Source organism: Novosphingobium profundi (assembly GCF_018491765.1).
In the GTDB taxonomy this organism is placed as follows: Bacteria; Pseudomonadota; Alphaproteobacteria; order Sphingomonadales; family Sphingomonadaceae; genus Novosphingobium; species Novosphingobium profundi.
Window position 1 is genome coordinate 55,290 of record NZ_JABWCU010000013.1, and the last position, 54,983, is coordinate 110,272.

Annotated in this window: 54 protein-coding genes, 2 tRNA genes and 1 pseudogene (2 of these 57 cut by a window edge); 22 read left to right on the forward strand and 35 right to left on the reverse strand. The window is 68.4% G+C overall.

Annotated features, from left to right (window positions below; genetic code table 11):
• The 6 genes from HT136_RS15765 to HT136_RS15790 form a co-directional block, all read right to left on the reverse strand.
• On the reverse strand, window positions 1-687 hold the start of the coding sequence (locus tag HT136_RS15765) for a S9 family peptidase (RefSeq protein WP_246543772.1). 1,305 nt of this gene lie to the left of the window's left edge; 687 of the gene's 1,992 nt are visible here — the first part of the coding sequence; it begins with the start codon at window positions 685-687; the stop codon falls past the left edge of the window.
• 136 nt (window positions 688-823) lie between these two features.
• Window positions 824-3,523, reverse strand: coding sequence for a TonB-dependent receptor domain-containing protein (locus HT136_RS15770; protein ID WP_246543773.1), 2,700 nt, complete (start codon window positions 3,521-3,523; stop codon window positions 824-826).
• Between the two features lie 231 nt (window positions 3,524-3,754).
• The gene (locus tag HT136_RS15775; protein ID WP_343222212.1) at window positions 3,755-4,789 is read right to left on the reverse strand and encodes a dipeptide epimerase; all 1,035 of its coding nucleotides are present in this window, start codon (window positions 4,787-4,789) and stop codon (window positions 3,755-3,757) included.
• A complete protein-coding gene (locus HT136_RS15780; RefSeq protein ID WP_214200759.1) occupies window positions 4,786-5,814 on the reverse strand; it encodes an N-acetyltransferase DgcN family protein in 1,029 nt (342 codons plus the stop codon). Before HT136_RS15780 ends, HT136_RS15775 begins: the two co-directional genes overlap by 4 nt.
• A 55-nt stretch (window positions 5,815-5,869) precedes the next feature.
• On the reverse strand, window positions 5,870-6,766 hold the full coding sequence (locus HT136_RS15785; RefSeq protein ID WP_214200760.1) for a LysR family transcriptional regulator: 897 nt from the start codon (window positions 6,764-6,766) through the stop codon (window positions 5,870-5,872).
• Window positions 6,767-7,045: 279 nt separating this feature from the next.
• Window positions 7,046-7,121, reverse strand: a tRNA-Val gene (locus HT136_RS15790).
• Window positions 7,122-7,301: 180 nt separating this feature from the next.
• On the opposite strand from HT136_RS15790, the gene HT136_RS15795 reads away from it, so the two are divergent.
• Window positions 7,302-9,473 (forward strand): transglycosylase domain-containing protein, encoded by a 2,172-nt coding sequence (locus HT136_RS15795; protein WP_214200761.1) that lies wholly within the window; start codon window positions 7,302-7,304, stop codon window positions 9,471-9,473.
• Between the two features lie 45 nt (window positions 9,474-9,518).
• Here HT136_RS15795 and HT136_RS15800 read toward each other — a convergent pair whose 3' ends face one another.
• From HT136_RS15800 to ftsE, 4 genes are all read right to left on the reverse strand, one after another.
• Window positions 9,519-10,214, reverse strand: a complete 696-nt coding sequence (locus HT136_RS15800; protein WP_214200762.1) for a lysophospholipid acyltransferase family protein — start codon at window positions 10,212-10,214, stop codon at window positions 9,519-9,521.
• The gene (locus HT136_RS15805; RefSeq protein ID WP_214200763.1) at window positions 10,214-10,756 is read right to left on the reverse strand and encodes a YdcF family protein; all 543 of its coding nucleotides are present in this window, start codon (window positions 10,754-10,756) and stop codon (window positions 10,214-10,216) included. The genes HT136_RS15800 and HT136_RS15805 overlap by 1 nt, the downstream gene beginning before the upstream one ends.
• A 79-nt stretch (window positions 10,757-10,835) precedes the next feature.
• Complete coding sequence (locus HT136_RS15810; RefSeq protein WP_214200908.1) at window positions 10,836-11,732, reverse strand: cell division protein FtsX; 897 nt, start codon at window positions 11,730-11,732, stop codon at window positions 10,836-10,838.
• A 71-nt stretch (window positions 11,733-11,803) separates the two neighbouring features.
• A complete protein-coding gene (gene ftsE / locus HT136_RS15815; protein WP_214200764.1) occupies window positions 11,804-12,517 on the reverse strand; it encodes a cell division ATP-binding protein FtsE in 714 nt (237 codons plus the stop codon).
• Between the two features lie 152 nt (window positions 12,518-12,669).
• Here ftsE and HT136_RS15820 point away from each other — a divergent pair, with 152 nt between their 5' ends.
• Together HT136_RS15820 and HT136_RS15825 are read left to right on the forward strand one after the other, a co-directional pair.
• Window positions 12,670-13,545, forward strand: coding sequence for an MJ0042-type zinc finger domain-containing protein (locus tag HT136_RS15820; RefSeq protein ID WP_214200765.1), 876 nt, complete (start codon window positions 12,670-12,672; stop codon window positions 13,543-13,545).
• Window positions 13,546-13,639: 94 nt separating this feature from the next.
• Complete coding sequence (locus HT136_RS15825; RefSeq protein ID WP_214200766.1) at window positions 13,640-14,533, forward strand: NTP transferase domain-containing protein; 894 nt, start codon at window positions 13,640-13,642, stop codon at window positions 14,531-14,533.
• A 141-nt stretch (window positions 14,534-14,674) separates the two neighbouring features.
• On the opposite strand, the gene HT136_RS15830 is transcribed toward HT136_RS15825, so the two are convergent.
• A tRNA-Leu gene (locus tag HT136_RS15830) sits at window positions 14,675-14,761 on the reverse strand.
• 291 nt (window positions 14,762-15,052) lie between these two features.
• On the opposite strand from HT136_RS15830, the gene HT136_RS15835 reads away from it, so the two are divergent.
• Entirely contained in the window at window positions 15,053-15,715 is a 663-nt protein-coding gene (locus HT136_RS15835; protein ID WP_246543774.1) for a c-type cytochrome, read from the forward strand.
• Window positions 15,716-15,749: 34 nt separating this feature from the next.
• Here the strand turns inward: HT136_RS15835 and HT136_RS15840 are convergent, their stop codons facing one another.
• Both HT136_RS15840 and HT136_RS15845 read right to left on the reverse strand, forming a co-directional pair.
• Window positions 15,750-16,043, reverse strand: coding sequence for an EthD family reductase (locus HT136_RS15840; RefSeq protein ID WP_214200767.1), 294 nt, complete (start codon window positions 16,041-16,043; stop codon window positions 15,750-15,752).
• A gap of 6 nt (window positions 16,044-16,049) precedes the next feature.
• Window positions 16,050-16,664, reverse strand: a complete 615-nt coding sequence (locus tag HT136_RS15845; RefSeq protein ID WP_246543775.1) for a rhodanese-like domain-containing protein — start codon at window positions 16,662-16,664, stop codon at window positions 16,050-16,052.
• A gap of 81 nt (window positions 16,665-16,745) precedes the next feature.
• On the opposite strand from HT136_RS15845, the gene HT136_RS15850 reads away from it, so the two are divergent.
• Together HT136_RS15850 and HT136_RS15855 are read left to right on the forward strand one after the other, a co-directional pair.
• Complete coding sequence (locus HT136_RS15850) at window positions 16,746-17,573, forward strand: quinoprotein dehydrogenase-associated SoxYZ-like carrier (protein WP_214200768.1); 828 nt, start codon at window positions 16,746-16,748, stop codon at window positions 17,571-17,573.
• Window positions 17,570-18,523, forward strand: coding sequence for a quinoprotein relay system zinc metallohydrolase 1 (locus tag HT136_RS15855; RefSeq protein WP_214200769.1), 954 nt, complete (start codon window positions 17,570-17,572; stop codon window positions 18,521-18,523). Before HT136_RS15850 ends, HT136_RS15855 begins: the two co-directional genes overlap by 4 nt.
• Before the next feature lie 4 nt (window positions 18,524-18,527).
• Here the strand turns inward: HT136_RS15855 and HT136_RS15860 are convergent, their stop codons facing one another.
• The 3 genes and pseudogenes from HT136_RS15860 to HT136_RS15870 all read right to left on the reverse strand — a co-directional run bounded on the left by HT136_RS15860 (window position 18,528) and on the right by HT136_RS15870 (window position 21,830).
• Complete coding sequence (locus HT136_RS15860) at window positions 18,528-19,046, reverse strand: cytochrome b (protein ID WP_214200770.1); 519 nt, start codon at window positions 19,044-19,046, stop codon at window positions 18,528-18,530.
• Between the two features lie 270 nt (window positions 19,047-19,316).
• The gene (locus HT136_RS15865; protein ID WP_214200771.1) at window positions 19,317-20,708 is read right to left on the reverse strand and encodes a porin family protein; all 1,392 of its coding nucleotides are present in this window, start codon (window positions 20,706-20,708) and stop codon (window positions 19,317-19,319) included.
• Window positions 20,709-20,832: 124 nt separating this feature from the next.
• Window positions 20,833-21,830, reverse strand: a pseudogene (locus HT136_RS15870) (PQQ-dependent catabolism-associated beta-propeller protein).
• 161 nt (window positions 21,831-21,991) lie between these two features.
• Here HT136_RS15870 and pedF point away from each other — a divergent pair.
• From pedF to HT136_RS15895, 5 genes are all read left to right on the forward strand, one after another.
• Window positions 21,992-22,444 (forward strand): cytochrome c-550 PedF, encoded by a 453-nt coding sequence (gene pedF / locus HT136_RS15875; protein ID WP_425516900.1) that lies wholly within the window; start codon window positions 21,992-21,994, stop codon window positions 22,442-22,444.
• A gap of 5 nt (window positions 22,445-22,449) precedes the next feature.
• Complete coding sequence (locus tag HT136_RS15880) at window positions 22,450-23,337, forward strand: substrate-binding periplasmic protein (RefSeq protein ID WP_214200773.1); 888 nt, start codon at window positions 22,450-22,452, stop codon at window positions 23,335-23,337.
• A gap of 326 nt (window positions 23,338-23,663) precedes the next feature.
• Window positions 23,664-25,406, forward strand: coding sequence for a methanol/ethanol family PQQ-dependent dehydrogenase (locus tag HT136_RS15885; protein ID WP_214200774.1), 1,743 nt, complete (start codon window positions 23,664-23,666; stop codon window positions 25,404-25,406).
• A gap of 91 nt (window positions 25,407-25,497) precedes the next feature.
• Window positions 25,498-26,178 (forward strand): response regulator transcription factor, encoded by a 681-nt coding sequence (locus HT136_RS15890; RefSeq protein WP_214200775.1) that lies wholly within the window; start codon window positions 25,498-25,500, stop codon window positions 26,176-26,178.
• A 44-nt stretch (window positions 26,179-26,222) separates the two neighbouring features.
• The gene (locus tag HT136_RS15895) at window positions 26,223-26,684 is read left to right on the forward strand and encodes an acyl-CoA thioesterase (protein ID WP_246543776.1); all 462 of its coding nucleotides are present in this window, start codon (window positions 26,223-26,225) and stop codon (window positions 26,682-26,684) included.
• Window positions 26,685-26,699: 15 nt separating this feature from the next.
• Here the strand turns inward: HT136_RS15895 and HT136_RS15900 are convergent, their stop codons facing one another.
• The 6 genes from HT136_RS15900 to HT136_RS15925 form a co-directional block, all read right to left on the reverse strand.
• Window positions 26,700-28,964 carry a hybrid sensor histidine kinase/response regulator gene (locus tag HT136_RS15900; RefSeq protein WP_214200776.1) on the reverse strand — a complete coding sequence of 755 codons (2,265 nt, stop codon included), beginning with the start codon at window positions 28,962-28,964 and terminating at the stop codon, window positions 26,700-26,702.
• A 37-nt stretch (window positions 28,965-29,001) separates the two neighbouring features.
• On the reverse strand, window positions 29,002-30,153 hold the full coding sequence (locus tag HT136_RS15905; RefSeq protein WP_214200777.1) for an FIST N-terminal domain-containing protein: 1,152 nt from the start codon (window positions 30,151-30,153) through the stop codon (window positions 29,002-29,004).
• A 185-nt stretch (window positions 30,154-30,338) separates the two neighbouring features.
• On the reverse strand, window positions 30,339-30,743 hold the full coding sequence (locus HT136_RS15910) for a DUF779 domain-containing protein (RefSeq protein WP_214200778.1): 405 nt from the start codon (window positions 30,741-30,743) through the stop codon (window positions 30,339-30,341).
• Entirely contained in the window at window positions 30,740-31,048 is a 309-nt protein-coding gene (locus tag HT136_RS15915; protein WP_214200779.1) for an EthD family reductase, read from the reverse strand. The genes HT136_RS15910 and HT136_RS15915 overlap by 4 nt, the downstream gene beginning before the upstream one ends.
• A 177-nt stretch (window positions 31,049-31,225) precedes the next feature.
• On the reverse strand, window positions 31,226-32,746 hold the full coding sequence (gene adh / locus HT136_RS15920; RefSeq protein WP_214200780.1) for an aldehyde dehydrogenase: 1,521 nt from the start codon (window positions 32,744-32,746) through the stop codon (window positions 31,226-31,228).
• A 140-nt stretch (window positions 32,747-32,886) separates the two neighbouring features.
• Window positions 32,887-33,678 (reverse strand): aspartate/glutamate racemase family protein, encoded by a 792-nt coding sequence (locus HT136_RS15925; RefSeq protein ID WP_214200781.1) that lies wholly within the window; start codon window positions 33,676-33,678, stop codon window positions 32,887-32,889.
• A 141-nt stretch (window positions 33,679-33,819) separates the two neighbouring features.
• On the opposite strand from HT136_RS15925, the gene HT136_RS15930 reads away from it, so the two are divergent.
• The 3 genes from HT136_RS15930 to HT136_RS15940 are packed head-to-tail and all read left to right on the forward strand — an operon-like array spanning window position 33,820 to window position 35,680.
• The gene (locus HT136_RS15930) at window positions 33,820-35,286 is read left to right on the forward strand and encodes a helicase HerA domain-containing protein (RefSeq protein WP_214200782.1); all 1,467 of its coding nucleotides are present in this window, start codon (window positions 33,820-33,822) and stop codon (window positions 35,284-35,286) included.
• A gap of 11 nt (window positions 35,287-35,297) precedes the next feature.
• Entirely contained in the window at window positions 35,298-35,477 is a 180-nt protein-coding gene (locus tag HT136_RS15935; RefSeq protein ID WP_214200783.1) for a DUF4169 family protein, read from the forward strand.
• Window positions 35,477-35,680, forward strand: a complete 204-nt coding sequence (locus HT136_RS15940; RefSeq protein WP_214200784.1) for a hypothetical protein — start codon at window positions 35,477-35,479, stop codon at window positions 35,678-35,680. Before HT136_RS15935 ends, HT136_RS15940 begins: the two co-directional genes overlap by 1 nt.
• A 113-nt stretch (window positions 35,681-35,793) precedes the next feature.
• Here the strand turns inward: HT136_RS15940 and HT136_RS15945 are convergent, their stop codons facing one another.
• The 4 genes from HT136_RS15945 to HT136_RS15960 form a co-directional block, all read right to left on the reverse strand.
• Window positions 35,794-36,294 carry a hypothetical protein gene (locus HT136_RS15945; protein WP_214200785.1) on the reverse strand — a complete coding sequence of 167 codons (501 nt, stop codon included), beginning with the start codon at window positions 36,292-36,294 and terminating at the stop codon, window positions 35,794-35,796.
• A gap of 173 nt (window positions 36,295-36,467) precedes the next feature.
• Complete coding sequence (locus tag HT136_RS15950) at window positions 36,468-37,115, reverse strand: SDR family oxidoreductase (RefSeq protein WP_214200786.1); 648 nt, start codon at window positions 37,113-37,115, stop codon at window positions 36,468-36,470.
• A gap of 154 nt (window positions 37,116-37,269) precedes the next feature.
• On the reverse strand, window positions 37,270-38,586 hold the full coding sequence (locus tag HT136_RS15955) for an ATP-binding protein (protein WP_246543778.1): 1,317 nt from the start codon (window positions 38,584-38,586) through the stop codon (window positions 37,270-37,272).
• Complete coding sequence (locus HT136_RS15960) at window positions 38,579-39,289, reverse strand: response regulator (RefSeq protein WP_214200788.1); 711 nt, start codon at window positions 39,287-39,289, stop codon at window positions 38,579-38,581. Before HT136_RS15960 ends, HT136_RS15955 begins: the two co-directional genes overlap by 8 nt.
• 321 nt (window positions 39,290-39,610) lie before the next feature.
• On the opposite strand from HT136_RS15960, the gene HT136_RS15965 reads away from it, so the two are divergent.
• From HT136_RS15965 to HT136_RS15995, 7 genes are all read left to right on the forward strand, one after another.
• Window positions 39,611-40,087, forward strand: coding sequence for an EF-hand domain-containing protein (locus HT136_RS15965; protein ID WP_214200789.1), 477 nt, complete (start codon window positions 39,611-39,613; stop codon window positions 40,085-40,087).
• A gap of 23 nt (window positions 40,088-40,110) precedes the next feature.
• A complete protein-coding gene (locus HT136_RS15970; RefSeq protein WP_214200790.1) occupies window positions 40,111-40,923 on the forward strand; it encodes a sterol desaturase family protein in 813 nt (270 codons plus the stop codon).
• Between the two features lie 84 nt (window positions 40,924-41,007).
• Window positions 41,008-42,171 (forward strand): aminotransferase class I/II-fold pyridoxal phosphate-dependent enzyme, encoded by a 1,164-nt coding sequence (locus HT136_RS15975; protein WP_214200791.1) that lies wholly within the window; start codon window positions 41,008-41,010, stop codon window positions 42,169-42,171.
• Window positions 42,168-42,788 (forward strand): alpha/beta fold hydrolase, encoded by a 621-nt coding sequence (locus tag HT136_RS15980; RefSeq protein ID WP_214200792.1) that lies wholly within the window; start codon window positions 42,168-42,170, stop codon window positions 42,786-42,788. Before HT136_RS15975 ends, HT136_RS15980 begins: the two co-directional genes overlap by 4 nt.
• 7 nt (window positions 42,789-42,795) lie before the next feature.
• Complete coding sequence (locus HT136_RS15985; protein WP_214200793.1) at window positions 42,796-43,551, forward strand: methyltransferase; 756 nt, start codon at window positions 42,796-42,798, stop codon at window positions 43,549-43,551.
• A 32-nt stretch (window positions 43,552-43,583) separates the two neighbouring features.
• Window positions 43,584-44,231: a dethiobiotin synthase gene (bioD, locus tag HT136_RS15990; RefSeq protein WP_214200912.1), complete on the forward strand. Its 648-nt coding sequence runs from the start codon at window positions 43,584-43,586 to the stop codon at window positions 44,229-44,231.
• Window positions 44,228-45,484: an adenosylmethionine--8-amino-7-oxononanoate transaminase gene (locus tag HT136_RS15995; RefSeq protein ID WP_214200794.1), complete on the forward strand. Its 1,257-nt coding sequence runs from the start codon at window positions 44,228-44,230 to the stop codon at window positions 45,482-45,484. The genes bioD and HT136_RS15995 overlap by 4 nt, the downstream gene beginning before the upstream one ends.
• 82 nt (window positions 45,485-45,566) lie before the next feature.
• Here HT136_RS15995 and HT136_RS16000 read toward each other — a convergent pair whose 3' ends face one another.
• From HT136_RS16000 to HT136_RS16040, 9 genes are all read right to left on the reverse strand, one after another.
• Window positions 45,567-46,181 carry a fasciclin domain-containing protein gene (locus tag HT136_RS16000; protein ID WP_214200795.1) on the reverse strand — a complete coding sequence of 205 codons (615 nt, stop codon included), beginning with the start codon at window positions 46,179-46,181 and terminating at the stop codon, window positions 45,567-45,569.
• A gap of 21 nt (window positions 46,182-46,202) precedes the next feature.
• Window positions 46,203-47,201 (reverse strand): hypothetical protein, encoded by a 999-nt coding sequence (locus tag HT136_RS16005; RefSeq protein WP_214200796.1) that lies wholly within the window; start codon window positions 47,199-47,201, stop codon window positions 46,203-46,205.
• A 163-nt stretch (window positions 47,202-47,364) separates the two neighbouring features.
• The gene (gene glnA, locus HT136_RS16010; protein WP_214200797.1) at window positions 47,365-48,774 is read right to left on the reverse strand and encodes a type I glutamate--ammonia ligase; all 1,410 of its coding nucleotides are present in this window, start codon (window positions 48,772-48,774) and stop codon (window positions 47,365-47,367) included.
• 170 nt (window positions 48,775-48,944) lie between these two features.
• Entirely contained in the window at window positions 48,945-49,283 is a 339-nt protein-coding gene (locus HT136_RS16015) for a P-II family nitrogen regulator (RefSeq protein ID WP_039392137.1), read from the reverse strand.
• Window positions 49,284-49,611: 328 nt separating this feature from the next.
• A complete protein-coding gene (gene argC / locus HT136_RS16020) occupies window positions 49,612-50,535 on the reverse strand; it encodes an N-acetyl-gamma-glutamyl-phosphate reductase (protein WP_214200798.1) in 924 nt (307 codons plus the stop codon).
• A complete protein-coding gene (locus tag HT136_RS16025; RefSeq protein WP_343222215.1) occupies window positions 50,535-50,903 on the reverse strand; it encodes an SH3 domain-containing protein in 369 nt (122 codons plus the stop codon). Before HT136_RS16025 ends, argC begins: the two co-directional genes overlap by 1 nt.
• Before the next feature lie 248 nt (window positions 50,904-51,151).
• Window positions 51,152-51,523, reverse strand: coding sequence for a hypothetical protein (locus HT136_RS16030; RefSeq protein WP_214200799.1), 372 nt, complete (start codon window positions 51,521-51,523; stop codon window positions 51,152-51,154).
• Window positions 51,524-51,560: 37 nt separating this feature from the next.
• Entirely contained in the window at window positions 51,561-52,910 is a 1,350-nt protein-coding gene (locus tag HT136_RS16035) for a hybrid sensor histidine kinase/response regulator (RefSeq protein WP_214200800.1), read from the reverse strand.
• Between the two features lie 137 nt (window positions 52,911-53,047).
• A complete protein-coding gene (locus HT136_RS16040; RefSeq protein WP_214200801.1) occupies window positions 53,048-54,436 on the reverse strand; it encodes a leucyl aminopeptidase family protein in 1,389 nt (462 codons plus the stop codon).
• Between the two features lie 173 nt (window positions 54,437-54,609).
• Between HT136_RS16040 and HT136_RS16045 the strand changes: the two genes are divergently transcribed.
• Window positions 54,610-54,983, forward strand: partial view of a DUF4163 domain-containing protein gene (locus HT136_RS16045; RefSeq protein ID WP_214200802.1) — the start only. It continues 481 nt past the right edge of the window; 374 of the gene's 855 nt are visible here — the first part of the coding sequence; it begins with the start codon at window positions 54,610-54,612; its stop codon lies off the right edge, out of view.

The following is a 54,983-nucleotide window of genomic DNA, read 5'->3' on the forward strand; positions in this document are numbered from 1 at the left end:
CGATTTGTTGATCGAGAGCCGGTTGACCGCGATCAGGCTCTTGCCGTCGGCGGTGAAGCCCGCGACCGTCCAGCCGCCACCGCTGACCTTGGCGACAAGACGGTCGGTCTTGGGATTGCGCGGGTCGACCGCGTAGATGTCCATGTCGGCGCCGTTGCGACGCGAGGACGTATAGCCCAGCAGCGTGCCCTTCGCATTCCAAGCGCCGATCCAGTTACGGCTCTTGCCGTCGGTGATGCGCTCGAGACGGCCGTCCTCGAGGCGGTAGAGCTGGTAGAATTCATCACCGCCATTGTCGCGCATGACGATGGTCAGGTGGTCGCTCGAAGGCGCGATCGAGCCCATCAGCACCGGTTCGGCGCCGAAGCTGATCTGCGTGCGGGTGGCGCCGGGCGCGCGCACGACATGGAGCTGGTTGGTGGTGCCGAAGCGGGTCTTGACCAGCATCGAGCGGTCCGAGGTGTTCCAGCCCAGGAAGTCGGCACGGCGCGCCTCGAGGTAGGGCTGCGTCGCCTTGACGAGGTCATCGGGAATCGCCGGCACATCCTGGGTGATGATCGCGGCCGGCTTCGCGGCATCCGCGAGGGCCGGGGCGCCGCTCAGCGCCAGCAGCGAGAGCGCCATGACGCCCGCGCCCGATACGGTGGAGGCAGTCGAGGCAAGGCGGGACAGGGACCGGGATTTCATGATGGTTTCCTCGGATAACAGGCTGGGAATAAACGGAAGGGCCAGGTCTGAAAAGGGCCTGGCGCGACCGCCCTGCCCGGAATTGCAGCGAAGGCTGCAACACCGGGCCGGACGGCCGCGCCAGAATTCGACAGGATCAGAACTTGACGCGTGCGCCGACGGTTATGAAGCGGCCGATCACGTCATAGTACGGGGAATAAAGCGACCCGTAGGGCGGATCCTTGTCGAACAGGTTGGAGGCATCGATCGTGAACTCCATGCCCGGACCGCTTTGCGTCGGGACCGCGAAGCGCAGCTGCGCGTCGAAGTACGTGTAGGCCGGGATGTGGTTGTTCGAGATGGTCAGCGTCGAGTTGTACTCGCCGGGCGAGATGTAGCGCGCGCGGATCAGGCCCGAGACCGACTTGCTCTCGTAACCAACCGAGGCGTTGACGCGCCACTTGGGTACGCCCAGGCCAAACGAATAGCCCTGCGAACGGACGTATTCGGTGGTCGAATTGCCGTCGTTGGCGGTCAGGCTGTCGACCCAGGTGCCCTTCACGTTGAAGTGAAGCTGGCCATCGCTGTCCGCACCCAGTTCGTCGAGCGGCAGCACGTAGTCGAGCGCGCCGTCGATGCCGTTGGTCTTGTAGTTCGCCAGATTGACGTAGCCCGACACCGTGCGGGTGATCGTGCCCGAAGCGTCCCGCTCGACATTGGCGCACAGCGCGGTGTTGCCGTTGTAGCAGTAATTCACCAGGTTTTGCGCCGCGATCGTGGTGATCAGATCGTCGATGTTGATGTCGTAGTAGTCGAGGCTGAGGTTGAGGCGCGGGATCGCCGGCGGGTTGTAGGTTGCGCCGAAGGTCCAGGTGTCGGCCTTCTCGGGCGTAAGGTCGGGGTTGCCGCCGCCGTTCGAGAGGACGTACTCGGTCGCACCGGTCCAGGGGTTCTGGATGTTGTTGTAGCCGGTGGTCTGCTGCGTGTAGAGTTCGGTCAGGTTGGCCGAGCGGATGTCACGCGAACGGGTCACGCGGCCCACGAAGCCGGGGAAGAACTCGTTGGTAGCGCCCAGCTTCCACGACCAGATCGAACCGGTGGTGGAATAGTGCGAGACGCGCACCGCGCCGTTGACGTTGAGGCGCTGCAGCAGCGGGGTGTTGTAGACCAGCGGCACGGCCACTTCGAGGAAGCCCTCGGTCACCGTGTAGCCACCCGACATCGCCGAGAAGCTGAAGGTGCGGAAGGCCTTGGCCGCATCGAGTTCACCCACGGTCTGCTTGACCGATTCGTGGCGCGCCTCAGCACCGATCGAGAACGAGACGTCGCCGGCCGGCAGCGAGACCGGCTCGCCGCGCAGGCTGACGCCGCCGACGTCGAGCTTGGTGGTCGAGCGCATCTGCGGCGTACCCGTCACGTAGTCGATCGCGTCCTGCGAAGGCGAGCCTTCGCCGAACAGGTTGACCGGCACGCAGTCGCTGGTGGGATCGGTCAGCGCCACGCGGCACACCACGTTGCCCGAAGCGTCGGTCACCGCGTCGATCGCGTTGGCGAAGTTCGAAGTCAGCAGGAAGCCCGGGGTCTTGATGTTGTTCTGGTAGGCGCCGTGGCTGTAATAGGCGCTCCAGCGGAAGCCGTTCGCCAAGGTGCCGTCGAAAGCCAGCGTGCCCTGCGTCGACTTGCGTTCGAAATCGATGCGCGAGTAGGACAGGTCGTTGTTGTAGCGGCCCATGTAGAACCCGCTCTCGCCCGCGGCGGCCAGCGTGTCCTTGATGTCCTGCGAGAGGTAGGCGTTGTCGGCGTTGATGTAGATGCTCGAGCTGGTCGCGCTGCCCTGCACGTTGTCGCCGAACCAGGTGTAGTTGTTCCACATGCGCGAGTGGCGCAGTTCGGCGGTCATCTTGATGTCGGACGTGAGCTCGTAGGTGAGCGCGGCCATCGCGGCGTAGCGCTTCTGCGGGGTCACCAGCGGGCTGTTGTCGTCGTTCGAGGGGCCTTCGCCGCCCGCCGAATAGTTGCCCGAAACCGCATCGCCGTAGTCGTAGGCGCGCAGCGAACCGTCGGAGTTGAACGCCTGGCCAGCCAGCACACCCGAGGTGATGAGGCCGCCGTAGGCCATGTTGGCGTAGCCGACGTCGGGGGTCATCGTGCCGTTGAACACGGCCCAGCGGCCGATGTTGGGACGGCTCGTCTTGGGGATCACGCCTTCGCTGTCGTAGTACTCGCCGCCGATCACGAAGTGGCCACGGCCGCCCGCGAACGAGGTGCCGTACTTGGCATCGAAGCGGCGGGTGAAATCATCGCCATAGCTCGAGATGCCGGCCGAACCACCCGCCTCGAAGCCTTCGTAATCGGTATCGACGATGAGGTTGACGACACCGGCAACCGCGCCCGAACCCCAGGCCGCCGAGGCGCCGCCGGTGACGACGTCGAGGCCCTTGAGCATGTTGCTGGGAACCGCGTTGAGATCGTTCTCGCTCGAGAAGCGGCGGCCGTCCATGAGCACCAGCGTGTGGCTGACGCCCAGGCCACGCAAGTCGACCGGGGCCTGGCCCGCGCCGGTGTTGGTGCCGGTGGTCTGCGCCGAGGTAGTGGCGCGGAACTGCGGCATGTCGTTGAGCGCCGCCGCGACGTTGGCGCGGACACCGACGGTCAGTTCCTGGCTGTCGAGGCGCATGGTCGGCGTGGGAGCATCGAAGCCCTTCGCGTCGATGCGCGAGCTCGAGACGATGATCTCGCTGCCGGCGTCGCTGTCCTGGGCGCTTGCATCATCCTGGGCGTGCGCGACGCTGGTGAGCGCCATCGCGGCGGCCAGGACACTGACGCCACCCGAAAGGCGGCTGCGAACTGAATTCATTTTGAGACCCCGTTTTTGCCGTGATTTGCCCGCACGGCCAAAGTGTGAACCCCTCCCACCCGGATTGCGCCCAAGCGCCATCGCCACGCCGGCCGAAGGGGGCAGCGCCACGATGAAATCTGTTCGCAATGAAACCGGAACCTGAAATTATCGACTTGTTTTGTTACAGCGAATGTAACAAATGCGAACATTGTTACCAATAGCATTGCTTTGGTAATATATAAGTCTGGCTTATGGGGCGCTGTGCCCGCCGCGCCCCCACTCAAGGCCGACCGGCGCACGCCACAATCCGTTCTCAAGCACGCATCCGCCAGGGCGATCCTGCGCCAGCCACAGCGGACCATCGAGATCGACGAAGCGGCTGCGCCGGGCGATCGGCCAGGCCGCCGCCACCGAGAGCGAGGAGCACAGCATGCAACCGGTCATGACCCCCATCCCCGCCGCCTGGGCCGCATCGGCCAGCGCCCAGGCACCGGTCAGCCCGCCCGACTTGTCGAGCTTGATCGTGACGTAGTCGTAGAGCGCGGCAAGGCGCGGAACGTCGCGCGCCTCGTGCGCGGATTCGTCGGCCGCCAGCGGCACCGGAGAGCCGAGCCCGGCCAGCGCCTCGTCCTTGCCCGCCGGCAGCGGCTGCTCGAGCAGCGCGACGCGTGCCGCGCCGAGCGCGGGAAGCGCCGTCTCGAGCGTGCGCATATCCCAACTTTCGTTGGCATCGGCAATCAGCACCGCGTCCGGCGCCGCCTCGCGAATGGCGGTAACCCGTTCGGTGACGAGCCTGCCGTCGAGCTTGATCTTGAGCAGAGGCGCGGGCCACCCGGCAGGCCGATCCGCGGCGATTTCGTGCGCCCGCGCAGCCATCGCACCCGGTGTGTCGATCCCCAGCGTCACGGCGGTGACGACGCCACCTGCGGGATCTCCGCCAGCGCCCAGACGGGCGGCAACGGGCACGCCCGTCAGCTTCGCCTCGAGGTCCCAAAGCGCGCAATCGATCGCGTTGCGTGCCGCGCCAGGTGCCATGATCGTGGCCAGTTCCGCGCGCGTGACGCCGGCCTCGATGCGCGGACGCAACGCCTCGATCTGCGCCAGCACCGAGTCCGGGCTCTCGTCGTAGCGCGCCGAAGGCGCGCCCTCGCCCCAACCGCGTACGCCCTGGGCGTGCAACGTCACCGTGACGAGCGTGATCGCCTCGCGCGTCCCGCGGGCGATGACGAAGGGCCGGGCGAGACGAAAGCGCGTGGCCTGCGCCTCGAGCCGGCAGCCGATCACGCGAAGCGCGCCGCGATCCGCTCGACGATCGGATCGACGCCGGTCACCGCCGGATCGATGCAAGGCAGGCCCAGGTCCGCCTCGATCTGACCACGCAGCGCCGCCGCCTGGTCCGGATCGAGCGCCGATCCGTTGATCGAGATGCCCACCGCCTCGACCGATGGGCTGGTCAGGCGCGCACAGCGCAGGTTTTCCTCGAGGCACGCGGCGATGTCGGGAACCGGCATATGCGGCAGCCCGCGCATGTGCGGACGCGAGGGATCGTGGCACAGCACCAGCGCGTCGGGCTGGGCGCCGTGCAGCAGCCCGAGCGAGACCCCGGCAAAGGACGGGTTGAACAAGGAGCCCTGCCCCTCGATCACGTCCCAGCCCGCATCCTCGCGCGCGGGCGAGAGCGCCTCGGCCGCACCGGAAATGAAGTCGGCGATGACCGAATCGACGACGATGCCCTCGCCCGCAATCAGGAGGCCTGTCTGGCCCGTGGCGCGAAAGCGTGCCTCCAGGCCCCTTTCGCGCATGCCCGCCACGAGGTGGAGCGAGGTGAACATCTTGCCCACCGCACAATCGGTTCCGACCGTCAGCAGACGGCGCCCGGCCCGGGGCGCGCCGGTCCCGACCTTGAGGTCCGCAGGCGCGGCGCGTACGTCGATGAGCTTGCGCCCAAGGGCGGCTGCGCGTTCGCGCAGACGCGGATCGGCATCGAGGCGCTGGTGCAGGCCCGAGACGATGTCGAGCCCGGCCTCGAGCGCGGCGAGAGCCTCGGGGATCATCGCGTCCTCGAGACGGCCACCGCTCGTCGCGACGCCCAGAACCAGCGCCTTCGCACCGGCGGCGGCGGCTTGCTCGACGCTCATGCGCGGCAGGCCCAGAGTGAGCGGACAGGTGTCCTGGCGCAACTCGCCAAGGCAATCGTGCGGCCTGAACAGCGCCAGGCCGCGCGATGTCTTCACATCGAGCGGATTGCGCTTGTCGCCGAGATAGAGAAGGAAAGGTCCTTCGAGTGTGATCCGTGTGGCCCGCGTCATGGAGGTGCGCTAGCACAAGTCGCCCCGCCACTCCCCATAGCGAGCCGGCGGCAGATTATAAGATTGGGTTATGGGCCGCGAGCTGCTCGCGCAGATAGTCGAGGAAGTCGAGCGCCACGCGCGCGGGCGGGGACGTCTCCAGGTAAGCCGCGTGGATGCGGTAGCGCTGCGCCGGCGCAAGCGGCCGCGCCGCCAGCCCCGGCCGCAGCATCGCGCGCGCGGTGTGCTCGTCGACGATCGTCATGCCCAATCCCGAAGCGGCAAGCGCCGCGGCGATCGAAAACGTGCGCGAGGCGCCAACGACTTCGGGCGAGACGTCACGCGCGGCGAATTCGACGGCGATCGCGCGGCCTTGCGGCCCGCTCTCGTTGGTCGAGACGTAGCGCCGGTCGGTCAGGTGCTCGAGCGGCAGCGGCGAAGGCGCCTCGGGCATATCCTCCTCGCGGTAGAACGCACACATCTGCGCATCGCCCAATACCGTGCTCGCCACCGGCGTCTCGCGCGGCAGCGAATAGCAGATGACGAGGTCGGTCTGCCGCTCGTAAAGCTTCACCGCCATGTCGTCATGGTGCACGGTGTGCAGCTCGATCGAGATTCCCTCGCGCTGCGCGAGGAAGCCGGTGACCGCTCGGGGCAGCAGCTCCATGCCGAGCGAGGGCAGCGTCGAGACGCGCAGCGCCGTACCCCGGCCCTTGCGGATGTTGCGCGCGGTCTCGCGAAATCGGTAGACCTGTCCCTGGATGTCCTCGGCCTGCGCGAAGAGCGCGTGCGCATCGGCGGTGGCGACCAGCCGACCGCGCACCCTGTCGAACAGCGCGAAGCCGAGCTGGTCCTCGGTATGGCGCAGCAGGCTGGTGACCGCCGGCTGCGAGACATTGAGCTGGCGCGCCGCCGCGCTGATCGATCCGGTCGCGTAGACCGCGTGAAAGACCTCTATTTGGCGCAGCTTCATACCCGCGCATTAGGACCACAACCCGAGCCTCGCAACCACGCGCCATCCGATTGTTCGCGATGCGGGTTACAGAAGGCGCACAAAGAGGCGGATCAGCGCTTACCGCTCGCGCGCGATTGAATGGCCCCTGGATTGCTGGACGCCTTCCATCCCAATTTTGGTGAAGATGACCGCCGATGCGCTGCAATCTGCTTCATAGGCCCCGCTAGCGTAGGTTGCCACTGGATTGCTAAGATGTACGATATCCGTACGAAATTCGACATAAGTCATTGATAAATATGGTGGGCGGTGAGGGGCTCGAACCCCCGACCCTCTCGGTGTAAACGAGATGCTCTACCAACTGAGCTAACCGCCCGCAGGCGCGCACACGCGCCGCAGATGCGCGCCCAATACGTGATTTGGCGGCGGCGTCAACCTGTCTCGCGTGGCAAGGTGTGCGTTCGAGTGCCGTTCGGGCGGCAGAAAGGTTCTCCACGGTATCGGTTGCGCCAGGGTGGTGCGCAGGCGCGCCCGTTGGTGTAACTGTGGCGAGGCCATGTTCAGATCCAAGCGCGAGCCCGAACCCCTGCAGGAGGGCGAGGACAACGATCCCTACTTCGACGTGCCGGACACCGTGCCGGTTGCGCAGGAGGGCAAGCGCGCGCGCCGCACGCGCTGGTGGTGGGCCTCGCGCGCGGTCGCCGGCGTGCTCATCCTCTTCATCCTCCTCGTCGGCTGGCTGGCGGTTACCGCCCCGTTGTCGAAGTCGCTCCAGCCGGTCTCGCCGCCGCGCATCACCCTGCTCGCTGCCGACGGCACCCCGATCGCGCGCAACGGCGCAATCGTCGACGCGCCGGTCAAGGCCGCCGACCTGCCCGACCACGTCAAGCAGGCCTTCATCGCCATCGAGGACCGACGCTTCTACGAACACTGGGGTGTCGATCCCTACGGCATCGCCCGAGCGGCCTGGACCAACCTCACCACCGGCACCACGCAGGGCGGCAGCACGATCACCCAGCAGCTTGCCAAGTTCACCTTTCTCTCGCCCGAGCAGAGCCTGACTCGCAAGGCGCGCGAGGCGTTGATAGCGTTCTGGCTCGAGGCCTGGCTGACCAAGGACCAGATTCTCGAACGCTACCTTTCAAACGCCTACTACGGTGACAACACCTATGGCCTGCGCGCGGCCTCGATGCACTATTTCCACCGCCAGCCCGAGCGCCTTCTGCCGGGCCAGGCGGCGATGCTCGCCGGGCTGATGAAGGCCCCTTCGAGCCTTGCCCCCACCAGCCATTACGACGCCGCCGAGAAGCGCATGCGCGTCGTGCTCGCAGCGATGGTCGAGGCGGGCTACATGACGCGCCAGGAAGCCGCCGCGATCCCCGATCCCGCGCTCGACGTGCGCGACGACAACGACTTGCCGACCGGCACCTATTTCGCAGACTGGGCCCTGCCCCAGGCGCGCGCGATGACCGACAGCGGCTACGCCGCGCAGACGCTGACCACCACGCTCGACGCCCGGCTCCAGCTCGCCGCACGGCGCGCAATCGATTCGGTCCCGCTCGGCAAGGCGCAAGTCGCGCTCGTGGCGATGCGGCGCAACGGCGAGGTCGTCGCCATGATCGGCGGCAAGGACTATGCGCAAAGCCCGTTCAACCGCGCGACGCAGGCGCTGCGCCAGCCCGGCTCGACCTTCAAGCTCTTCGTCTACCTCGCCGCGCTGCAGGATGGCTGGAAACCGGACGACACGATCTCGAATGCGGCCATCGAGACTGGCAGTTACCGGCCCAAGAACGCCGGCGGCCACTATTCGCCCACGATCACGCTCGAGGACGCCTTCGCCCACTCGAGCAATGTCGCGGCTGTGCGCCTGTTCCAGCAGGTGGGCGACGACAAGGTGATCGAAACCGCGCGGCGCCTGGGCGTCACCGAACCGCTCCCCGCGGGCGACCCCAGCCTCGCGCTCGGCACCGCGACGATGCCGCTGATCGAGCTGACGGCCGCCTACGCCGGCGTCGCCGCCAACAGCTTCCCGATCGCGCCGCGCGCCTTCCCGGTCGAGGAACAGGGCTGGCTCGCCCGCCTCTTCGACGGCAAGCACAGCCTTTCCAAGTCGCAGCACGCGGCGATGGAGCAGATGCTGCGCGCGACGATCAACCGCGGTACCGGACGCGCGGCCATGCTGCAGGCGGCGAACTTCGGCAAGACCGGCACGAGCCAGGAGAACCGCGACGCGCTCTTCGTCGGCTACGCAGGCGACTATGTGGTGGGCGTGTGGGTCGGCAACGACGACAACACGCCGCTCAATGGCGTTTCGGGCGGCTCGACGCCCGCGCGGATCTGGCGTGCCTTCATGCAGCAGGCACTTGGCGAGCGGGCTGCCCCCGCAGCGCCCAAGCCGCGCCCCGAAGGCCCGGTCCAGCCGCTCGACATCGAGGGGCTCGACGCCATCCCCGATGGCGGCCTGCCGCTTGGCGAGGGCAATCGCTTGCGCATCGAGGACGGCACCGCGATCATCACCACCGATCTCAACGGGATTCCGCTCGACGTCCGGCTCGACGGCAACGGGCTGCGCATCGATGGTGACAAGGCGTTGCAGGACGCCCAGCGCCGCCTGCAGCAAGGTGGCAGCGCCCGGCCGGGCACGCCGCCCGCTCCGGCCCCATCGGCCAGCGCCGCGCCTTCGACGCCGCCGCCGGCCGCCCCGCAGAACGCGGCGGGTCCGAACTAGCCTCTCGCAAAGCCCGCCCCCTCCCGGGGGCCCCGGGCCGTCCGCTCAGGCGTTGTGGAGCGTGATCGCCTTGCCCACCCGTGCCTCGATCTCGGCGCGCGGGAGGCCCGGCTCGATCGCCGCGCCGACGCGGTAGGTGACGACGCCCGCCTTCTTCCAGACGCGGTGGTAGAGCCGCCCGCTGTCGACTGCGACGGGCACCACCGGCAGGGCAAGCATCTTGTAGGTACCGGCAAAGCCCGAGCGCAACGTGGCCTCGGCGCCGGTCTTCATGCGCGTGCCCTCGGGGAAGATCACCAAGGGCCGACCCTGGGCAGCGAAGCCGCGCGCGGCCGCGATCATCGTGCGCAACGTGGCCGCGCCCCCGGCCCGCTCGACCGGCACCGCGCCGTAGCGCAGCAGCGCCCAGCCCCAGCCGGGAATCCGCGTCAGCTCGGCCTTGGGAAAGGGCACCGGGCGGCGCATGTGGAGCGGCATGTCGATCGCCTCGAAGAAGCTCTCGTGGCGCATCGCGACGATCACGCCCCCTTGTGGGAACTCCCCTTCCACGCGCACCTTGATGCCCAGCAGCACGCGGCAGCACAGGTGGTGGAAGCCGCTCCAGCCGCGCGCCAGCCACCAGAGCCCGCGCCCGCCCACCACCGCGAAGGGCAGCGTGAGCAGGACCAGAACCACCGAGCCTGCATAGAACACCAGGTAGAACAGCAAGCTGCGCACGACATCGACAAAACGGGTATCCATCAGCGCTTCCACCGCTCCCACACGTTGGTGCCAAGACGCCAGAGCAGCTTGTGGTACTCGAGGACGAGCGCCGTGAAACTGGGCTGCGAGGGCACCGCATCGCGCTGGACCACCACGCCTTCGGGCAATTCGCGCTGCAGCTCGAGTTCGGCGCGGCGCATGTGCCAGTCGGCGGTCACCAGGCGCAAGGTGTGGACCTTGTGGTGCGCGACCCATTGCGCGGTCTCGATCCCGTTCGAGCGCGTGTCATAGGCCTCGAACCCGAGCTCGACGCAGCAGGCCATGAGCCGCCCCGGCACATGAAATTCCGAAGCGAACTCACCGGGACGCACCTCGGGATCGACACCCGAGACGAACAGGCGCGGCGCCTTGCCCGCTTCAAGCGCGCGCAGGGCATGCTCGATGCGGCCCTGGCTGCCGGTCAGCACGATGATCGCGTCGCTTCGCGTCGCCGCGTCGAGCGGGCCCGGCAACGTCACGGCGAACCAGACGAAACCGAAGAACCAGACAAGCACGACAAAGGCGGCGGTGCGACGAAACATGACCCTGATGGAATTGCGGTGGATTGCTCTGGCGCGCCTTATGGCGACACTTGCCGACGGGTTCCAGTGCCTCTTTCGCCTAGAGCATCTTGCGCAGCGCATGAAGCACGGTGAAGCGCGCGGTGACCATGGCAAGGAGCGTGGCGAAAATCGGCACCAGCGCGAGCAGCAACCAGTCGCGCCACACCAGTGCCCCGTTGTCGACGAGGCCCGCACCCAACCCCTCGAACCGCCGCGCGAGCGCCAGGATCACCAGCAGCGCGAGCGCGAGGCCGACCGCCCCGCCGCCGGCCGCATCGAAGCCGATCGAGCGCTGGAACACGCGCGCGACCTGCTTGTCGGTTCCGCCCAGCAGGTGGACGATCTCGATCACGTCGCGGTTCGCGCCCAGCGCCGAACGCGCCGCCAGCAGCACCGCGGCGGCGAGCGCCAGCGTCAGCAGCGCGACGAGCGCGATCGCCACGACCTGGAGCGAGACCATCGCCTCGAACACCGGCCTCAGCCAGTTCGACTGGGCATCGACCCGCGCGGCCGGGGCGACGCCGCGCGCCGCCCTCTCGACCAGCGCCAGCCGCTCGGGCGAGACCGGCCCGTCGAGACGCACGTCGATCAGCGCGGGAACGGGGATCGAGGAGCCGGTCGCATCGGCGATGCCGGTGCCCAGCCAGGGCTCGATCAGGGCGTCGAGTTCGGCCTGCGGCACCACGCGAAGGCCGCGCACGCCGGGCAGCGCGCGCACCGCCGTAACCACCGCGCGCGCCTGCCGGTCACGGGCATCGAGGCGTGGTTCGACGATCTGGATCGTCACCCCGCCCTCGATTTCGGACCGGGTTGCCGAGACCGCGTTGCCGATCGAGAGACCCGCCGCAAGCGCAATGGCCGTCATCGCCACCATGATCGCGATGACCCAGGGCATGGGCCCGGCCATGCGCCCTTGCGGAATGAGCTCGGCTCCGCCCCCGCCAAGGCGGCGCATGCCGTGCAGCACCGAAGTGCCAAGCCTTCGTTCGCGACCGGTCGAGCGTGCCATGGCCTGGTGTCCCCCGCTCAGCTGCGCCGCGCGGGCGGATAGCGCAGCGCGCCGGTCGGATCGGCGAGCCGTCCCCGGTCGAGCCGCATGATCAGGCTCTCGGGCACCTTGCGCAGCAGGTCGAGGTCGTGGGTGGCGACGACCACGGTGGTGCCCTGGCGGTTGAGCATCTCGAACAGGCGCAGGAGCTTGAGCGCCATGTCGGGGTCGACGTTGCCGGTCGGCTCGTCGGCAACGAGCACGGCAGGGCGCGCAATCACCGCGCGCGCGATCGCGATGCGCTGCTGCTCGCCGCCCGAAAGCGTCGCTGGAACCGCGTCGATGCGCTCGGAAAGACCCACCCATTCGAGGATGTCGCGCACCGGCCCGGCAATGTCGCGCTCGGCATGGCCGGCCACGCGCAAGGGCAGGGCAACATTGTCGAAAGCGGACAAATGCGGAACCAGGCGGAAGTCCTGGAAAACCACGCCGATCCGCCGGCGCAGCGCGGGAAGGCTGGCGCGGGACATGGTGATCGCATCGGAACCGAACATGCGGATCGCCCCGCGCGAAGGGCGCTGCGCGAGGTAGAGCAGGCGCAGCAGCGAAGTCTTGCCCGCGCCGCTGGCGCCGGTCAGGAAATAGAACCGGCCCGCGAAGAGCGTGAACGTCAGGTCGCTCAGCACCTCGCGTTCGGTGCCGTAGCGCAGTCCGACGTTGTCGAAATGGATGATTTCGCCCTCGGCAGTCATTCGTCTTTCGGTGAATAGTCCCGGCAGGGCCGAAGAGATGCAGTTTTGCGCGCTATAGCGAGCAATCCATGTGGAAAAAAGACCATTACGGCCCGTACCCACAGCCTCGCCGCTTGTCGGCCACGCGGCAACCGTGCTTATGAGTGACAATCATGATTATCGCCTGCCCAGCCTGTTCTACGCGTTACGCCGTTCCGGACAACGCGATCGGCGTGGAAGGCCGCACGGTCCGCTGCGCCAAGTGCAAGCACAGCTGGTACCAGGACGGCTTTTCGCCCGAACCGGTTGCCGCCCAGGAAGCGCCAATGCGGGCGCCCGGCACCGTGGCGCCCGCGCCCGCGCCGATGGCCTCGCCAGCCCCGGCGCCTGCCCCAAGTCCGACACCCCCGCCGGCCCCGGCACCCCGGCCTGCCGCGACACCCACGCCTGCCCCCGCCGCGGCGGCCGAACGCGTAATCGAACGCCCGAGGGAATCCAGCCCGCAGCCACCCGCATCGCTGCGCAAGGCACCCGCGATCGTCTACGACGACACCGCGAACACTGTGCACTACGCCGACGAGCGCAATTCGAGCTTCGATTTCGCACCGCCCTTCCAGCCCCGGCGCAACTGGGCCCGGATCGGCACCTACGCCGCCTCGATCTTCGCGGTGGTGACGCTGGGCCTTACCGGCGCGATCGCGTGGGGCGGGCTGCCCGACTGGGTGCCGCTGCCGCACGAGACCTTCCGCCAGGGCGAGCCCGATCTTCAGCTCGATTTCCCGCGCAAGCGCCAGGACCGCCAGCATCTGGCCGACGGCAGCGATTTCTTCAGCGTCAGCGGAACGATCAGCAACATCGGCAGTGAATCGCGCTACGTACCCTCGCTGCTGGTGGTCCTGCGCGACGCGCGCGAACGGATCATCTACGAGAAGGAAATCGTGCCTCCCTCGCGCAAGCTCGCCGCGGGAGAAGTGGTGACGATCAACGAAGCGCTGACCGACATCCCCAAGGCCGCGACTACCGCCGAGATCGGCTGGAAGCCCGACTGAGCCCCGAATCTTCCCTCCCGGCCGCACGCCGGACGGGGACTCGGCGCGGAAAGTCACCGCCTTGTCATACGCGCCCGGCATAGGCCTGGGGAACATGCCTGCGCAATCTTCCCGTCCGACGCCCCCTCCCGCCCCTGATGCACCGGTTCGCCTGATCGTACTGGCAGGTGGGCGCGAGGGCGCCAGCGACCCGCTGGCCCGCCGCTTCGCGGTAAGCCACCGCTGCCTCGTGCCACTGGCCGGACGCGCGCTGATCACCCACGTCCTCCAGACCGCCGCGCAGCACCCGCGCCTCGAAAGCCTTGCCATCTGCATCGAGCGCGAGGCCTTCGATCCGGCCTGGGACGTGTTGACCCGCCTGCCGGGGCGCGGCGCGGTCACCCTCGTCGAGGCCGGCGACGATCTCGCCAAGAGCGTTCTCGCCGCCGCCAGGGGCTGGGATGGACCGGTCCTCGTCACCACGGCCGACCACGCCCTGCTGAGCGCAGCGAGCATCGAGGCCATGCTGGACGCGCTCGAGAGCGCCGACATCGCCCTCGCCCTTGCCCCGCGCGCCGCGGTCGACGCGATCCACGCCGATGGCGCGGCGCATTACCTGCCCTTGCGCGACGGCGCGCTGGCGCCTTGCGACCTCTACGGCGCGGCGCACCCGCGCTTCCTTGCCGCCGCCGCGATCTTTCGCGGGCGCGACGCCTCGGCCCGCGTCAGCCTGCGCATTCTGCGCGGCCTGGGGCTCGTCGGCCTGCTAATGCTGTGGCTGGGCTGGGAGACGCTGCCCCGCGCGATCGAGCGCGCCTCGCGCCGCCTGCGCGCGCGCGTGCAGGCGGTCGTGCTCACCGATGGATCCCAGGCGATCGACGTGGGCGATGAGCGCAGCTACGCGATCGCGCGCCATTACCTCGAGGCGCAACACGAACGCGGCGAAGCGCATCGATCCGCGCCCGAAGCGGCGGTTGGAATCGACACGGCCCAGAGCAACGCGCTCTAGCCGGAGCCACTTCACACGATATCCGGAGACAGGGCCCACCAAGGCCGGGCGGCGCTTGCACGCGCCGGTCGCAGACGCAGGAAAGCCCTGCCCCGAATGGGGTGCCCGAAGGCAATTATCAGTGCATTTCCTAAGTCTGCCTGGTGCGGTCGAGAAGACTCGAACTTCCACGGGCTTTCGCCCACAACGACCTCAACGTTGCGCGTCTACCAATTCCGCCACGACCGCTAAATCAGGGGAGGTTCTTCGAACCGTCCCTCGGCAGGAGCGCGCCCCTAGCAGACGATTCTTGACCCTGCAAGCGAGTCGGCGCGATTATTTTTCAAAACGTGCCGCCGCTTGCCTTCGGCAACCACGGAAATGAACGCAAATCAGCCATTTTCAAGGATATTCTCCGCCGCCGCGCCGCCGAAAAAAGTTTTGCACCCACCCCGCATGCGACCGACCAAAGTGCAATACCCGCCCAAGCTGCTTCCATGCGAAGAGCAGGGCAAACAGAGCGAACCGGGAGACGACCCCATGCAGACCCCTTCGACACGCCCTAGCGGCACCCCTGCGTTTCACCGGGCGCGGCGCGCCCGGCTGGTGGCCCTTGCCTCGCCGCTGACGATCGTCGCCTTCGCGCTGGCAGCCTGCTCGGGCCAGGATGCGGCCGGCCCTGCCGCATCGGACACCGCCAGTCCCGCGCCGAGCGAGAGCGCTCCCCTCGCCGCGAACGAACCCTTGGTTGAGACGCCGGACGCACAGGCCGGTTCCGCATCCGAAGCGGTACGTGCGCAGCCCAGCCCCGAACCGTCCGCCACGGCGACCACCGCCCCGCCGCCACCTGCGGCAAAGCCTGCGCCCGAACCTGCGCCCGCGCCCGCGCCTGTCACCCCTGCCGCCGCCGCCGGCCCGCCTGCAGCCTTCGCGCGCTGCGCGGTGTGCCACAACGCCGAAAAGGGCGCTGCGGACAAGCTGGGGCCCAATCTCTACGGGATCTTCGGCCACAAGATGGGCCAGGGCAGCTTCGCCTTTTCCGAGGCCGTGAAGAACTCCGGCCTGACGATGGACGAGGCGACCCTCGATGCGTGGCTGGAGAACCCCCGCGCGCTTGTTCCGGGCAACCGCATGAGCTTCCCCGGCCTCAAGGATGCGGGCAAGCGCCAGGAAATCATCGCCTACCTCAAGCAGCAACGCTGAGCCGCGCGGGCGCTCCACGGGCGCCCGCATCCGCTCAATCCATGCGGCTGACCTTGGGGATGATGTCGGTGACGCGCGCGATGTCGGCAAAGATGGTCCGGCTGTCGGGATCGGCCATCACTGCGCGCAGGCCCTCGACATCGCGGTAGCGCAGCCGCACCACTGCGACGAACGGGGCGTGTTCGTCGATCGCGAGATGGCATTCGGCCTCCTCCAGCCCATGGCGCGTGCAGATCTCGCGGATGAGCGCAAGATGTTTGGTGCGGCAGTAATGGCTGTCGAAACGCGCCCCGGGCTTGTTCTCGTAGACGACGAAGACGGTCGGCATGCTGGCTCATTTCTCCTGCGACATAGGGTCCGATCCAACCGTGACGGGACGCGCATCGACAAGTTCGCGCCCGGCGGCGCGCCAGCCTTCGATGCCCTCCGCATACCAATATATAGCGGTGAAACCCTCGCGGGCGAGCCGACGCGCCGCGTTCCAGCCCATCCAGCAATCGGTGCGGCAGAACACCACTACCGGTCGCGCAGGATCGGCGCGGCGCGCTTCTGCAACCGCAGCGGCCAGCCCGTGCCACACCAGGCGATCCGGAGCGCAGCGGCCGGTCTCGGGATGCCAGAGCGCACCCGCGATGGTCTGGTGCGCCACCGCAAGCGACCAGATGCCGCTTGCCGGATCACGCCAACCGCCCTGGGCGGGCAGGACGTCAATGAAGAGCGCATCGCGCCCCGGCACGAGGCGCAGTGCCTCGGCCTGCGAGAGGCGCCGTGCCGGCGCCGGATCACGGTCGACGGGGGCGCGGTAGCGCGCGCAGCGATAGCCCTGCGCGTCGAACACCTCGGCAGGCATCGTGCCCTCGCGTTCCACCGCCTGCGCGCCGCGTGCGAAGAGTGGCAGCGGCAGGGGCAGCGCCCCCAGCAAGGCCAGCAGTGGCAGCGCGATGCGCAACGTTCGCCTCTCCGTTCGGGCCGGTCTGGTCCCAAGGTGCAATATGGCCCGGCGCGCAATCTTCCTAAATTGGCCAATGGTATGAAGCACCTTCTTCCCTTGCTCGCCCTGCTTGCAGCGGCGCCTGCCGGGCCCGCGCGCGCGCAAGGTCGGGCACAAAGTCCGACACAAGGGCCCGCCCTGCCCCCCGATCCGCTGGGTTCGCCGATGTGGACCTACCACGCGGCACGGCTCTTCGCGGGGGCCGAAGTTCGCTTCGATCCCCTCGTGCGCCTGGAGATACCCATGATCGCCGAGAACCAGCGGGTCTTCCCCGTCACGCTCGACGCGCGGGCGCTCGCGGACGTGCGGCGCATCCTGATCTTCGCCGATCTCAACCCCATCCCCCTCGCCCTCGACTACGCGCCGCTGCGCGCGCAGGCCTTCCTCGCCACGCGCATCAAGCTCGACCAGCGCACCCCGGTGCGCGCAGCGGCGTTGACCGGCGATGGAACCTGGCATCTCGCCGGGCAGTGGATCGACGCGGCGGGAGGTGGCTGTTCGGCGCCGCCGGTCAGCCGGGTCAAGGGCGACTGGGCGCAGCACCTGGGCGAAATGCGCGGGCGCGCCTGGCCCGAAGGCGAGGATCCGCGCCGATCCGCGACGCGCCTTCGCGTCACGCTGCGCCACCCGATGGACACCGGCCTCGTCGAAAACATACCCGCCTACAACCTCGAGAGCCTTGTCGTGCGCGCGCCCGACGGTGCCGAACTGGCCCGGCTCGCCATCGCGGGATCGGTTGCCGAGGACCCGGCTTTCACGCTGGTGGTCGAGGGCCGCGACGCAAGCTACACGGTGAAGGCGCGCGACACTTCCGGGCTGGAGTTCGAAGGCACGATCCCGGCCCCGCACCCGGTGACGGCGCGATGAGCCTTGCCCGCCGCAGCCTCCTGCGCGCATCGCTCGCCCTGCCTTTCCTCGGCGGGGCGATCACGACGCAGGCCGAGGACTTCGCGGGAACCTACGCTCCCGAGGCGCAAGCTGTTGCGGACGGCATCTGGATGGTGCGCGGCGCCGATGCCCCGATCGAATTCGCGAACGGCGGCGCCATCGCGAACAGCGCCTTCCTCGCGACCAATGCGGGCACCGTGCTGTTCGATCCGGGCGTTTCGCGGGCGCATGGACAGGCGCTCGGCGCGCTCGCCGCAAAAGTGGCCGGCATGCCCGTCACGCGCGTCTACGTCAGCCATCTGCACCCCGATCACGCGATGGGCGCCGCCGCCTTCGCGCCTGCGATCGTCCATGCCCTGCCCGCCACCCGCGAGGACCTGCTGCGCGATGCCCCGGGCTTTTCGGACGCCATGTACCGCCTCCTCGCCGACTGGATGAAAGGCACCCAGCTTGCGCTGCCACAGGGCGACGTCGCGGCGGGCGAAACCAGCTTCGGGGGACGTAAATTCCGGCTCATGGCCCTCGAGGGCCACAGCCACGGCGACCTCGCGCTGCTCGACCATGCGACCGGAACGCTGCTCGCAGGCGATCTCGTCTTCCACGATCGCGCACCCTCGACCCCGCACGCCGACCTCGCCCGCTGGCGCGCCGCGCTCACGACGCTGGCCGCGACGCCCCACGCGCGCCTGGTGCCCGGCCACGGCCCGCTCGACACGCAGGGCGCGGCGATCGCGCAGACGCGCGACTGGCTGGACTGGCTCGAGGCAAGCCTTACCCGGGCGGTCGACATGGGCCTGACGATGAGCGAGGCAGGTGCACTCGCAATTCCGCCGCGCTTCGCCGCGATGAAGGCCGCGCGCTACGAACTGCAGCGCTCGGTGGCCCACTTCTACCCCGCGCTGGAGGAAAGGCTCCTGCCCGCGCTGTGAAGCGTCAGAGCATGCGCCGCAGGATATCGTCGCGGACGAGGAAATGGTGGCGCAACGCAGCCAGCACGTGGCCGAGCACCAGCGCGATCAGAAGGTAGCCGCCCACCTCGTGCATCTCGTGGCCAATACCCGCCAGCACGCTGTCCTTCGCGACCGGCAGCTTGGGCATGTCGAACAGTCCGAACCACGAAAGCGGGTACTTGCCCGCCGACGCCATGATCCAGCCGGTTACCGGCATCGCGAGCATGAAAAGGTAGAGGACTACGTGCACGAGCTTGGCGGCAAGGACCTCCAGCGGCGTCATCGTCGCCGGGTAGGCGGGCGCGGTCCAGGTCAGGCGCCAGCCCAGGCGCACCAGCGAAAGGACGAGGATCGTCATCCCGATCGCCTTGTGCGCGGGCATGAGCGAAACCACCTTCTCGAGCGGCTCGTGCAGCAATCCGCCCGCGATATTGGCAATGATCAGGATCGCGATCAGCCAGTGCAGCGTACGTGCACCGGCGTTGTACTTCGCATTCGTCATCAATCACATCCCCCAACGCAGGCCGCCCCGCCAGCAACGGGGCGCACCCAGATCCACACGGACTTCCTGGTTACGGGTTATGATCGTTTCAGCAAGACGATTTTGCGCGCACCGTGCCTGGCGACGACGCGATCGGGCTCTTGCAATCTCGCGGGTGACGCTCCCGCGGCATCGATTGCCTGGAAAGGGTCCGCAGGGCCCCGCCATGAGGAGACAGGACCCTGCGGGGTGGCCGGACGGCAGCTTCACCCGCCCGGCCTCGGTGGAGCGTCAGAAGAACAGGATGCCCCCCATCGCGAGCGCGTCGCTTTCGGCCTCGTTGCCCGAATGCGCCTCGGCCTTGGAGTGGACGTATTCGCCGATCAGCGTGACCCAGCTGGTCAGGCTGTAGCGAAGCTGGCCGACGTAGCTGGAGTTGGTCCTGACGAGGTCCGGATTGGCGAGCGCGTCGGCGGCATTGGCATAGTCGAGCGAGCTTTCGCCATAGCTGCCGCCCACGGCGAACTTGCCGAAAGTGGCCAGCGCCTGGATGTAGAAGCCGTCGCTCGAACGCGGATTGCCTGCAAGGTCGGTGTCGAACAGGCCCAGCACGGTCGTGCCCAGCCCCTTGGCGGTGTACCAGTAGCCGGTGACCGCGAGCGCCCCCCCGGTGACCTTGGCGCCCAGGTCCAGCCCGCGCCCGGTGTAGTCGCCACCCATCAGCATGTCGTGCTTCTGAGTCACGCCCGAGGCCCATAGATGCGCACCCACGCCCCCGAACGAACCGTCGTAGGTCAGCTTGCCCTGGAAGCCGGGCTGCGAATTGGCCTGCGCCGGGCCGGTCAGCGAGCTCAGCGGCTGAAACACGCCGACGGCTGCCTGGAACCCGCCCAGCTTGGGACTGGTATAGGTCATCTGCGGCTGGAAGTCGGTGTAGATGTAGCCCGAACCGATCCGCCCCAACGTGGTGTTGGCGGGCGCCACGTTACCGCCGGGCGAACCCGAAGAGAGCAGCGTGATATCGTTGAGGATCGCGTCCGAACCGAACAGGCCGATGTCGCGGCCGATCTTCACCGTGCCGAAGTTGGGCTTGCCGAAAGTCAGGTAGGTCTGGCGCGCGTCGATGCCTGCCGTCGCCAGCGCGGTCGGCTGGCCGCCGTTGTTGGCGCCCAGCGCCCCCCAGGCGGCCGAGTTGATGCCGGGATAGAGCCCGAAGAAGGCGTTGATGTCCCAGCCCGCCTGCTTGGTCGCGACCGAGACGGTCAGGAAGCCGGGCAGGAGACCGTTGCGCACCGCGCTGGAATTCCTGGTGCCAACACTCGCGATGCCGCCCACGACCGAGGTCGTCGCCGATGGCGTGTCGGGATTGTCGTGGACGTAGAAGCCGTTGACCGATCCGGCGAACGTGATCGTGGCCGGACCGACCTCGAGGCCGATACCGCTTGCGGTGCGCTTGACGTAAAGCCCGTCGTCGACTGCGCCTCGCGCGGGTGCCGGCGAGGCGGCAACAGCTGGCGGCGCGGCCGCCTCGGCCAGAAGTTCGGCGTATTCCTCGTCCGACAGAATGCCTTTCTCGTGAAGGCGCTTGAGCAGGGTTTCCCCCGTACCGGCCAGGGCCGGCGCCGTCGTCATGGCCAGAACCCCCAGCGCGGCGGTGCCGCGCAGCATGATCTTCGCGATCATCGTTCATCCCCTCCTGTTTTTCGTGTGTCGACTATTCCTGCGACTGTCGACGACCATGAAGGGCGGGGGGGCCGCGCGATATTGGACTTTAGACCTTTGTACTTTTGACTAATTCGCGGCGCGCTCAGCGCCCCAGGGCGACGCCCCAGGGGCCCTTCCCGGCGGGAATCGTGGCCGAGACCTTCATCGCGGCAAGATCCACCAGCGAGAGCGTGTCGCTCGCCCCGTTGGCGACGAGCGCGTGCGTCCCCTCGGGCAGGATCGCCAGGTGCCAGGGGCGCTCTCCAACCGGCACGTAGCCGCGCACCGTCGCGCTCGCGACGTCGACGATCGCCACCGCGTTCGCGCGGCCCAGCGCCACCACCGCGGTCTTGCCGTCGGGGTGAAGCGGATACCGCAGGGCATGACCTTGTAGGCCGGGACACCGGGCGGCGCGAAGGTCAGCGTCTGGACCACCTTGCGCGTGGCGACGTCGGCGATGTGGACCGTGCCCGCCATCTCCGCCCCGATCCACACCTGCCCGCCGTCGGGCGTGAACTCGACATGGCGCGGGCGCGCGTCGGTTTCCATTTCCTCGACCACCGCGTGGCTGGGCACATCGACCCAGGCGACGACATTGTCCTCCTCGCTGGTGACCAGCAGCCATTTGCCGTCGGGGCTTTGCGCGATGCCCTCGGGCTCCTCGCCCACCGCGACCTGCCAGGCGACCTTGCCGGTCGCGAGGTCGACCGCGGTCGCCGCCGCGTTGTCCTCGTTCGCGACGAACAGCAGGCGCCCGTCGTAGGCAGGAAAGAACTGCTCGGGATCGGCACCCGAGGGCAGGGTCGCGACGAGCGCCCCGGTCTGCGGATCGCGCACTTCGACCGCGTTGTCGAGGCTGGCGCAGACGAGCAGGTACCTGCCGTCACGCGTCAGCGCGATCCCGCGCGGACGCTGGCCGACCTTCCATTCGGCGACGATGCGGTTGGTGGCGAGATCGACCACCGAGACGCTCGCCCCGCGCTCGTTGCTGACGTAGGCCCGGCCCGTGCTCTCGCCTGCGTAGGCAGGTGCGGCGACGAGACCGAAGGCGAAGGCGGCAACGCCGATAAGCCGCGCGCGGGTTTCGAAGATCCTCTCCATAGCCTTGGGAACTTAGGCTTTCCCGCGTTCCTGGGAATTGGACCTTGGTCTTGTACCATGGTCCAATTGGGTCGTGGTCGGAGCGTAAGCTAGATCAAGGTCAGCATTCGGGGACACCAGATCGAGCCCTGAGGTCGCAGAGGATGACTGACACCATGACGATGACAACCGGCCGTGCGGCCCTGATCGCGGCGGCGGCCATGACTTCGCTTACCCTTGGCACGACGCTCTTCGCCCACGGCAACGTCACCCCGCAGGCGGTCGACACCTCGGCCCTGCCCGACCTGGCCGGCGGCAACGACGTCTGGGTTGCCGAGAACCCCTATGCCGGTGCCGCGCCCGAGGTGAAGACCAAGGCCGCCGAGATCGGCGAGAGCGCCTATGGCCAGAACTGCGCGCGCTGCCACGGCCTCGAGGCCATCTCGGGCGGCATCGCGCCGGACTTGCGCTACCTCGAACTCGGCCCCTCGGGCGACGAATGGTTCGTCGAGCGCTTCCAGCACGGCTCGAGCCACGACGGCAAGGTCTACATGCCGCCCTTCGGCGAGGTGCTGGGCCAGAAGGCGGGCTGGGCGATCCGCACCTGGCTCGAAACCAAGCACACCGACGAGTAGGACCGATGGAGGGCTGTCGCAGGTCCCTCCTGAAGGGCCTCTTCGCCGCCGCAGGTGCGCTGGCCTTGCCAGCCGCCCTGCGGCCGTCCGCACTCCAGGCCGCCCCGCTCGAGAAAGTGCGCGCCAGTGGCGTGCTGCGCGTCGGGCTCTACGCCGACAACCGGCCCTGGTCATGGGACGCGCAGGGCAAGCCCGCCGGGATCGACGCCGATCTTGCCCGCGCGCTGGCCGAAACGCTGGGCGTGCGCGCCGACATCGCGCTGTTCACCGCCGACGAGGAGCTTTCGGACGACTTGCGCAACGTGGTCTGGCGCGGGGGCTTGCTCGGCTTCCAGCCCTGCGACGTCATGCTGCACGTACCCTTCGACCGCGCCCTGATGCAGCAGGAGGACAACGTCGTCTTCCTCGCGCCCTACTACCACGAGAGCTTCGCCGGGGCCTGCGCGCGCGATGCGGGCAATTGCGAGGTCGTGCCCGCGCAGTTCAAGGGGCACCCGATCGCCGCCGAACTCGATTCGATCCCCGACTTCTATCTCCTGGGCCATGCCGGCGGCGTGCTCGCCCGCGACGTGGTCCACACCCGCACCGGATACGAGGCCGTCTCCGCGCTCGGCGCGGGCAAGGCCGAGTTCGCCGTCGCCAGCCGCGCGCAGATCGAGGCGGCCATGGCCGACGCGCCCGAGGCGGGCATCCGCAAGCGCCGCGGCCCCCTGCCGATGATGCTCTCGCCCGGATGGGACATCGGCATCGCGGTCAAGGAGAACGCGCGGACCCTGGGCTTCGCGCTCGAGGCGGAGATCGACGCCATGATCGGCGATGGCCGCATGACCGCGCTCTTTTCCAGGCACGGTGTCGACTGGCAGCCCGCACTGGCGAGCCAGGGCGCACCGTGAACGGGGGGACGGGGGTACCGACTGCGACCGGTGCCCCCCGAACCGCGCACGAGACCGCGCACGAGGCCCCGCCCGATTTCCGGGCCGCGGATCCGACGGCTCCCAGCGCACCACGCGTCGCTCCGCATATCCCCCGAGCCATGGCGAAAGCCAGCTAAAACCCTTCGCGCCGATCCTGTCCTGCGCCGCGCCAAGCCCCCTCATCCCAAGGTGCAATTGTTTGGGCTTTTGCGCAGTCTAGGCTGCCTGCCAACGACCGGGGACATGGGGGCGCCATCGTCCGTAGAACGAATCCCCGGCGGCTCACCCCAAACAGGAGGGATAGGATGAAGAGGCGTTTTTCCCATTTTCTGGCAGGCCTGGCCGCCGCCACGGCGCTGGTTGCCACACCGGTTCTGGCCGAAGGGCCGACCAGCGCGGACCTGATGAACGACGCTTCCAGCCCGGACGACGTGCTCAGCTACGGCATGGGGCCCTGGCAGCAGCGCTTCTCCAGCCTCGACACGCTCAATTCCTCGAACGTCTCCAGGCTCGTGCCCGCCTTTGCCGCTTCGCTGGGGGGCGAGAAGCAGCGCGGCCAGGAAGCCCAGCCGCTGGTCTATGACGGCACGATCTACGTCACCGGCTCCTATTCGCGTCTCTTCGCCTTCGACGCGCGCACCGGCGAGAAGAAATGGGAATACAACGCCCGTCTGCCCGACGCGATCATGCCCTGCTGCGACGTCGTCAACCGCGGCGCGGCGATCCACGGCGACAAGGTGATCTTCGCCACGCTCGACGCGCACCTCGTCGCGCTCGACCGCAAGACCGGCAAGGTGATCTGGAACAAGAAGACCGCCGACTACCAGACCGGCTATTCGGCCACCGCCGCGCCGCTGATCGTCAAGGACATGGTCATCACCGGCAATTCCGGCGGCGAATTCGGCATCGTGGGCGAAGTGCAGGCGCGCAACGTCGACACCGGCGAGCTGGTCTGGTCGCGCCCGGTCATCGAGGGCCACATGGGCACGCTGAACGGCAAGCCGAGCACGATGACCGGCAAGCAGGGCGCGACCTGGACCGGCGACTTGTGGAAGACCGGCGGCGGCGCCACCTGGCTGGGCGGAACCTACGACCCGTCGACCAACATGCTCTTCTTCGGAACCGGCAACCCCGCGCCCTGGAACAGCCACTTGCGCCCCGGCGACAACCTCTACACCTCCTCCACCCTCGCGATCGACGCCGATACCGGCGAAATCAAGTGGCACTACCAGACCACCCCGCACGATGGCTGGGATTTCGACGGCGTGAACGAGTTCATCCCTTTCGACGCCACCGTCAACGGCAAGGCGATGAAGCTGGGCGCCAAGGCCGACCGCAACGGCTATTTCTACGTGCTCGACCGGACGAACGGCAAGCTGATCGGCGCGCACAAGTTCGTCATGCAGACCACTTGGGCCGATGGCATCAACCTCAAGACCGGACGTCCCAACTACATCGAGCAGGGCCGCCCCGGCGCGCCAAGCGGCGCCGAGAAGGGCAAGGTGGTGTTCTCCAGCCCCTCGTTCCTGGGCGGCAAGAACTGGATGCCGATGGCCTATTCGCAGGATACCGGCCTGTTCTACGTGCCTTCGAACGATTGGGGCATGGACATCTGGAACGAGCCGATCGCCTACAAGAAGGGGGCCGCCTACCTCGGCGCAGGCTTCACCATCAAGCCGATCGCCGAGGACCACATCGGGGCGCTGCGCGCGATGGATCCCAAGACCGGCAAGATCGTGTGGGAATACAAGAACCCCGCTCCGCTCTGGGGCGGCGTGCTGACCACCAAGGGCAATCTCGTCTTCACCGGCACCCCCGAAGGTTATCTCAAGGCCTTCGACGCCAAGACCGGCAAGGAGCTGTGGAAGTTCCAGACCGGCTCGGGCGTGGTCGGCTCGCCGATCACCTGGACGCAGGACGGCGAGCAGTACGTCGCGGTCATGTCGGGCTGGGGCGGCGCGGTCCCGCTGTGGGGCGGCGAGGTCGCCAAGACCTTCAAGGAAATCAGCCAAGGCGGCATGCTCTGGGTGTTCAAGCTGCCCAAGTAGGTCAGCGCATGCGATGACAACCGGAGCGCCAGCGCAACGAGGGAACCCTTGCGAGGCTGGCGCTCCACCCCTCCCCCGGGATATGACGAAGATGAACGCACTCGCACGGATGGATACGGCCATGGGTGACATGACGAGTCCCGACAAAGTCCTGATCGTCGACGATCATTCGCTCGTGCGCGACGGGCTTCGATCGATCTTCGACGACGCCTTTCCCGCCTGCGAGATCCTCGAGGCCGACAGCCTGGGCGGCGCGCTCGAGGCTCTGGCGAGTGGCGGCGACGTCGACCTCGTGCTGCTCGACCTCAACATCCCCGACGTCTCCCACCTCTCCGGCCTCGAGGCGCTGCGCGACCGCTTTCCCGCGACCCCGGTGGTGATGGTCTCGGGCGTGACCGACCGCAACGTCGTGCGCAACGCGCTCGCCGCGGGCGCGGCCGGCTTCGTGCCCAAGTCGCTCAAGCGCAGCGCCATCGTCGAGGCGCTCCAGCTCGTCCTCTCGGGCGAAATCTACACCCCCGAGCTCGAATGCGACGAGACCCAGACCGCCGAGGAAGACCAGATCCGCGCCCGCATCGAAACGCTCACCCCGCAGCAGCGTGTCGTCCTCGGCCACCTCGTGGCGGGCCGGCTCAACAAGCAGATCGCCTTTGAGCTCGACGTCTCGATGACCACGGTCAAGGCGCACGTCTCGGCGATCCTGCAGAAGATGAACGTGTTCAGCCGGACCCAGGCGGTGATCATGGCGGGCAAGATCGGCTTTCGTGCCTGAACGCTGGGCGGTGCGTGCGCGCATCGGGCTGGGCCTTGCTCCCCATGCCTGCTAATCCCGCCGCCATGAGCCGTGAACCCTTGCGCGAACGCGCCTATTACCGCGCCTTCCTGCCCATCGCCACGCGCTGGCGCGACAACGACGTCTATGGCCATGCCAACAACGTCGTCTATTATTCCTGGTTCGACACGGTGGTGAACACCTGGCTGATCGAGGCCGGGCTGCTCGACCTCGAGAGCCCGGCACCGCAAGGGCCGATCGGGCTCGTGGTCGAGACCGGCTGCCGCTACGCCGCCTCGGTGCAGTTCCCGCAGAAGCTCGAAGTGGGCCTGCGCGTCGCGCGGCTCGGCAGCTCGAGCGTGACCTATCACCTGGGCCTCTTTGTCGCGGGCGAGGACGTCGCGGCAGCCGAAGCGCACTACACCCACGTCTACGTCGATCGCGACAGCCGCCGCCCCACGCCGCTGCCCGAGGCCTGGCGCAGCGCCTTCGCCGCACTGACCTGATCGCCAGGGGGCCCGTCAGAGCACCTCGATCTGGCGCAGCAGGGCGCGCAGACGCGCAGGTTTGACCGGCTTGTTGAGAATCGGGAGGCCATGGCGTGCGGCGATCTCGGCCACCTCGGCGCTGCGGTCGGCGGTGATGAGCAGCGCGGGCACCTCGCGCGCCAGCCGCGCGCGCACCTGCGCCACGGCATCCTCGCCGGTTTGCCCATCGTCGAGGTGAAAGTCGACGATGAGCAGCGCCGGCTCCTGCTCGAGCGCGCCCGCAAGCACCGGATCATCGAGGCCGGAGGCCGCGATCGTGTCGAGCCCCCAGTTCTCGAGCAATGCCTCCATGCCGAGCAGGATCGCGGGATCGTTGTCGATCACGAGGACAAGCCCGCCGCTGCCGGTCTTGCCGCCCGGCTGGGCCGAGGCGCTTTCGCCGGTTTCGGCCTGGGGCTCGCAACGCGGCGCGCGAATGGTGAACGTCGCCCCCTCGCCCGGTGCCGTCGTCAGGTCGATCGCGTGGTCGAGCACGGCGGTCACGCGGCGAACGATGGCGAGACCAAGACCCTTGCCGGGGATACGCTGCGTCTTTCCGACACGGCGGAATTCCTCGAAGATCTGGGCCTGGTCCTCAGCCGCGATGCCCGGCCCGGTGTCGCGCACACTCACCCAGACTTCCTCCGCGCTGCCCCGCACCTCGACGCGCACGCTGCCCTCCTCGGTGTAGCGGATCGCGTTCGAGACGAAGTTCTGCAGCACGCGGCGCAGTAGTCGCGGGTCCGAACGCACCCAAAGGCCCGTCTCGGGGACCTCGAAATCGAGCCCTCCGGCCGCGGCCAGCGGCGCGAACTCGATACGCAGCGCGCCCAGGATATGGTCGAGCGAAAGCGGCTGGATCTCGGGCTGGACCGCACCGGCGTCGAGGCGCGAGATCTCGAACAGTGCCTCGAGCAGTTCCTCCACCGAATCGAGCGCGGTCGAGGCCTGCTGGACAAGGCTGGTCTGGCGCTCGGGCATGGCCATGCCGTCCATCGCCGAAACGAACAGCCGCGCGGCGTTGAGCGGCTGGAGCAGATCGTGGCTGGCCGAGGCGATGAAACTGGTCTTCGAACGGTTCGCGGTCTCGGCCTCGTTCTTGGCCTCGACCAGCTGGCGGTTGACCTCGACCAGTTCGGCGGTGCGCGCTTCGACGCGGCGTTCGAGCGTTTCCGCGGTTTCGGTGAGCGAGCGCTGGAAGCGCACGTGGTCGGTCACGTCGTCGAAGGTGAAGACCATGCCCCCGTTCTTGAGCGGAACCGAACGGATCACGACGTGGCGATCGCCCATCATGCACGCCGTCTCGAGCTGGCCGAGCGCGCGCGCCGCGCCTTCCTCGCGCCAGTCGAGCGCCTCGGGGCAGTCCAGCCCCTGCTTGCCCACGCACCAGCGCGAAAGCATGGCGTGAGTCTCGATACCCGGGTTGCCTTCGCGCGCGGTCCGCACGCCGTCGAGGCCAAGAATCGAAAGCACCCCCTCGTTCCAGGCCTGGAGGTTGCCCGCGGCGTCGAACAGGCAGACCCCCTCGGAGAGCGTGTCGAGCGTGGCCTGGAGCGCGAGGTTGCGCTCGGCCAGCTCGCGCGCGCGCTGGCGCGCGTCCTCGGCCTTGACCGTGGTGATGTCGGTGTAGATGCCGACGGTACCGCCCTGGCTGGTGCGCAGCTCGTTGATCTGGATCCAGCGCCCGTCCGACAGCGCCTGGACGTGCGCCCCCTGCGCCCGGCGATGCTGCGCGACGCGGTCCTTGAGCCAGCGCTCGGGCGCAATTCGCGATCCGATCGTCGCGCCGTGCCGGGCGAGGCGCGAGGCCAGCTCGGAGAATTCGGGCGCGCTGTCCGAGATCGACTCGAAGTAGGGGAAGATCTTCAGGAACGCCCGGTTGCACAGGATCATGCGATCCTCGTCGTCGAACAGGGCGAAGCCATCGGACAGCGATTCGATCGCGTCGCGCAGCAGCACGCGCGCGGCGGTGGCGTCGGCGTGGGCCTTGGCCAGTTCGGCGTTGGCGGTGTTGAGCCGCTCGAGCGCGATCTCCAGCGCCCCGGTGCGGTCGCGCACCATGGCCTCGAGCGAGATCGCCGTCTCGAACATCGAGAAGGCCCCGCCCTGCAGGTCGGTCGAACGCTCGACCCGGTCGATCAGCGCGGCGTTGATCTTTTCCAGTTGCGCCACCCGCTTGCGCAGGCGCGCCAGTTCGTCATCCGGTTCCTCGCCCGGTGCCGTTCCGCCCCCGGCATCCCCGCTTCGTTCGCGAAGCATGGCCTGTTCCTCTCCCTCTCGCGTCTCCTGTCGCGAATCACCTTCCTATCGCCAGACCACTGAACGTCTGGTTCATGTGGGCTGCGAGGAATTGCTCACCATAGGTGTTGAACCCGATGATCTTGTTGTCGACGTAAAGCCGCGAAAGCTCGCGCACGATCTGGCGGTCCTCCGCGTCGAGGCGGTTGAGCACGCAGTCGAAACCGATCACGTGGTCGATCGCGCCAACCTTGCGCGTGACCTTCGCGACCAGCTCGTTCATCCAGCGGATGCGGTCGATCGGCTCGCCGATGGTCAGCACGACGCCGGTGTCGATCGCGCAGTAGAAAGTCAGCGAACCGTCGGGATTGGCCGACTGAATCGAGCGCACGTGGTGCTGCCCGCCGGTGCGCACCATCGGCGGGTGCGCGGCAAAGAAATGCGCGTCGAGCACTTCGGGCGCCTGCCCGGTGAGGCGCACGTATTCCTCAGCCGCGGGCGCCGCGTTGATCTCGAAGACGGTGCGCGTCTGCGGGTCGGCCTCGGTGATCACCATGCGCGCGGGGCCGGGCCGGTAGGGGCTTTCGCAAAAGACGTGCATCGGCCGACGGCTGGTGAGCACCGCGATCACCGCGCAATCGCGGTGAAAGGCGCCCTCGTGAAGCACGCCGGTCTCACTGAAGGAAAGCCCGTCGCCGCTCGAACCGCCGATCAGCTGGATGTCGCCGAGCGCGTGCTGCGCGGTCATCGTCAGCAATTCCTCGCGGTGCGACAGCCCGTCGACGAAGAACAGCGCGACCTGGTGCACGTCCTGGACCGCCGCGTGGTCGAGCCGCGCGCCCGCCACCAACTGGCGGATCGCGCCTTGCGCCTCCTGCGGGTCGAAGTGGTCGAGCGCATCGAACCGCAGCGAGACCATCGAGAAGCTCTCGGCGGGAAATCCGACCAGCAGCACGCTTTCAGTGTCGTAGCCCCGGTCGCTGAGCTCGCCCGCACTGGTGCAGCCGATCAGCGGCACCCCGTCCAAATGCTCGCGCAGCGCGCGGGCCAGATCGTCACGGGGAAAACGATTGGAACAGAACAGCAAGGCGCCCGCGAGCTCGGCGCCATCGACCGCCTCGGCCAGTTCACGGGCGACCTGGCCCACGTCGGTCGCGCGCGAGGAACAGGTCAAAAGCGGCGTATCGCCATGCTCCAACTGGATCTGCATGCCTATTCCATCTCTCCCGGTGCGACCGTCTCGTTTCGTACAGCCCTGCCTCGTGCGTTCCCAAAGCCCTGCAATCGTTCGCGCGCCTACCCGTTTCTACGCCCGCAACCCGCCAAGTCCAAGCGGTTTGACCTATATGCGCCGCCTGTGTGCCGTTGCTGGACAGATGGCCCGGGTGCGCGGCCTCACTCGCCGAACGCGCGCCCACGCGGCGGCTCGCCCGCGGCTTCGAGGAGCGCGTTCTCGGCGTCGCTGAAGACCCGGCTGCGGATGAAGAAGCGCACGCCTTCGGGCGCCTCGAGGCTCATGCCCGAGCCGCGCCCCGGCACGACGTCGATGGTGACCTGGGTGTGGCGCCAATACTCGAACTGCGCCGCGCCGATCCACACCGGCGTGTTCCCGGTCAGCGTGCCGAGCAGCACGTCCTGCCCGCCCACCCGGAACTCGCCGGCAACGAAGCACATCGGCGCCGAGCCGTCGCAGCAGCCGCCCGACTGGTGGAACATCAGATCGCCGTGCCGCTCGCGCAGCCGCTCGATCCAGCTTTCCGCCTCAGGCGTGGCACGAATCCGGGGCGGGACCTCGCTCACACCACTTCGGCCACGACGACGCGGACACCGCCGGTCGCGAAATTGGCGAGGTCGGCCACCGCCGCCTGCGCCTCGGGCGAGGCCATCGCCGCCTCCATGCGCGCCGCATCGGCGAAGAAGATCTGCGCGGTGCGGTACCAGGGCGCCGGCGCGCCATCGGCACCCGGCAGGGCCTTGAGCAGGACCAGCCGCTCCACGTCGGGTATCCGCTCGGCAATCGGCATATGCGTGTCCGCGTAATAGGCCTCGAACGCCTGCGGATCCGTGGGATGGTCGTAGATGACGTTGAGCACGATGCGCGCCATGGCCTTTTCCTCTCGCCTATCCGCCCGCGTTCATCGCGGGCCTGTCCCGATCGTACCACCACCGCCCGTTTCCCGAACGAAAAAGACGGTGGGTGACTACGAAGGTCACCCACCGGTCCGAGAGTCCCGGCGCCTGCGGACTGGTGGAGTGAGAGGAGGCGCCGGGAGGGAGAGAGCTTAGAAGAACCCGAGCGCCTTGGGGCTGTAGCTGACGAGCAGGTTCTTGGTCTGCTGGTAGTGGTCGAGCATCATCTTGTGCGTCTCGCGCCCGATGCCCGACTGCTTGTATCCGCCGAACGCGGCGTGCGCGGGATACATGTGGTAGCAGTTGGTCCACACGCGCCCGGCCTGGATGCCGCGCCCGAAGCGGTAGGCGCGCGTTCCATCGCGGGTCCAAACACCCGCGCCCAGGCCATAGAGCGTGTCGTTGGCGATCGCGAGCGCCTCCTCGTCGGACGAGAACTTGGTGACCGAAAGCACCGGCCCGAAGATCTCCTCCTGGAAGATGCGCATCTTGTTGTGGCCCTCGAGCACGGTGGGCTGCACGTAGTAGCCCTGTGCCATGTCGCCCTGGTGCATCGCGCGTTCCCCGCCGGTGAGGACCCTGGCGCCCTCGTCGCGGCCGATCTGGATGTACGAGAGGATCTTCTCCATCTGGTCGTTCGAGGCCTGCGCGCCGATCATCGTCGCGGGATCGAGCGGACTGCCCAGCTTGATCGCCTCGACCCGCGCGATCGCCTTTTCCATGAAGGCGTCGTAGATCGATTCGTGCACCAGCGCGCGGCTCGGGCAGGTGCAGACCTCGCCCTGGTTGAGCGCGAACATCGTGAAGCCTTCGAGCGCCTTGTCGAGGTAGTCGTCGTCCTTGGCCATCACATCCTCGAAGAAGATGTTGGGGCTCTTGCCGCCCAGCTCGAGCGTGCAGGGGATGAGGTTCTCGCTCGCGTACTGCATGATCAGGCGGCCGGTGGTGGTCTCGCCGGTGAAGGCGATCTTGGCGATGCGCTTGTTGGTGGCGAGCGGCTTGCCCGCCTCGATGCCGAAGCCGTTGACGATGTTGAGCACGCCCGCGGGCAGCAGGTCGGCGATCAGTTCGGCGAGCACGAGGATCGACATCGGGGTCTGTTCGGCGGGCTTGAGGACCACGCAGTTGCCCGCGGCCAGCGCGGGCGCGAGCTTCCAGGCGGCCATCAGGATCGGGAAGTTCCAGGGAATGATCTGGCCGACGACGCCGAGCGGCTCGTGGAAGTGGTAGGCGACGGTGTCGTGGTCGATCTCGGCGATCGAGCCTTCCTGGGCCCGCACGCAGCTGGCGAAATAGCGGAAATGGTCGATCGCCAGCGGTACGTCGGCGGCGGTCGTCTCGCGGATTGGCTTGCCGTTGTCGATCGTCTCGACGAGCGCGAGCTTGTCGAGGTTGGCCTCGAGGCGGTCGGCGATCTTGAGCAGGGTGTTCGAACGCTCGATCGGCGAGGCCTTGCCCCAGGGATCCTTGGCGGCATGGGCGGCGTCGAGCGCGAGCTCGATGTCCTCGGCGGTGCCGCGCGCGACCTGGCACACGACCTGGCCGGTCACCGGCGAAACGTTGTCGAAGTACTGCCCCTTGACCGGGGCAACCCAGGTGCCGCCGATGAAATTGTCGAACTTGTCCCGGATGAGCGTGTCACCCGAGAACTTGCTCATGGCCTGTTCCAACATCCCCATATCTCCATTTGACCACATCGCTCTTACGCGATTTTTCGCAGTCGAGTTTGGGACGCAGGACGGCGCGCGCCAATTGTACCATGGAACGATAGACCTTGGTCGCGGGTCCGGCGCCAGGCCCGCCAAGCGCGATTTCAGAAGGCTTGCGCGACCACGCAGACCGGGCAGGCCTCCTCGGGCAGGTCGGCGACGGCATCGACCATCGCGCGCACCGCCGCGAGCCGCGCGACGGGCGGCTGCGCCGGCTTCGGTGCGGCGCTGGCGGCACGCTGCACGGCCAGCCGGGCCGCCTCGCGCAGCGGATTTATCACCGGCACGCGCGAAGCTTGCGCCAGGCGCGCCGCGATCGGCGACATGCACGTGCAGCCGAGCAGGATCGCCTCGGCCCCTTGTGCACAGGCCCGCGCAATCGCCGCATCGATCCGCGCGAGCAAGGTTTGCGCCCCCGACCCGACCTGGCCGAGATACCCCTCGGGGCCGGACAGGTTGGCGAGGTCCTCCTCCAGCCCGACATTGTGGATGGCAAGGCAGCTTGCCTCGTGTCCGTAGGCGCGCAGCAGCCCCTCGGGCACGAAGTTCATCGAGGCCGGCCAGACCGTGACGATCGCGAATCGGCCCCGTTCGGCCGCGGCCCCCATGCCCGCCTCGCCCGCACCGACCACGGGTCGCGCGCTTACGGCGCGCAGCGCGGCCAGGCCGTAGTCGCCCAGCGTGTCGAGCACGAGCGCGTCGACGTCCGCCTCGAGCGCGCAGAGCCCGGCCTCGAGATGCCCGAGCGCCTGCATGTCGCGCTCGAGCGGCCCGGAAGGGAACACGCCCACGCGCGAAGGCCAGGCCTCGAGCCGGGTTCCCTCGGGCAGGTCCGCCATCAATTCGGGGCGCACCGGCCCCAGGCTGCGCGGGGTACCGACCAGGGCGAGGCGCATCGCGGATCTCCTTCAATTGATCTAAGTATGTGCCAATTTGACAGGCAGCCCGCAAGTCCGGCGCCGTCCAGCCCGTCGCTTGCGGAAAACCTGCCTGCGCGCACTTGCCTCCCCCCGCCCCGATTTGCCATGAGGCTGACCGTGAGCGCGAACATCGTCATCGGCAACGCGGCCACCGGCCAGCCGACAGAAATCGACATCAAGGAACTTCTCGCGACCCGCCTGCTGGTGCAGGGCAATTCCGGGTCCGGCAAGTCGCACCTGCTGCGCCGCCTGCTCGAAGAGAGCGCCAGCATCGTCCAGCAGATCGTGATCGACCCCGAAGGCGACTTCGTCAGCCTGGCCGAGGAATTCGGCCACGTGGTGATCGACGGCGCGGCTTACGGCGAGGCCGAAATCGTCAAACTGGGCGCGCGCATCCGCCAGCACCGCGCCTCGGTCGTGCTCGCGCTCGACGAGCTGGAAATCGACCAGCAGATGAAGTGCGCCGCGCAGTTCCTCAACGCCCTGTTCGATGCCCCGCGCGACCAGTGGTACCCCGCGCTGGTGGTGGTCGACGAGGCCCAGCTCTTCGCGCCCGCCGCCGCCGGCGAAGTCTCCGAAGAGGCGCGCCGCGTGTCGCTGGGCGCGATGACCAACCTCATGTGCCGTGGGCGCAAGCGCGGCCTGGCCGGCGTGATCGCCACGCAGCGACTCGCAAAGCTCGCCAAGAACGTTGCGGCCGAAGCCAGCAACTTCCTGATGGGGCGCACCTTCCTCGACATCGACATGGCGCGCGCGGCCGACCTTCTGGGCATGGAGCGCCGCCAGGCCGAAGAGATCCGCGATCTGGGTCGCGGCGAGTTCCTGGGCCTTGGCCCCGCCATCGCGCGCCGCCCGGTCAAGACCCGGATCGGATCGGTGAAAACCGGCGCCAAATCGGTGACGCCCGGCCTGATGCCGCTGCCCGAGGCCTCCACCGAGGACATGCGCGAGCTGCTTCACGACAATCTCCACGTCGAGCCGGAAAAGCCCGATTTCGTGCGGCCCGTGCGGCGGCGCATCGAGATGGAGGAGCTCTCCGACAGCATCTCTTCGGGCCCGGCTGCCGAGGCCCTGCCCCCGCGCCCCGAACGGCCCGAGCCCGAGCCGGAGGAAAACCGCGAGGCGATGCTCGAGATCCTCAATGCCATGGCCAAGGACGAGGACAGCCTGTTCCAGTCCTCGACCACGCTGTTCCAGGATTTCACGATCCGCTGCCGAATGAAGGGCATCTCGGTGCGCGGCCTCGACGCGACGATGTTCCGCCGGGGCTTTGCCGCCGCCGTCGCCGGGATCGAGAACCCCGAGGACGAGCGCTGGTTCGACCTCGTCAACCTCGCCAAGCACGTCCCCGACGACGCGCTCGCGCCGTTCTACGTGATCGCCCGCGCGGCGATGGACGGCGAGCCCTGCCCCGACGACGAGACGCTGGCGCGCATCTACGGCACAAGCTCGCCGCGCCGCATCCAGCGCCTGCTCGACTACCTCGAAAAGGACGGGCTCATCGTCGTGCGCACCGATTTTGCCGGAAAGCGTTCGGTGGGCGTGCCCGATCTGGGCGTGACAACCGCCGCCGTCGAGGCGTAGACTGGCCCTCGATGGCCGAGATCGTCAACCTTCGCATGGCCCGCAAGGCCAGGGCCCGCGCCGACGCCGGTGCGAAAGCCGAGCAAGCGCGCGCGCGACATGGCCAGACCAAGGGCGAACGCGCTATCCGCGCGGCCGAAATCGCCCGCCTCGAACGCACCGTGGAGGGCGCGAAGCGCGAGACGGACTGATGCGCACCACCTATCTCGAAGCGACCGTCCGGCTCTATCACCTGAGCGATGCGATGGAGGGCGGCGCGGCCGAAACGCTGTTCTACGGCCCCCTCACCGAGGCCATGCGCATTGCCGACCTGCAGGACGAGGCGACGCAGGAAGGCCTGTTCATTGCGACCGACAACGACGTGGTCGCCTATCTCGATCTGCTGGAAGGATAAGGGGATACAAGGGGCCATCGCCCCTTGAACCCCAATACCATCTGGGCCGTGCCTTGCCCTCGACGGTCATGGGAGCTCGAGGGCGATGGCCCTCGAAACCCCTTCGCTCTTCCTTAGAAGCGCGCCTGCAGACCGGCGGCGAGGTAGCCGTCGCCCACGTTCACCTTGGCATCGATGCGCGGCAGGACCGGCATGCCCGCCGTGCCATAGGCGCGCACCGAATCGCCCATCACGCGCGCGCCCACGCCCAGCGTCACCATCGGCAGGCTGTAGGTCGCCTCGACGCGGCCATAGGCCTTGAGGCCGGTGCCGTCGCAGTGCTTGTCGTCGACCGCGACGTCATCGGCGCGGCGGTAGCACACGCCGTCATCCGAGGTGAAGCGCGGGTGGTCCTTGTCGTAGAGGAAGGCGCCGACCGAGGGGGTGAACTTGAAGCCGCCGTCCTCGAGGATCGGGTAACCCACGCCGATCTCGCCGCCCCACTGGCCCTGCCACTTGGCGACATTGGCCTCGGCGGTGACTTGTGCGGCAGCCGGGGCTGCGGCGAGCGTTGCGCCGGCGGCAAGTGCTGCGGCGAAGGCAAGGGTGTTGCGATAAGGCTTGGCGGACGACATCGGGGGAGTTCCTTCCTGCTGGGAGCGGGCCTTGCCTGCGCACACCGCACGAGGCCCGTCGATTACGGGGGCTGTGTGCGCAAGGACGGCCCGGCGGGCAACCCGCCCGGGCTCGCCCCGTCGCGACATGGAATCGATTCGTCGCGCGAATGCAGGTGTTTACGCCCGGCCGATCACCCCATCGCGTCAAGCGCCTGACCCAGCGGCGTCTCCCCCTCGGTCAGCTCGAGGATGATTCGCGAGAGCTGCGGGCGCTCGAGCAGGCCAAGCAGCGCCTGCGCCACGTCGTCGCGCGGAACCGAGCCGTAAGGCAGCGCGAGGCCCAGGCTCACCCGCCCCGTCCCCGGCGCGTCGCGCAGCGTGCCCGGGCGCAGGATCACCCAGTCGAGCGCGCTTTGCGCAAGGTAGGCGTCGGTCCGCTTCTTGACAGCCATGTAGTTCTCGAAGCCCTCCTGCGGCGCGGCATTGCGCCCCGCCTCGGGGAAGGCGGAAACCAGCACGAAGCGCGCGACGCCCGCAAGCTGCGCCGCCTCGACCGCCTTGACGAGGCCCTCGCCGTCGATGGCGTTGGTCAGCGCGATGCCCGCGCCGCCCGCGCCCGCGGTGAACACGACCGCATCGGCTCCCGCCATCAGCTCCGCAAGCGCCTCGCGGGAGATGCGCGTAATGTCGCCCTCAAGGGGAACTGCGCCCGCCGCGCGCAGGGCCTCGGCCTGCTCGGGCTTGCGGTGGAAGGCGAGCGGCGTGTGTCCGGCCTCGGCCAGCAGGGGCACGAGACGCGAGCCGACCTTGCCGGCTGAACCGATGATGAAGACGTTCATGGCGAAAGGATCCTGTCATTCGGCGACGCGGGGGGCACGGCGTCCTGGCCGTGTGCCTCTGGGCGTCAGGGAGGGGCGTCGAGGGGAATTCCCCATGTCGGGACGACCCGCACCCTTCGCAAGCCTGGGGCGCGAAACGCCGCGACCTGCGCTCTCAACCGGCTGCGCTGCGCGGCAGAACGATCCGCGCTTCGAACCCGAAGCCGCCTTGCGCGAATTCCAGCCGTCCGCCCTGGGCCAGCGCCACCCGCTCGGCAATCGCGAGGCCAAGCCCGGCCCCGTCGCCGCTGCGCGCGCTGTCGCCGCGCGCGAAGGGGCGCGTGAGTTCTTCGGCGCGCGCTGCGTCAAAACCCTCGCCCGCATCGCCGACGACGACGATCGCCTCGCGCGGGGTCGCGCGCAGCTCGAGCGTGATCGGCGCCGTGCCGTGGCGCAGGGCATTGCCCAGCAGATTGCCGACCGCGCGCGACACGGCCAGCGTGCGCAGCGGCAGCTCGACACCTTCGGGCAGGAACGCGCGCACCTGGTTCTCGGGATCGGTGTCGCGCAGGATCATGACCAGCAGCAGCCCCAGGTCACACGAACGCACCGCCTCGTTCTGAAACCCGCGCGCGAAGTCGAGGAACTGCTCGAGCATGGCCTCGATCCGGTCGACCTGCCGCTCCGCGCTCGCCTCCAGCTCGGCGTCGTCCCCCTGCATCATCTCGAGGCACAGTCGCAGCCGGGTGAGTGGGGTACGCAAGTCGTGGCTGACGCCCGCGAGCATGAGCGAGCGTTCCGCCTCCTCGCCGCGCAACCGCTCGGCCATGCGGTTGAAGGCGCCGGCGACCGCGGCCACCTCGCGCGGACCGGCTACGGCGACGGCCGCGCTCTCGCGCTGCGGATCGTAGGCCTCGACTTCGGCGGCGAGCCGGCGCAGCGGTGCATCGAGCCGACGCTGGAGGTAGAGGCCCGCCGCCACCGCCACCACGAAGGCCGAGGCCAGCGCATAGACCAGGCTGGCAAGCGCGCTGCGCTGGCTGGGCGGGGTGGCGCTCACCCAGTAGGAATTCGCGCCCAGCCGCAGGCGGAACCACAGGCGATTGCCCTCGCCCTTGCGCCAGTCGAGGTTCTGGTCGGGCGCCAGCCGGGCGTTCATCGCGCGGATGAAGCGGCGTTCGATGTAGCTGGGAAAGCGCGCGCGCGGCGCCGCGCCCGAAAGGCGGGTGCGGATCTCGATCTCTCCGCCCCGCTCGAAACGCGCCAGAACCGCGCGCTGCCGGTCCACCGGCAGGCCCTCCATGCCCTGCGAGATGCCCAGGACCATGTCCGCGCTCACCGCCGCCACCCGCTCGATCTGCGGCCCCATCACGAAGAGCACCACGAAGAGCCCGGCAAGAATCTGCCCGGCAAGCACGACCGCCACCATCAGCGCCACGTTGCGCCGCAGGAGTGAGCGCGGCCGCCCTGCCCCGCCGCGCCGCCTAAACATCGTCGCCCGCCACCAGGACATAGCCCAACCCCCAGACAGTGCGCAGATAGCGCGGATCGGCGCCATCGTCGCCGATCGCCTTGCGCAGCCGTCCCACCTGCACGTCGATCGCCCGATCAGTCACTTCGGCATCGCGGCCGAGCGCCCGGTCGATCAGCTGCGCGCGCGTGAGCGGACGCCCCGGGCTGCGCGCGAAGGCCGCGAACAGCGCGAATTCGCGCGAGGACAAGGCGAGCACTTCCCCCTCGCGCGTCACCACCCGCGTCGCGTGGTTGATGGTGAAGGGGCCAACGGTCACGCTTTCCTCGCGTCCGATCACCCGCTCGGGGGCCATCCGGCGCAGCAGCGCGGCAATGCGCGCCACCAGCTCGCGCGGCAGGAAGGGCTTTGCCAGATAATCGTCGGCCCCCATCTCGAGCCCGACCACGCGGTCGACCGGATCGCCGCGCGCGGTCAGCATGATCACCGGCACCGGATCGCCCACGACGCGCAGGCGCCGCAGGATCGCCAGCCCGTCCTCGCCCGGCATCATCAGGTCGAGCACGATGACGTCGGCCGGCTCGCGCTGGAGCGCCTGGTCCATGCCGCGCCCCGAATCGACCGCGCGCACGGCGAAGCCGTGCTCGGAGAGGAAGCGCTGCAGGAGGCTGCGCAATTCGGGGTCATCATCGACGACGAGGATTCGCGGCGGCTTTTCGGTCATGCGCAAAGCTGATGCCACCGCCCCGCGCGCACGGCCAGAGGCGAAGCTGTGACAAACCGTGACACCGTCCGCCTCCTGTCATCCCCTGCCATCACCATCCGGTTTGGCGTCATCATGGCGATGCAGTGCCAGGCCACAACCGGGGCATGGGCGAAAGGGCCAGCGTCCCCGAGCCCAGCGCATCTCCCGACTGCCGAAGCGCGAGCCCACCTGGTCTCGCGCTTCGGTTCCCTCCGGCCGGATGGGCCTTCAACCCCAGCCCCCGATCCTCGGGTCCATCCGGCCCCATTTCGACATCTCGCCAAGGAAAGGCACCCGATCATGTCCGCCAAGCCCAACCCGCTTCCCTTCGCGCTCCTGCCGCTCACCGCGGCCTTCGCCGTCACCATCGCCGCCGCGTTCCCGACGGTTCCCGCGGCGGCCCAGCCCTCCGGGTTCGCGGGGGGCGAAAAGGCGCTCGAGCGCCTGCGTGCGGCCGATACCAACCACGACGGCTCGATCAGCCGCGCCGAGCTCATCGCCTCGCGCAAGGCCAACTGGCAGCGCATGGACCGCAACAAGGACGGCTATTTCACCAAGAACGACCTGCCCGGCATGATGCAAAGCCGCTGGGACGGCGACAAGCTCACCGCGCTGCGCACCGAGTTCGACGCCGACCACGACGGCCGCCTCAGCCGCAAGGAGTTCGTCGAGGGGCCCACCCTCGGTTTCGATATTGCCGACTCCAACCACGACGGCGCGGTCAGCAAGTCCGAAATGGACGCCCTCGCCGCGCGTATCCGCGCCCGCAAGGGCTGACGCCCGGGCACGGAGGACACGCCATGCGCCTTGCCCTGCAGCATCCCTGGATCCTGCTGATCGCGCTGGCGCTCGCCGGGGGCGAAATGCTCTGGCGGCGGCGCACGCGGGCCGACTACGACGCGGCCGGGGCTCTGGCCAGCCTCGGCGTCGCGCTGGTCCAGGCGGTGACCCGCCCGCTTGGCGGGATCATCCTCGGCCTCGCCTTCCTCAGCGCGGCCGCGCTCGCGCCGGTTCAGTTCCCCGTCGATGACGCCCGGACCTGGATCGCCGGGTTCTTCGCGGTGGAGCTCGCCTATTACGCCTTCCACCGCATGAGCCACACCACGCGCTGGCTCTGGGCGACCCACGCGGTGCACCATTCCGCGCAGCAATACATCCTGCCAAGCGCCGTGCGGCTGGGCTGGACCGAACTGGTCTCGCTGGGCTGGCTGTTCTTCCTGGCGCTAATCTTCCTGGGATTTCCCCCTTTGGTGGTCACGCTGCTGCTGGGCGCGAACCTGCTCTACCAGTTCCCGCTCCACACCGAGATGGTCGGACGGCTGGGTCCGCTCGAATGGATCTTCAACACCCCCGCGCACCACCGCGTGCACCACGCCAGCGAGGCCGAGTTCCTCGACTGCAACTTCGGCGGCGTTCTAATCGTGTGGGACCGCCTCTTCGGCACGTTCCGCAGCGCGCCGGACGGACGCACCTTGCGCTTCGGGCTCGTCACCCCGTGCGAATCGCATAACCCCTTGCGCATCGCCCTGTTCGAATGGCGCCGCCTCTTCGCCGACATGGCCCGCGCAAAGGGCCTCTCCGGCAAGCTCAGGATCGCGCTCGGACGCCCCTGAAGCGGCGCCATTGCCCTTTGCGCAACAGGAAGTTGCCCTTGCGCCATTGTCTCGCGGGCCCGCTTGCCATAACCGGCAGCGATCATGACACGGCTCGCCCCCTTCCTGCAGGCCGCGCTGGCCCGGATCGAGAGCGCCGGCCAGCGCCGGGTGCTGCGCCCCGCCGCGCTCGACGGCGCGGGGCGGATCACCCGCGAGGGTCGCCGCCTCGTCGATTTCTCGAGCAACGACTACCTCGGCCTCGCCCGCCACCCGCTCCTCGCCGCGCGCGCGGTGGAATGGACGCAGCGGCTCGGCACCAGCTCGGGCGCCTCCCGACTGGTCACCGGCACGAGCGCCGAGCAGATGGCGCTCGAGGCGCGCATCGCCCGCTTCAAGCACGCCGAGGCCGCGCTCGTCTTCGCCAGCGGCTGGCAGGCCAACGCAACGGTGATCCCCGCCCTGCTCGCCGCCGTGCCGGGCTGCGTGGTCTTCACCGACCGGCTGATCCACGCCTCGATGCACGCCGGGCTCGCCACCGCCGGGGTGCGGCAAGTGCGCTTCCGCCACAATGACCTTGACCATCTCGAGACGCTCCTGGCGAGCAAGGGCCACGATGCGCCTGCGCGCCTGATCCTCACCGAAAGCGTGTTCTCGATGGACGGCGACCGCGCCGACGTGGCCCGCCTCGCCGAAATCGCCGCGCGCCACGAGGCCGCGCTCTATGTCGACGAAGCGCACGCGACAGGCGTGCTGGGCCCCGGCGGCGCAGGGCTCTCGGCGCAGGTTCCGGGCGGCATCGACCTCATCATGGGCACCTTCAGCAAGGCGCTTGGCGGATTCGGGGCCTATGTCGCGGGCTCGCAGGTGCTGATCGATTATCTCGTCAACACCGCCAGCGGCTTCATCTTCACGACCGCGCCGCCGCCTGCGGTGCTGGGCGCGATCGACGCCGCGCTCGACCTCGTGCCCCAGATGGAGGCCGAGCGCGCGCATCTTGGCGCGCTCGGCGATCGCCTGCGCACCGGCCTTGCCCGCCTCGGCTTCGACCACGGCGCGTCGAGCACGCAGATCGTGCCCGCGCTGATCGGCCCTGAAGAGGATACCCTCGCGCTCTCGGCCCGGCTCGAGGCGGCGGGCTTCCTCGTTTCGGCGATCCGTCCGCCGACGGTTCCCCCCGGCTCGAGCCGTCTTCGCATCGCGCTGCGCGCCGCGCATTCGGCCGAGGACGTCGATGCCCTCCTCGCCGCGCTCGAGGCGCTGCGGTGAAGCTGCTCTTCCTCCACGGCTGGGGCTTCAACCGGCATTTCTGGGACCCGCTGCGCGCCGCGCTTGCCGAGCACGAGGGCCTTGCCGACGATCGCGGCTACTTCGGCGCACCGCTCGCCCCCGCGATCGAGGGCCCCTGCCTCGCGCTCGCGCACAGTTTCGGCACGATGCGCGTGCTGGCCGATCCGCCGCCCGGCCTCGTCGGCCTCGTCGCCTTCAACGGCTTCGACCGCTTCGGCGCGCACGACGGGCGCGCCGGCGTCCCGCTGCGCGTGATCGACCGCATGGCGCGCCGCCTCGGGCAGGATCCCGCAGCCGTCCTCGCCGAGTTCCGCCGGACCTGCGGCGCATCGGACGAATGTCCCCAACCCGATCAGGTACCTCTGGCCGCCGATCTCGCGCGCCTGCGCGACGAACGCGCGCCCATGCCCGAAGTGCCGCTCACGCTCGTACAGGGCGCGGCAGACCCGTTGCTGAGCGCGGAGATGCGCGAGGGCGCGTTTTCCGGCTGCGAGGCCCGGCGTCTCGTCCATCCCGGCGGACATCTTCTCCCGCGCGAAGATCCGGCGTTCTGCGCCGAGGTCGTGCGCGCGGCGCTGGCCACGCTACCGACGTGAGATGGCGATGATCGCACCGCGCGGCAAAGTCGAACGCGCCTTCGCGGGCGCCGAGCGCTACGAGGAGAACGCCCCTGTCCAGCGCGAGGTCGCCCGCGCGCTCGCGGCGCGGATCGCCGCGCTCAGCCTCCCCGCAGCGCCGCGCCTGCTCGAAATCGGTTGCGGTACCGGGTTCCTGACCTCGGCCCTGCTCGAGGCCGGCCTTCGCGGCGACTGGCTCGTCACCGATCTCTCTCCTGCCATGCTCGAACGCTGCCGGGCGCGCATCGGCGAGGCCCCGGGTCGTCGCTTTGCGCCGCTTGACGGCGAGCACGGCGATCCGGGCGAACGCGGCTTCGATCTCATCGTCTCGAGCCTTGCCATGCAGTGGTTCGACGCGGCGCCGACAGCGCTCGAACGCCTGCGCGGCTGGCTTGCGCCCGGCGGTCACCTGGTGGTGACGACGCTGGGGGCCGGGACGTTCGCCGAGTGGCGCGCCGCCCACGCCGCGCAGCGCCTCACCCCCGGCACCCCGCGTTTCCTTCCACCCGAGACCTTTGCGGCGCTCCCCCAGGCCCAAGTCTCGGTCGACGAACACCGCCAGCCCTTCGCCGATGCCCGCGCCTTCCTGCGCGCGGTCAAGGCGATCGGCGCGGGCACCGCCCATCCCGACCACGTCCCGCTTGCGCCTGCGGACCTGCGCGCAGTCATGGCGCAATTCGAAGGTAACGGGTCTACGGCCACATACGAGGTGGTCACCATCCACCTGACCAGCACGAGGTGAACCCCAGCATGCCCAACCCGAGCCTCGATGCGATGGCCCGCCGCACGATCGTCGTCACCGGCACCGACACCGAGATCGGCAAGACCGTCTTCGCCGCCGCGCTCGCCGGCGCGCTCAGCGCGCACTACTGGAAGCCGGTGCAGGCGGGCGTCGAACCGCACGAGACCTTCGGCGCGACCGATGCCGCGCGCGTGGGCAACCTCGCCGGCCTGGCGCCTGAGAAACTGCTGCCCGAAGCCTACCGCCTCGCCACCCCCTGCTCGCCGCACCTCGCCGCCGAGATCGACGGCGTGACGATCGATCCCGCCCGCCTTGCACTACCCGAGGTGGAAGGCCCGCTGGTGGTCGAGGGTGCGGGCGGCCTCCACGTGCCGATCTCGCGCAGCGAGACCTACGCCGACCAGTTCGTGCGCTGGGGCGCCCCCGTCGTCCTCGTCGCGCGCACGCAGCTTGGCACCATCAACCACGCGCTGCTCTCGCTCGAGGCGCTGCGTGCGCGCGGCCTGCGCGTGCTTGGCGTCGCCTTCGTGGGCGATGCGGTCGAGGACAGCGAGGCGATCGTCTGCGCGATGGGCAAGGTTAAACGTCTCGGCCGGTTGCCGCGCCTCGACCCGCTTACCCCCGAGGGCCTGCGCGCTGCCTTCGCGGCCCATTTCTCGCTGGAGGACTTTCGCGCATGAGCACCTCTTCGGTCTGGCACCCCTTCACCCAGCACGGCTTGAACGAGCCGATCCCCCGTGTCGAACGCGCCGAGGGCGCGCGGCTGCACCTTGCCGACGGGACCAGCGTGATCGACGCCATCTCGTCCTGGTGGGTGACCACGCATGGCCACTGCAATCCGCGCATCATGGCCGCGATCGCCGAGCAGGCGGGCAAGCTCGACCAGATGATCTTCGCGGGCTGGACCCATGGCCCCGCCGAAGAGGTGGCCGCGGCCTTGCGCGAAATCATGCCCGAGAGCCTGACGCGCGTGTTCTTCTCCGATTCGGGATCGACCAGTGTCGAGGTCGCGCTCAAGATGGCACTCGGCTACTGGCACTGGCAGGGCGCGGCGCGCAGCCGCATCCTCGTCATGGAGCATTCCTACCACGGCGACACCATCGGCGCGATGTCAGTGGGCGAACGCGGCGTGTTCAACCAGCCCTACGACCCGCTGCTGTTCGATGTCGGACGCATCCCCTTCCCCGCGCCGGGCGCCGAGCAGGCGACTTACGACGCGCTCGAGGCGCTGTGCCGTGCAGGCGATGCCGCCGCGCTCATCGTCGAGCCGCTGATCCTGGGCGCAGGCGGCATGCTGGTCTATCCCCCCGCCGTACTGGCCGAGATGCGCCGGATCTGCGCCGCGCACGAGGTGCTGTTCATCGCCGACGAGGTGATGACCGGATGGGGCCGCACCGGCACCCTGCTCGCCTGCGAGCAGGCCGGCGTCGTGCCCGACATCCTGTGCCTCTCCAAAGGCCTTACCGGCGGCGCGGTGCCGCTGGCCGTCACGATGGCGAGCGAGGCGATCTACGCGGCGCACCTCTCCACGGACCGCGCGCGGATGTTCTTCCATTCCTCGAGCTACACCGCCAACCCGCTCGCCTGCGCGGCGGCGGCGGCGAATCTCGCGATCTGGCGCGAGGAGCCGGTGCGCGAGCGCATCACAGCGCTCGCCGCAAGGCAGGCCGAATGGCTCGACAAGCTCGGACAGGTCTACCACTTCGACAACCCAAGGTCCCTCGGCACCATCGCCGCGCTCGATCTCAAGAGCGGCGAGGCGACCGGCTACCTCAACGACCTGGCCCCGCGCCTCATGGCCTTCTTCCGCGAACGCGGCGTCCTGCTGCGCCCGCTCGGCAACACCGTCTACGTCATGCCGCCCTTCGCGATCACCGAGGACGAACTGGCCCAGGTCTGGGACGCGATCGGCGAGGCCGTGCTCAGCTTCTGAGGCGTTTGCAGAGCGGACACCAAGAGCCCCCGAGGGACCGGGGTCCGACGGGGGCTCGTGACTTCGGCTTGACGGTAAAGCCTCAGGAGACGTCGCGCAGCAACCCGCTCACGGGGATCGCCACGCTTTCGCCGCCCGCCAGCGCGGCGCCGTCGAAGGTCGCCTTGGCGCCATCGGGCGAGGCGACCGTGATCGTGTCGCCCGACTTTGTGAAGGTGAGCTCGTCGCCCGAAAGGCTGGGCATCTTCACTTCACCGTCCTTGCTGGCCTCGATCGCCGCACCGATGTCCTGCGGGGTGACGTAGCCGGTCAGCATGTGCTGCTTGAGCAGCGCGGCCATCGCGGCGTTGTCCGAACCGTCGGTCAGCGACTTTCCGGCATCGCCGAGGTCCGCAAAGGTCGCGTCCTCGGGCGCCAGCAAGGTGTAGCTGCCCTTGCCCGAGAAGACACTGGCGAGCCCGGTGTCCTTGAGCGCCTGCGCAACCGTCTGCAGCCCATCGGCATTGGCCAGCTGGTCCTCGAGCGAGGTCTTTTCGGGCACCAGCAGGTCGGCTGAAGCTTGCGCCGCACCGGTACTGGCATCGCCGCTGGGCGTCTTGCCCGAGCAGGCGGCCAGCGCCATGGCCGAAGCCGCCGCCAGCACCAGTCCTGCGCGGCGCACTGGAAGCGTGCGCAATCCCTTGGAAAATGTAAGCATGGATCAGGTTTCCTTCCGGGTTCAGACGAGCAGTTCGATCGCCGCCTGGACGAGGCGCGTGGTCGGATCGAGCTGGTAGATGTACCCGTCGCTGTAGCGATAATAGGCATCGTCGCTGTCGTAGTACTGGTCGCGATAGCCGTAGGGCACGTTGTAGATGTCATAGCCCGAGGGCATCGGCTGACCGACGACGATGTCGTTGCCGACCAGCACCGCCGCAACCGAATCGATCCGCGAGCTGCCCGGCTCGACGCGGTAGATCGTGTCGCCGTAATAGCGGTACGAATCCGAACCACCCAGACCGTAGTAGCTGTCATAGTACGAGGGCAGCGCCACGCTCTGGTAATTGCCCGGCCAGGTGTTGCCGATGGCGAGTGCACCGGCCAGCAGCGGCACGTAGCTCAGGATCGAGTTGCTCGAACTCGTGCGCACCATGTAGCCATCGACATAGCGATAGTTGTAGTCGCGGTTGTAGTCGTTCCAGTACCAGTCCGGGCGTGACCAGTTGCGCGTGGGTGCGCGCGCGAGCCCCGGCGGGGTGCAGCCGTTGTACTTCTTGGCAAGGCCCGGCGGGCAGCCGTCGTAGCTCACACGGCGCGTAACCCGGCGCCAATCGTTGTCACGCCGCGTGGTCACGACCCGCACGCGATCGTTGGTGGGAACGAAGACCTTGTGGCCGCTCGGACCGCTGTAGCTTACCCGGCGGATATCCTGGCGCGGCTCGCGGTGCGCGACGTAACGCTGGGCGCGCCGCTTCTGCGCGGCCTGTGCCTGACGCTGCTGCTGCTGCTGCTGCTGCCGCTGGGCCTGCTGCCGCTGGGCCTGCTGACGCTGGGCCTGCTGATGCTGCGCCTGCTGCTGCTTCTGGCTATTGCCAGGCTTCGCGTTGCCGTGGGCCTCAGAGTTACCCTTGTGTTCGCTATTGCCATGGCCATTGCCACCGGGCTGGGCGGAGGCGGCACCGGCGACGAGCGCAATGCTCGCGACCGTTGCGGCTAGAATCGTTTGCGTCGAACGCATGGAATTCTCCTTTCGGGGAGGTTCAACGCGGGCGCTTGCCCCCCGTTCCCCGGAAAAATTCCTCAAATTGTAACGAAAAGGGCGCCGGGATTGCTCCCGGCGCCCCACTCGGCGAACCGATTTCGGCCCTCCGCAAGGAGGACGATGCACTAAAGCGGGCCGATCAGGCGCTGTAGTACATGTCGAATTCAACGGCCGAAGGCGTGGTTTCCCAACGCAGCACTTCGGGCCACTTGAGTTCGAGGTAGGCTTCGATCTGGTCTTCGGTGAAGACGTCGCCTTCCAGAAGGAACGCGTGATCGGCCTGGAGCGATTCCAGAGCCTCGCGCAGCGAGCCGCACACGGTGGGAACTTCGGCGAGCTCTGCCGGCGGCAGGTCGTAGAGGTTCTTGTCCATGGCTTCGCCGGGGTGGATCTTGTTCTTGATGCCGTCGAGGCCGGCCATCAGCAGCGCCGAGTAGCACAGGTAGGGGTTGGCCATCGCGTCGGGGAAGCGGAATTCCACGCGCTTCGCCTTGGTGCCGGCACCGTAGGGAATGCGGCACGAGGCCGAACGGTTGCGCGCCGAGTAGGCGAGCAGAACCGGAGCTTCGTAACCCGGGACCAGGCGCTTGTAGCTGTTGGTGGTCGGGTTGGTGAAGGCGTTGAGCGCCTTGGCGTGCTTGATGACGCCGCCGATGAAGTAGAGGCAGGTCTCCGAGAGGCCGGCGTAGCCGTTGCCCGCGAAAGTGTTGTCACCCTCGTTCCAGATCGAAATATGCGTGTGCATACCCGAGCCGTTGTCCTTCATGATCGGCTTGGGCATGAAGGTCGCCGTCTTGCCGTAGGCCTGCGCGACCATCATGACGACATACTTGTAGATCTGCATGCGGTCGGCGGTGGTGGTCAGCGTGCCGAAGGTCAGGCCGAGTTCGTGCTGGGCCGCGGCCACTTCGTGGTGGTGCTTGTCGCAGGGCAGGCCCATTTCGAGCATGGTGGTGACCATCTCGGCGCGGATGTCGGTGCAGCTGTCGACCGGCGCGACGGGGAAGTAGCCGCCCTTGGCGCGCGGACGGTGCGCGAGGTTGCCGGTGTCGTACGACTTGCCGGTGTTGGTCGGCAGTTCGACGTCGTCGATCTTGAAGCCGTTGCCGTCGTAACCGTCGTAGAAGGTCACGTCGTCGAACATGAAGAACTCGGCTTCGGGGCCGACGAACACGGTGTCGCCGAAACCGGCCGACTTGACGAACGACTCGGCGCGCTTCGCGGTCGAGCGCGGGTCACGTGCGTAGAGTTCGCCGGTCGAGGGCTCGACGATGTCGCAGAACAGGATCAGCATCGGGGTGGCCGAGAACGGATCGACGTAGACGGCCTCGAGGTCGGGCTTGAGGATCATGTCCGACTCGTTGATCGTCTTCCAGCCCTCGATCGAGGAGCCGTCGAACATCAGGCCGTCTTCGAGCTCGTCTTCACCCAGGACGCCCGCGCACATGGTGAGGTGCTGCCACTTGCCCTTGGGATCGGTGAAGCGAAGATCGACCCATTCGATCTCCTCGTCCTTGATCTTGGCAAGGACGTCCTTTGCAGTAGCCATATGTGTGGTTCTCCAAACTTACTTTTCCGGTCCTCGGAAAAGACCTGGGGGTGGATTTGTCGGGGAACGCATCCGGCCCCCTGCCGGTAGGTTCCCGTTGTCAGGCCGGCTTCCCGGCCAAAAATCGCCTTGGTTTCCAGCGCCGCGGCACCGAAGCCGGCGACGGGCGCTCAGAGAGCCTCGTCGTCGCGCTCGCCCGTGCGAATACGGATCGCGGTCTCGACAGGGACCACGAAAATCTTGCCGTCGCCGATCCGGCCGGTCTGTGCCGCATCGGCAATGGCCTCAACCACGCGCTCGGCAAGAGTATCCGAAACGACGACTTCCAGCTTCACCTTGGGCAGGAAATCGACGACGTACTCCGCGCCGCGATAAAGCTCGGTATGCCCCTTCTGCCGACCGAAGCCCTTGGCCTCCGTCACGGTGATCCCGGACACGCCCACTTCGTGCAGCGCCTCCTTGACCTCGTCGAGCTTGAAGGGCTTGATGATAGCTTCGATCTTCTTCACGCCTGACTGGACCTTTTTCTTTTCGCCCGGACTGCACTTGCGAGGGGGGCGTCCGGAAACCGGATCCCTCGCGCCCGAATCCTAACAGGTTTCGGGCCATTGGAAACCGTTCCTTGGTAGGCGAAGTGCGCAGGCGCGAAAAGACCGGATTTGCAAGATTTACCCTCTTTCGCCCGGTTTTTCGCAATGTTTTATCGGCGGGGAAGGCAATTTCGTGCGCAAGTTTCAGGCAGGCCTGCCTGAAAAATGTGCAACTGCACACGGGCGTGGCCCGCACGCCCGTCCGGGGCCTGGCGGCGGCGCTAGATGCGTCGTCGCCGCCCGAAGATCACAGGCGCAGGCCCGCCGTCTCGTCGAGGCCGGCCATGATGTTGAGGTTCTGCACCGCGGCGCCGCTTGCCCCTTTGCCCAGGTTGTCGAGCACGGCGGCCATACGCGCCTGGGCGCCGTCCGCCGCGCCCACGACGCGCAAGGTAAGGCCGTCGTTGGGCTCCATCGAACGCAGCAGCAGCAGTTCCCCGGGCGCATCGGGCGCAACGGTGACGATCGGGCTGCCGGCGTAGAATTCGGCGAGCGCCGCGCGCAGTTCGTCCGCGCTGCCCGCCTTGTCCATGAGCGCGAGGTGCAGCGGCACCTCGACCAGCATGCCGCGATGCGCGGGCACCACGGCGGGTGCGAAGATCGGATCGTGCGCAAGCCCTGCGTGCGTCTTCATCTCGGGCACGTGCTTGTGGCCCATCGCCAGGCCATAGGCGCGGTAGGCGATGTCGGGCTCGGCCTCGAAGCGCGCGATCAGCGCCTTGCCGCCGCCCGAATAGCCCGAGACCGCGTGGCACACGTAAGGCCAGTCGGCCGGGAGCAGCCCGGCGCGCACCAGCGGCGCGACAAGACCCAGGAAGCCGGTGGGATAGCAGCCCGGATTGCTGACGAAGCGCGCACCCGCGATCGCCTCGTGGCCGATCACCTCGGCAAAACCATAAGTCCAGCCCGGCGCGGTGCGATGCGCCGAAGAGGCGTCGATCACGCGCGTGGTGTCGTTGCGGATCATGCCGACGGCCGCCTTGGCGGCCTCGTCAGGCAGGCACAGGATCACGAAATCGGCCGCGTTGAGCGCCTCGGCGCGCGCGGCGTCGTCCTTGCGGCGATCCTCGCCCAGCGTGATCAGTTCGAATTCAGGGCGCGTGGCCAGCCGGTCGGCGATTTCCAGGCCCGTCGTTCCCGCCGCGCCGTCGATGAAGACCGTGCTTGCCATCAGTCGCTTGCTCCTGCCTGCGGCGCGTCAATCGCGCCCAGGTGCATGTATCCGACGAACCCGTCCTCGCCGAGCTGCCCCCAGGCCCATTCGCCCGCGATGTCGAGAACGTTGTAAACCTCGCCGGCGCCCGGTTCGGCAAGAACCTCGGCTTCGCGCGAGGAGGCCGCCTGGAGACGCGCCCCTGCCTTGACCGTATAGGCGATCGGCACCGCGTAGTGCGGCACGAAGCAGCGCCCCGCCAGCTTGATATGCGCCAGGTCCCCGCGAAGGGGCAGGCGGCGCGGATCAGCGGCGATGGAAGGGCCGGTCATTGCCAGCATGCCCTCGATCGAGAAGGGGCGGGTGTAGGAATCGTCGTTCGTCAAGTGCAGGCCATCGGTGAAACGGAAGATTGGCGCGCTTATCCCGCTCATCGCAATTACGCAAGTTTAACGGGGAGGGTGCGCCGCCTTGCAGTGCCTGCGCCCCCGCTGCCGCCCACGCTCGTACCGCCGATGACCATTCGCGCACCTCCCTGTCCGTCCTGCAGGCAAGACTAGGCCGGGACACGCGCCAGGGCCACCGGAAACGCGACCATTTCGACCGCGCCCGATGCCCGGAACGGATGGCTGGATCAGATCGCGAGCTGGCCTTCGACCGCGCGCAGCTTGATGCGCGCCAGCGCGAGGTTCGCCTGCTGGCGGTCGAGCAGGAGGTAGGCGAACAGGCCCATGCCCGAATCGTCGGTCAGCGGGCGGATCAGCTGGTAGTGGCCCGCGAGCGTGATCAGCATGTCCTCCATCGGGTCCTCGAGCTTGAGCAGCGCGAGCACGTTGAGCTGCGCGCGCACCACCTCGCTTGCCCCCGCTGCGGCGAGATCGAGATCGCCGCCGTCGCGCATCTCGCCAACGGTGGCGATCGTCATGCCGCTGGCGCTGTCGACGATGGCGGCGGCGAGCGCGCCGTTGATGGTCATGAGTTCGGCAAGCTTGGTTTCGAAATCCATCGGTCCTGGTCCTTCCAGATGTCGGGGGCGCGGCGGCTCAGGCCGCGATCAGGTTGAGCGAGAGAATCTGGTCGAGGCGCTGTTGCAGCTGCGCGCTCTCGAAGGCGACGACTTCGCCCGCGAAGGCGCCAGCCGTCTCGTGCAGGCCCGCCAGTTCGCCGACGAGCGCGGCAAGGCCCGCATCGAGCACCGGCAGCAGCGCCTCCATCTCGTGACGCACCTCCGACTTTTCGACGAGGGCGCGCCACTTGCGCAGGAGCAGCGTGGTGACGGTGAGCGCGCTTTCCGCCGCCTTGATCCGCGCGGCGAGGCGCGCGGCCTGCTCGCGGTCGACATCGAGACTGGCGTGCATCGCGTCGATACCGTTTTCGAGCGCCTGGACCAGCGCCTGGGTGGCGCTGTTGGCCGCCGCCGCCGCCTCGCGTCCGTCGATCGTGGCGATGGCGAAGCGGCACACCGATTCGGCCTGGAGCTGCGCGATGCTGACCGCAAAGCGCAAGCCATGGCGCAAGCCACACGTCTCTTCGACCGCCTCGCGCAGGCCCTTCAGCGTCTCGGCCATCTTGCGGCACTGCTCTTCGAGCGCGGGCGCGGCGCGCGCGACGTGCGGCTCCACCGCGCGGTTGCCCGAAACGACGAAGCGCGCATTGGCGACCGCCTCCTCAAGCCGGTCGAGCGCGCGCTGCGCGGCATCGACGCGCCGCTCGAGCGCGGCGGCCAGATGGTCCGACGCGGCGAGGGCTCCGGCCAGCTCGCGCACTTGCGCTTCGATCGCGGTCCCGGTGGCGAGCAGTGCCCCGGCAGTGCCCGCCGCTTGGGGCCGCTCGGGAATGCGCACGCCCGCTTCCTGGCGCAGTTCCAGCTCGCGCGGCAGGAAGGCGTGCATGAAGGCCTCGTAGCTGCCGAAGCCCAGCTTCGCGAGTTCGGCCAGGATCACCTCCTCGCCGATCCGCGCGGCGCGCCCGGCGCTCTCGCCCCCGGCCATGGCCGCATCCTCGGCCTCGCGCGCGGCTTCGTAGACGCTGAGCACGGTGTCGCGCATGCCCAAATCAATGGGGCGGCTGCGCACCGAGATATAACCCTTGCCGAGCGGCGAGACGGTGGCGAGCGCCCAGTAGCTGCTGCCATCGCCCGCAAGATTGAAGACGTAGCCGCTGAAGGCGCGCCGCGCGCCGATGGTCTCCCACATCAGGCGGAACACGCCGCCGGGCATGTCGGGATGACGGATGCAGTTGTGCGGCGCACCGATCAGCTCGCCGCGCCCGAACCGCGCCATCGTGACGAAGACTTCGTTGACCTGTTCGATCACCCCCTTGGCGTCGGTGGTCGAGAAGAACAGGTCGTCGAGAGCGACTTCGTGGAAGGCGCCGGTCGGTTCGCGTTTCATGGGCTGCTCCTGATCCCGGGATGTTCGTCCACCCGGGATTAGGCGCAAGATCTGCCGCAGGGCTTTGATCGGGAACAACTAACGCGGCGATAACCGCACCCCGAAAGCCCTTCTAAACCACGATCGAAAAGCCCTCGTCAGGCACCACCATAGCGCTTCTGGAGCATGTGCCAGGCCGCGCGCAGCCCCAGCGCGGCGCCACCCTTGGTCCGCCCCGGCTTGGCCGAGGGCCGCCAGGCGAACGTGTCGAAGTGCGCCCAGTCGGTGCCCTTGGGCACGAAGCGGTCGAGGAACAGAGCGGCCGTGCACGCACCGGCAAAGCCGCCGGTCCCGGCGTTGTTGATGTCGGCGATGTCGGACTTCAGGTATTCGCGGTAACCCTCGTAGAGCGGCAGGCGCCAGCAGGCATCGTCGCTGGCCTCACCGGCCTCGAGCAGGGCCGCGGCGGTCGCGTCCTCGCGGGCGAAGAGCGCGGGCAGGTCGGGGCCGAGCGCCACACGTGCGGCGCCCGTCAGCGTCGCGAAGTCGAGGATCAGCTCGGGCGCGTTCTCGCCCGCACGCGCCAGCGCGTCGCCCAGGATCAAGCGGCCCTCGGCGTCGGTGTTGCCGATCTCGACCGAGATCCCTGCGCGCGACCTGAGGATGTCGCCGGGGCGGAAGGCATTGCCCGAAATGGCGTTTTCGACCGTGGGGACGAGGAGATGCAGCCGCACCGGGAGCCTCGCCTCCATGACCAGCCGGGCGAGCGCGAGGGCGTGCGCCGCGCCGCCCATGTCCTTCTTCATGAGCAGCATGCCCGCGCTCGGCTTCACGTCGAGACCGCCCGAATCGAAGCACACGCCCTTGCCCACGATGGCGATGCGCGGGTGCTTGGGATCGCCCCATTCGAGCTCGACCATGCGCGGCGCGTGAGCGCGCGAGGCCGCCCGGCCGACCGCATGGACCATCGGAAACTCGTGCTCGAGCGTGTCGCCGCGCGTCACGCGAATCTCGGTGCGGAAGGCCTTGTGCAGGCTCTCGGCCTCGGCCTCGATCTGCGCGGGGCCCATGTCCTCGGCGGGGGTGTTGACGAGGTCGCGCACGAACATCGCCGCCTCGGCCTCGGCGGTGATCGCCGCGATCGCCTTGACCTCACCGGTCAGGAGCACGCGCGGGGTGTCCTCGGCGGGATCGGACAGGTAGCGATCGAAGCGGTACTGGCCGGTGATCCAGCCGAACATCGCCGCCCCCGGCTCGCCGCCAATGCGGCGGTAGGTGCCACCCGGCAGCTTCTCGGCAAGCTTGGCCATGCACCAGCTCGAGAGGTTGGCGGCATCCGCCACGCCCGAAACCACCGCCCAGCTCTCGCCATCGGGGATTACCGCGTAGTCGTAGCCTTCGGCCTCGAAGCGGTGCGCGTCGAGGGCGGTGCGCTGCGCGGCATTGAGCCCCTTGCGGAAGGCCTCGAGCCCGTCCTTGTCGACGAGGTGGATGGAGATGGCGCTCTGGCCACGATCGGGCTGGATCACTGCGTTCTTGTCGCTCATGCTCCCTCTCTAGACCTGCGCGGGGCCAAAGGGCAATTGCCGAGCGGGCCGCCCGCCTTGCACGCCGCGACGCATGTCCGCAGGATGCGGGCTGGATTATCCCGCGCACCTCCTTCATGGTCGTCTTTCAAGACCTTGCATCCGGCGGGGCCAACGGGAGAACGATACCGGTCATGCGCATTTTCCTCGTCTCCAGCGCTGTTGCGGGGCTCGCCCTGCTCGTTTCGGGATGTAGCGACAAGGCCCCGTCGCAATCCGCGAGCCCATCGGCAAGCGGGGCGCAGGACACCCGCGTGCCGAGCGCCCCGGATGCCAATGCACCGAGCGAGGCGCCCTCGGCCGAGGCCAGCGAGGCTCCGCCCGCCGACCTCTCGGTCGACGTCTCGAACGACACGTATGAATTCCAGTTCGCCTACCCCGCCAAGGCCGCTGCGATCCCGGGGCTGCGCAGTTGGTTCGAGACACGGCGGCGCACCGCGCGCAAGGAGCTCGAAGCCTCGGCGAGCCAGGACAAGCAGGCGGCGGCCGCGCAGGACTTTCCCTACCA

What these genes read in the sequence shown, in the direction of transcription:
- HT136_RS15810 (WP_214200908.1), bottom strand. Translation starts at nt 11,732, where the DNA reads ATGCGCCGCCTTGGCGGGGGCGGAGCCGAGCTCATTCCGCAAGGGCGC.
- HT136_RS15940 (WP_214200784.1), top strand. Translation starts at nt 35,477, where the DNA reads ATGCGCACCACCTATCTCGAAGCGACCGTCCGGCTCTATCACCTGAGC.
- HT136_RS15965 (WP_214200789.1), top strand. Translation starts at nt 39,611, where the DNA reads ATGTCCGCCAAGCCCAACCCGCTTCCCTTCGCGCTCCTGCCGCTCACC.
- HT136_RS15840 (WP_214200767.1), bottom strand. Translation starts at nt 16,043, where the DNA reads ATGCCGACCGTCTTCGTCGTCTACGAGAACAAGCCCGGGGCGCGTTTC.
- HT136_RS15995 (WP_214200794.1), top strand. Translation starts at nt 44,228, where the DNA reads ATGAGCACCTCTTCGGTCTGGCACCCCTTCACCCAGCACGGCTTGAAC.
- HT136_RS15935 (WP_214200783.1), top strand. Translation starts at nt 35,298, where the DNA reads ATGGCCGAGATCGTCAACCTTCGCATGGCCCGCAAGGCCAGGGCCCGC.
- bioD (WP_214200912.1), top strand. Translation starts at nt 43,584, where the DNA reads ATGGCCCGCCGCACGATCGTCGTCACCGGCACCGACACCGAGATCGGC.
- HT136_RS15885 (WP_214200774.1), top strand. Translation starts at nt 23,664, where the DNA reads ATGAAGAGGCGTTTTTCCCATTTTCTGGCAGGCCTGGCCGCCGCCACG.
- HT136_RS15960 (WP_214200788.1), bottom strand. Translation starts at nt 39,289, where the DNA reads ATGACCGAAAAGCCGCCGCGAATCCTCGTCGTCGATGATGACCCCGAA.
- HT136_RS15880 (WP_214200773.1), top strand. Translation starts at nt 22,450, where the DNA reads ATGGAGGGCTGTCGCAGGTCCCTCCTGAAGGGCCTCTTCGCCGCCGCA.
- HT136_RS15805 (WP_214200763.1), bottom strand. Translation starts at nt 10,756, where the DNA reads ATGTTTCGTCGCACCGCCGCCTTTGTCGTGCTTGTCTGGTTCTTCGGT.
- HT136_RS15820 (WP_214200765.1), top strand. Translation starts at nt 12,670, where the DNA reads ATGATTATCGCCTGCCCAGCCTGTTCTACGCGTTACGCCGTTCCGGAC.
- HT136_RS15970 (WP_214200790.1), top strand. Translation starts at nt 40,111, where the DNA reads ATGCGCCTTGCCCTGCAGCATCCCTGGATCCTGCTGATCGCGCTGGCG.
- HT136_RS15900 (WP_214200776.1), bottom strand. Translation starts at nt 28,964, where the DNA reads ATGCTTCGCGAACGAAGCGGGGATGCCGGGGGCGGAACGGCACCGGGC.
- adh (WP_214200780.1), bottom strand. Translation starts at nt 32,746, where the DNA reads ATGTTGGAACAGGCCATGAGCAAGTTCTCGGGTGACACGCTCATCCGG.
- HT136_RS15855 (WP_214200769.1), top strand. Translation starts at nt 17,570, where the DNA reads ATGAGCCTTGCCCGCCGCAGCCTCCTGCGCGCATCGCTCGCCCTGCCT.
- HT136_RS15890 (WP_214200775.1), top strand. Translation starts at nt 25,498, where the DNA reads ATGAACGCACTCGCACGGATGGATACGGCCATGGGTGACATGACGAGT.
- HT136_RS15895 (WP_246543776.1), top strand. Translation starts at nt 26,223, where the DNA reads ATGCCTGCTAATCCCGCCGCCATGAGCCGTGAACCCTTGCGCGAACGC.
- HT136_RS15785 (WP_214200760.1), bottom strand. Translation starts at nt 6,766, where the DNA reads ATGAAGCTGCGCCAAATAGAGGTCTTTCACGCGGTCTACGCGACCGGA.
- HT136_RS15770 (WP_246543773.1), bottom strand. Translation starts at nt 3,523, where the DNA reads ATGAATTCAGTTCGCAGCCGCCTTTCGGGTGGCGTCAGTGTCCTGGCC.
- HT136_RS15905 (WP_214200777.1), bottom strand. Translation starts at nt 30,153, where the DNA reads ATGCAGATCCAGTTGGAGCATGGCGATACGCCGCTTTTGACCTGTTCC.
- ftsE (WP_214200764.1), bottom strand. Translation starts at nt 12,517, where the DNA reads ATGACTGCCGAGGGCGAAATCATCCATTTCGACAACGTCGGACTGCGC.
- HT136_RS15835 (WP_246543774.1), top strand. Translation starts at nt 15,053, where the DNA reads ATGCAGACCCCTTCGACACGCCCTAGCGGCACCCCTGCGTTTCACCGG.
- HT136_RS15985 (WP_214200793.1), top strand. Translation starts at nt 42,796, where the DNA reads ATGATCGCACCGCGCGGCAAAGTCGAACGCGCCTTCGCGGGCGCCGAG.
- HT136_RS15860 (WP_214200770.1), bottom strand. Translation starts at nt 19,046, where the DNA reads ATGACGAATGCGAAGTACAACGCCGGTGCACGTACGCTGCACTGGCTG.
- HT136_RS15945 (WP_214200785.1), bottom strand. Translation starts at nt 36,294, where the DNA reads ATGTCGTCCGCCAAGCCTTATCGCAACACCCTTGCCTTCGCCGCAGCA.
- HT136_RS15795 (WP_214200761.1), top strand. Translation starts at nt 7,302, where the DNA reads ATGTTCAGATCCAAGCGCGAGCCCGAACCCCTGCAGGAGGGCGAGGAC.
- pedF (WP_425516900.1), top strand. Translation starts at nt 21,992, where the DNA reads ATGACAACCGGCCGTGCGGCCCTGATCGCGGCGGCGGCCATGACTTCG.
- argC (WP_214200798.1), bottom strand. Translation starts at nt 50,535, where the DNA reads ATGGCAAGCACGGTCTTCATCGACGGCGCGGCGGGAACGACGGGCCTG.
- HT136_RS15865 (WP_214200771.1), bottom strand. Translation starts at nt 20,708, where the DNA reads ATGATCGCGAAGATCATGCTGCGCGGCACCGCCGCGCTGGGGGTTCTG.
- HT136_RS15950 (WP_214200786.1), bottom strand. Translation starts at nt 37,115, where the DNA reads ATGAACGTCTTCATCATCGGTTCAGCCGGCAAGGTCGGCTCGCGTCTC.
- HT136_RS15800 (WP_214200762.1), bottom strand. Translation starts at nt 10,214, where the DNA reads ATGGATACCCGTTTTGTCGATGTCGTGCGCAGCTTGCTGTTCTACCTG.
- HT136_RS15975 (WP_214200791.1), top strand. Translation starts at nt 41,008, where the DNA reads ATGACACGGCTCGCCCCCTTCCTGCAGGCCGCGCTGGCCCGGATCGAG.
- HT136_RS16005 (WP_214200796.1), bottom strand. Translation starts at nt 47,201, where the DNA reads ATGCGTTCGACGCAAACGATTCTAGCCGCAACGGTCGCGAGCATTGCG.
- HT136_RS15925 (WP_214200781.1), bottom strand. Translation starts at nt 33,678, where the DNA reads ATGCGCCTCGCCCTGGTCGGTACCCCGCGCAGCCTGGGGCCGGTGCGC.
- HT136_RS15955 (WP_246543778.1), bottom strand. Translation starts at nt 38,586, where the DNA reads ATGTTTAGGCGGCGCGGCGGGGCAGGGCGGCCGCGCTCACTCCTGCGG.
- HT136_RS16000 (WP_214200795.1), bottom strand. Translation starts at nt 46,181, where the DNA reads ATGCTTACATTTTCCAAGGGATTGCGCACGCTTCCAGTGCGCCGCGCA.
- HT136_RS15850 (WP_214200768.1), top strand. Translation starts at nt 16,746, where the DNA reads ATGAAGCACCTTCTTCCCTTGCTCGCCCTGCTTGCAGCGGCGCCTGCC.
- glnA (WP_214200797.1), bottom strand. Translation starts at nt 48,774, where the DNA reads ATGGCTACTGCAAAGGACGTCCTTGCCAAGATCAAGGACGAGGAGATC.
- HT136_RS15780 (WP_214200759.1), bottom strand. Translation starts at nt 5,814, where the DNA reads ATGACGCGGGCCACACGGATCACACTCGAAGGACCTTTCCTTCTCTAT.
- HT136_RS15825 (WP_214200766.1), top strand. Translation starts at nt 13,640, where the DNA reads ATGCCTGCGCAATCTTCCCGTCCGACGCCCCCTCCCGCCCCTGATGCA.
- HT136_RS16030 (WP_214200799.1), bottom strand. Translation starts at nt 51,523, where the DNA reads ATGGATTTCGAAACCAAGCTTGCCGAACTCATGACCATCAACGGCGCG.
- HT136_RS16035 (WP_214200800.1), bottom strand. Translation starts at nt 52,910, where the DNA reads ATGAAACGCGAACCGACCGGCGCCTTCCACGAAGTCGCTCTCGACGAC.
- HT136_RS15915 (WP_214200779.1), bottom strand. Translation starts at nt 31,048, where the DNA reads ATGGCGCGCATCGTGCTCAACGTCATCTACGACCATCCCACGGATCCG.
- HT136_RS16040 (WP_214200801.1), bottom strand. Translation starts at nt 54,436, where the DNA reads ATGAGCGACAAGAACGCAGTGATCCAGCCCGATCGTGGCCAGAGCGCC.